This window comes from Legionella sp. 39-23 (assembly GCF_001897665.1).
Taxonomy (GTDB): Bacteria; Pseudomonadota; Gammaproteobacteria; order Legionellales; family Legionellaceae; genus Legionella; species Legionella steelei.
Genome location: NZ_MKTO01000031.1, coordinates 1 through 57,671 on the forward strand (window position 1 = coordinate 1; position 57,671 = coordinate 57,671).

A 57,671-nucleotide genomic window follows, 5' to 3' on the forward strand; every position below is an offset into this window, starting at 1 on the left:
AGTTTTTATGGAGATGATATTATTCCTTACCGGTCTCCTAACTCCAATCACGCTCGAAGTATTCAAGAAGCATATGCATTAAAGAAACATATAATAGAAAGAGTTTTTACTTCAGAAAAAATCTATCGTAATCATAAGAAAAATGTATTTTTTCCAATTTTTGAGCAACATGAAGAGCAAGAAACGAGCCAACTGGGTGCGTTGCCAGAGCAACTACTCGATAGAGTTTGTGCTTATGTCTATGCCAACAGTTTCAAAGAGCGAAAAAACACTGCTTCTCCTCTTGCCGAAATAAGTGAGTTACATGGATTATTTTTTGCTGAAAAAAACAATCAAGGCCAGACAAAGAGTCACAAAGCAGCACCAAACCCTTCTGAAAAAGGAAAAGAGAAAGAGGCTTCAAATAAGGAAAATCGACAGCCAACCCCCTCAAAACTTGCTGCACCCAAAGAACAAGGATTATTTTCAAGAACTCAAAAGGAAGTGGCTCAGAAAAGCGCTGAACTTGTTCAAAGCACGCAGAATTGTTTGATTTCATAAATAGAAATGGACTGAAGCCGATCGTATGAGCAAACTTATGTTTGCATAATATGATTGGCTAATATCTGTCAACAGAAAAAATTAGCGCCTTGTAAATTGAAATATTGAAAAATCTGCGGTTTTTTCGGGTTTGGAATTAAGAAAAAAATCCTTATTTCCTAATAATGAATAGCACACATTAAATTTAATTTTAATTCAATGAGTTAATTTGGATCTTCCCCAAATCCGGGGGCATTAATCAAGATCACAAAACCTTAACCCTTAATCTGTAATTTTCAAAATTTCTAAACCCATAAACACGTCGCTTAATTTTTAATTTGTCCGAATTTATCGCATTCTTGTTCTATAATTATGATTATCACTTACTCATCAAATATATAGCAAATGCATGAATCTTTGTCACAGTGCTTGCTAATTTTCATGAACAACATAGGAAGTTTTAAATATGGAAAATTATGAATCTGCCTCACAAAAACCTATTCTAACAAAATCAGTACCCTATGAAGGTATTCCTACTTTCTTTAGATCAGAGTATTCACGAACTTTAAAAGGTGTTGATCTTGCTGTTTATGGTGTTCCATTTGATTTAAGTACATTTAATCGTTCAGGCGCTCGCTTTGGACCTAGAAGCATTCGTGATCAATCATGTTACCTAAGTATACTTGGCACTTGTTGGCCCCATACATATAAAATAAATGACAAATTTAAAATTATTGATTATGGAGATATTGGTTTTCCTCCTGGCCAAACTAAAGCCATGTTGGAAAATGTTGAAGCAACCATAAGTGAATTGTGCTCACATAATATTTTTACCCTAGGCCTCGGTGGTGATCACTTAGTTGCTTATCCCGCTATAAAAGCGCTGGCTAAAAAACATGGCAAACTTGCCTTAATCCACTTTGATGCACACACAGATACAGTGCAAATGCCCTACTTGACACATGGAAGTATGTTTTATTATGCAGTTGAAGAAGGATTAATAGATGCTGAAGCTTCAATCCAAGTTGGCATCCGTACAAGCGTTCCAGAAACACCTAAATTAGATGTTATAACAGCGAATCATTGCTTAGAAAAAGGAACACAATTCGTAGTAGACAAAATAAGAAAAATAGTTGGCGATCGAAAATGCTATATAAGTCTTGATGTAGATTGCATGGATCCAGCCTTTACACCAGGAACAGGCACTCCCATGCCCGGTGGACTGACATCTGCTATGCAGCGTGAAATTTTGTGGGGGTTGCTCGGACTGAACATGGTTGGAGGTGATATTGTTGAGGTTTCTCCTCCATATGATATAGCCCAAACAACAGCATTAGTAGCAGCAACCGTTGCATTGGATATGCTACATATACTAGGCGATGCAAAACTACGTTTAGGTTGAGAACCGTAGACAAAAGATATTGACTGCCCCCGCATTAAGATTGCTTTATGGCTACAAGATCATCTTTCAACAAGCAAAAGCTATCATGTATACGATTATTGCAACAATTGGCTGGAGTAATTCAAACACTGGTGATTTCCCTTCTATTTTATATGGTAAGACTTTACAAGAATTTAATACTCCTGCTGTTCAATCTGGAGTCGATTCTTCTGAATCACTGCACGTAATGAGACATATAAAATTATATAATTTAAGTTAAGAAGTTATAATGTTTGATATAGAGCACTTGGTTATATACCAAGCGAGGTAAGTTGGGTTAGGCGTTAGCCGTAACCCAACATGCGATGTGCGTCAAACACCAAATTTCCTAATATAAATTCCTGATCCCCAAGCCCCTATATTCATTACCGCAACCTCCTCTGCCTTTAAAATAATTTATGAGTGTACGCATGTTCCCTTGTTGTGGGGCGACCTTATCTTTCCTAGCACGAAGACGTTCATTTTGTTCAGAAGCATTACTCTAAATAGATATATGAGGTATAATGAACCATCAAAAATAGATTTTTTAATGCAAGGAATAGCAATGAATAATTCATATGGTTTTGGCAAAAAAGTATCTTACTCTTTTGAGAAAGCAATAGAACAAGTTACTAAAGAGCTGAAAAAAGAGGGTTTTGGAATTCTTACAGAAATTGATGTTTCTGCAACACTGAAGTCAAAATTGAATCAAGAAATCCCTCCTTACCGGATACTTGGGGCATGTAATCCTCAATTAGCTCATCGTGCGCTTCAAGCAGATCCATCCATTGGTTTATTACTTCCTTGTAATGTGGTCGTTCGACAAGATGATACAGGCAAAGTATCTATTGAATTTATGGATCCAGAGGCAGTACTCGAATTAGTGAATAAGCCTGAAATTAAACCGATTGCAAAAGAAGTAAAAACTCGCTTGCAACGCGTTTTGCAAGAGTTATAAGCAATAATTCAGTTGATAAAGAACAATTAGGTATGTTGGTTGCGATGTTTTGGAAAAATACTCAAATAAAATGGCTTATTTTTATTGGAATGAGTCAATGTTTCGCTTCTGCAATAACAAGGGCTGAGGTATCTCAACCAATTAGTTATTTTGATGCAGTCAGGCTTTCACTTAGCAGTAATCCACGCATAGGTGCAAGCCAAGCTCATATTGAATCTGCTCAAGCTGCAATTATTGAAACACGCGGCTCAGGATTACCCAAGCTGGGTCTCGAAATGAATGCCGGACGCAGTGATAATCCTTTGACTGTGTTTGGTTATAAATTAAGTCAAGGTAATGCAACCTTTGCAGATTTTGGTTTCGCTCAATTTACAGGACCGGGTTCTCTATTCACTAAACCACAAGCACTTGATTCACCGGGTTATTACAACAACTACAATACTGCATTTAAATTAGTTGTGCCGATTTATTCAGGTGGTGAAACCATTGCTCGGCTTAAAAATACTAATGCATTACTTCGTGCAGCACAGCATGGAGATGAAGCGGCACGCATGCAATTAGCTTATGATATTCTGCAAGCATATGAAGGGGTACTTGCAGCAAAGAAATTGGTGCTTGTTGCTAAAGAAAATGTGGATGCTGCAACCTCATATCTCAAAACAACCAAGGCTCTTTTTAACCAATCGTTAGTCATTGAAAGTGACTTGTTGTTTGCGGATACTTATCTTCGAACCGCAAAAACATTTTTAGTGGCAGCGCAAGCCCAATCTCAAGATCAACTTGATGCGTTTCGCAGTCTTATTGGGCATCAGGAGCGTTCGTATACTCCTAAAGGCTCAGTCAATTTTCCTGCCACAAAAAAATCAATTGCTGATCTCACGCATGATGCTCTGCTTCATAATGCCCAGTTAAGTGCAATTAAATCAACAATTGACGCAGGTCGGGCAAACGTTGATGCAGTAAACTCAGCTAATAAACCCCAAGTTAACTTACAATTACGTCAAGATTGGAATGGAAATACCATTGGTGCAGGTCTTCCTTCAAATCTCATTGCACTGGGCGTAAATTGGGAATTGTTCAGTTCTGGTGAGCGCTCTGGGGCAACTAAAAAAGCAATTGCAGAGGTAAAACAGGCTACTTTTCAATTAGAAGATGCAGCCAATAGTTTGCGTCTTTCATTGATGCAAGCCAAACGTGCGGAACAACTTGCAGCAGTTCAATATCAAGCCAATCGTGCCAATGCGACACAAGCAAAAGAAGTTGTAAAGCATCTTGCCAAACGACATGGACGAGGGCTTGTACCTCTTGGACAATTATTGGAAAGCCAAATGAAGCTGACCGAGGCCAAGAATCAGTGCATCCAATCACAATACAATGAAGTCCTGGCCCGTGGCCGATTGTTAATGCTGACGAATAAACTTATTCCTTCTTTTGAGAAGTAAAAAAATAAAAGGATATTAATGATGCATGGAGCAAAAAAATTTGAATAAAAATATCCCTAAAAGACCTTTATTAAATAGTGCGGGTAAATTAGCACGAGCATTTATTCACTCAAAACTTACCTTACTGATTATTATTGGTTCCTTACTATTTGGTATATTGGCATTAGAATTGACGCCAAGAACCTATAACCCTGAAATTGTAGTCCCTGTTGTTGCTATTTCAGTAAGTCGTCCAGGAAGTGATGCCCATGAAATGTTGCATCAAATTATTAGACCATTAGAAGGCCTTATGGCCTCCATACCCGGAGTGGATCATAACTATGGTATGGCAGTGGATGATAATGCAATAGTTACTGTGCGTTTTAAAGTTAATGAAAATGAAGAAAACAGTCTGGTTAAAGTATACAACCAAATCAACAGTAATATGGATAAGATGCCCGCAGGCACTTTGATTCCCCTGGTGCAATCGATTAGTTTGTATGATGTTCCACTGCTGACAATTACACTGAGTTCCTCTCTATACAGTGGAACGATGCTGCAAAATCTTGCCACTCGGGTATTGGAAGAGTTACGCGGAGTACCTCAGGTAGGCAAAAGCTGGGTTATGGGTGCATCTCCATCTGCCCTACGTGTGTGGTTAGATCCTGATAAAATGGCGTCGCATTTCATTCCTTTGCAAAAAATAAAACAGGCTTTGGAGGTGAATAACGTCAGTTTTAATGCTGGCAAACTAGAACCGGATTTACATCAAACGCCATTGCGTGTCGAAGGAAATCTGATATCTCCTGAGGATCTGGGGAAGGTTATTATTGGGGTTGATAATGGTAAACCGGTTTTATTAAAAGATATTGCTCAAATTGAATTAGCACCAGCAGATGATACCATTCAATCCTATTTTGCTTTTGGTCCCGCCACATTACATCAGAATTCTGGCCAGCTTAAACCCGCAGTAACCATCGCACTTGCACGTCAAAAAGGAAGTAATGGCGTTGAGGTGGCAAATGCAGTTCTTGAGCGTCTGAAGTTAGTTCAACAAAATAATATTATCCCTAAAGAAATTACGACCACGATAACGCGCAATTATGGTGATGATGCGAATGATGCCGTGAATACTTTAGTGGAGCACTTAGGCATTGCTATAGCCTCTGTAGTGATTCTCTTAATGTTGTTTTTAGGCTGGAGGGAAGCTTCTATTGTAATTTTTTCCATTCCACTTATTCTATGCATCGTGCTGGGTATCGGTTGGATAGCTGGCCAAACGATTAACCGAATTACCTTGTTCGCTTTGATTTTATCCTTAGGTCTATTAGTCGATGACAGCATTGTTGTGATTGAAAATATCCATAGGCATATGCAGGAGCGAATTCAGCATAATTTTAGTCGATTGGTTGTTTTTGCTGCAAATGAAATTGGAAAGCCAACGATTATTGCCACGTTTACAGTAATTCTTGCCTTGATTCCCATGGCGTTTGTGTCGGGAATGATGGGCCCCTTTATGGGGCCTATTCCATTTAATGCGCCATTAGCTATGCTGGTCTCATTAATTATTGCTTATACAGTAGTTCCTTATTTAGCTTATCGTTGGCTTAAATCCAAGGCACGACGATTAAAGGCAATTGAAATCATTTCTCAAGAGAAACATCATTTAGGTTTTATCCATAAAATGTATCTTTATCTTTTTACTTCTTTATCACAATCAAGGTGGAAGCGTTATTTATTCTACGGTTTTGTGTTTGCGCTATTAATTTTGGTGATGATTCAACCTCTTTGGCAATTCATCAGACCATCAGGTACTAATGGTCCTTTAAGCACCATGGGTGTGGAACTTAAAATGTTGCCGGATGATAACGTCAATACCTTTCTTATTGAAGTCAATGCTGGGGCAGGAGCATCATTAGAACAAACACGAAACATAACAAAAGACATTTCTCATGTACTGGCTCAAAATCATTTTGTCACAAATTATCAACTGTTCTTAGGTCAAGCAGCACCTGAAGATTTTGCAGCGATGGTTCGTGGGGATGCAATGCAAAGAGGGACGAATTATGCGCAAATCCGGGTTAATTTAATCAATAAACACCAGCGAAGCATTGGGTCTCATGAAATAGCACAACAGTTTTATGATTCTTTATCTGATGTACGTCATTCTTATCCTCTGGCACATATTAAGCTATTCGAAAGCCCCCCTGGACCTCCTGTTCGTTCACAAATGGAAGCGGGGTTGTATGGGCCTGATTATGAACAACTGAGGACTTTAGGGCAATATATAAGTAATACGGTATACCCTAAAATTTATGGCATGATCAATATTGATAATTCAGTCACTGAAAATTTAAGCCAATACACCATACTCATTAACCGTAATGCGACTGTTTTAGCAGGTTTACTTCCAAGTATGCTGGCAAACGATATACTCGGTTATTTCAAAGGAGTACAAGTCGGTAATGGTCATCGGCCAGGTCTTCTTGAACCGGAAAATATAATACTTCGCTTACCTAAACTCTCGAGAGAAAACAGTACGGCATTAAAAAAATTATATTTACTCAATCAACAAAGCCAGCTTGTTCCACTTGCAAAAGTAGTTGATTTTAAGAGTGTGACCCAAGAAAAGCCTATATTTACTCGGGATCAACATCAAGTTGTTTACGTCACTGGTGAAATGTTGCATTCAAGCCCAGCTTATGCAGTTGCAACAACAACCCATATGTTGAAGCACTTAGAATTACCTAATGAGAGTCAACTGACCGTTGGAAATTTAGGATTTAAGGAGGAGCAGCCTCAAGACATTGCCAGGAATCAACTGTTTTGGTTAGGAGAAATGCGTTTAACCTTAGATGTATTTCGCGATTTGGGCTCTGCATTTATTGTCGCAATTGTATTGATTTATATATTGCTCACAGGTTTTTATCGATCGTTTTTCATTCCCTTAATTATTATGGGCGCTATTCCACTCACAATTATTGGGGTTTTTCCAGGTCATTGGATAATGCATCAACCTTTTACCGCGACCTCCATGATTGGCGTTATTGCCCTTGCGGGAATTGTGGTACGTAACTCGTTATTGCTTATTGATTTTATTTTGGAGAATCAGCGCAGTGCCTCTTCTATTGAAATCGCAGTAACCCAATCAGGCGTGGTTCGGCTTACCCCTATTTTGTTAACTGCTTTAGCGATTATTTTAGGCTCATCAGTCATGTTATCTGATCCAGTGTTTGGCGGCCTTGCCATATCCCTGATTTTTGGAGCTTTTGCTTCAACAATACTTACATTATTTCTCATTCCTTTATTATACTTAAGTTGGTGGAAGTGGCGTCATTCTTAGATCATTGCTCAGGAGTTTAACATGCATGCAGAGCGAATTGTTCGTATAGTTGCTGGGGCATTTATCTTGCTTTCTTTGGCATTTGGTGTACCTGAAAGTCCTCTATATTTGAGTAAGTACTTTCTTTGGGTTACTGTTTTTGTGGGAGCTAATTTATTCCAAAGTGGATTTACCCAATTTTGTCCTTTAGAGATGATTCTCAAAAAACTGGGCGTCGGTACGAAATAAAAGATTTATTTAGTTTAGTGAGTTGTTCCGTATTTTTTCTATACGTGTATTGACTAGATGAATAAAAAGACGATATAGGAATTGTTTGACAATACTGGGGCGATTTCGATAAAGAGTAGATTGATAATATTCTGAAGGCTCATCCCATACTCCATGATCCTCAGTTACCGCGCACATTTGTTGGAAATTTTTTTGTTCAAAATTGGGTTTAGAAGTGTGTTCTTGAGGGGGACATGCTACTGCAAAACCAATATCCCAGCCTCGTTGTGCCAATTTATCCACTGCTCCACGAAAATAAATTAGATCATCAATATAACCATCAATACGTAGCCATGTGTTATCGATTTGAACTTCTATCCAGGAATGAGATATCTCTTTCGGTAAAAAGATATATAGAAATTCAGGAAAAACACCATGCTGAATTTCTCGTTTAATTAGCGAATAGTGAATTCGTGCTGGAATATTGCTTGCTTTACATAAAGCCAAGAAAAGAGTGCTTTTGGTATTACATTGTCCTAATTTTAATTTTAGTGTTTCTGAGGCAGAAACCCAATCGCCCTCTTTGGGGAAGCCAAATTTAATTTCATCACGTACAAAATTAAAAATACTCTGAATCTGCTCGCGAATATCCAGTTTGTTTTGAGTTAAATCATGCGCTTTTTTTTGTATTTCTGGATGAGTATAATCCGCCAAGATTTGAAAATTTTTTGTCATTTATAATCTCAGTTTTTTAATGGTTATTATTCGATCATCTACTCTATTTCCTAATAGTACGTATGTTGCCATAAGAAAATCGATTATGATAAGTTACAATACAATTCAATAGTTAATTCTATGAGAGCTTAACTCATGAATACAAGTTTGCATGTTGTTTGTCCTCATTGTAATACAATTAACCGAGTACCTTCATCGCGCTTCAGCGAACATCCAAATTGTGGAAAGTGCTAACTGGCACTTTTTAATGGTAAGCCGATAAAGCTGGAAAATGATCAATTTGTTCGCCATATCGAACGAAATGATATTCCGGAGCTCATTGATTTTTGGGCTCAAAGGTGTAGCCCATGCAAAATGATGGCACCACAATTCGAGTCTGCAGCACATTTTATTGAACCCAATTGCCCAAGTTGATACTGAAGCGCAACCTTCTTTAGCCTCTCGCTATGCAATTCAGAGTATCCCAATGCTAATTCTTTTCCATCATGGCAAAGAAGTTGTGAGAAGCGCCGGCGTCATGAGTTCACAAGATTTAGTAAAATGGGTAAATGAACATCTTGGTTGAGTTGGTGTGCAAAGCTAGAAGCAAAAAGGTTACATTGGATGGTTCTATTTACAGGATGTCGCCCTTGGATCTGTTTCTTTAAATACAGATATTATAGATCGACTATATATTAACTCAGTAAAAGCACCTGTTGTTCCAGACAGTAATTGCTAAATTTGTTACATCGCAATATACTCATTTTATTATGATTTATTCTTAATCAACTTGGCTTTGAACCAAGGTGTCTGGGATTTTAGCCCTCCGATCGCGCCATTTTTGTCTTTTAAAATCAATTAGTTAACCTAATCAGTTTAGAAGTAGAGTACTTGGTTTTAAATTCAAATGTAGCAAAAAACACTCATTCATGATCAAAAAAAACATCAACCCTTTATAAAAAGCAATATCTAGGGTCCCTTGAAGATAGGCTCATGAACGTTTACGAAAAAGCCATGCTGATGTTGTCAATGAAAAAAGTGATATGAGTGCAAGTGGCCAATATTGAGACCACAAGTGAATAATATGATTGCCTTCTAGGAATACACCACGCACTATAATAAGAAAATACCGCAAGGGATTGAGATAGGTCAGGTTTTGAATTAAAGGAGGCATATTGGCTATAGGTGTTGCAAAACCTGACAATATAATGGAAGGAACCATAAACATAAAAACACCAAGTAATCCTTGTTGTTGTGTCACAGCAAGAGAGGAAATCATAAGCCCTATTCCGATTACAGCGAGTAAAAACAAAAACATGCCTAGACCAAGGGCTAATAAACTGCCCATAAAGGGTACTTGAAACCATAATACAGCAATAATAGCGATCGCTGATCCTTCTACACCACCAATAATAAGTCCTGGTAATGCCTTACCAATCAATATTTCAGAAAGACTCATTGGAGTTACTAAGAGCTGGTCAAACGTTCCCTGTTCACGTTCTCGTGCTACTGAAAGTCCTGTCACGAGTAGTGTTACAACTTGCATTAGAAGAGCGATAATACCAGGGATAATGAACCAACGAGACAAAAGGTTGGGATTAAACCAAGCACGAATTTCCAATTCTGCAGGTGGTTTTGACCAGCCGTGGGCTTTAGCCCAAAGCTCATTAAATGAGAATAAGATACTGTTGGCATAATTTAGCGCAATCGTTGCAGTATTGGAATTACGTCCATCAATGATTACTTGTGTTTTTGCAGAATGATGGCGGAGTAAATCGCGCGTAAAATTCCGGTCTATATGCAAAACCAATAAAACGATTTTGTTATTAATAAGTGGAGCGATTTGTTTATCATCGTGAATCGACGCTACGTGCTGAAAAATAGGTGAACCTTGAAAATGTCCCAAGAGTTCACGAGCAGCAAAGCCTGGATCTTCATTATAAATAGCATAGGGAATATGATTTAGATCAAAAGTGGATGCATAGCCAAAGATTAATAATTGAACTAAAGGTGGTGCGATAACAACAAATCGACCTTTTTTGTCCCTAAACAGTGATAATAATTCTTTAATCGTTAAAGCCCATATTCGTATCCACATTTAATCGAGTCGCTTATTCGAACGTAAAACAGTTAATCCCAAAAAAAAGAAAGTCATGAGTAAAAGAGCAAGGCCATTCCAGAGCAAAATAGACCAAATGTTCCCTGCCAGAAAAAGAGTTTGCAATATATTAACAAAATAACGTGCAGGAATGATGTGCGTAATCATTTGGATGATAAAGGGCATGGAGCGAATATCAAAGATAAATCCTGAAAGAATAAATGCAGGCAAAAAAGTAACGATGACGGCAATTTGGCTCGCAACAAACTGATCACGTGCCACATTAGAAATCAATAATCCCATTCCTAAAGCAGCCAACAAAAATAAAGCCGAGAAACAAAACAGCACCCAAAAATCGCCTACCAAGGGTACAGAAAAAAGCGTAATGGCCAGCAAAACAGAAATCATCATACCACCCATACCTAAAAGAAAATAAGGAATGAGTTTTCCGAGCAAAATTTCACCTATGGTGACAGGAGTTGCCATAAGCGCTTCCATAGTGCCACGTTCCCATTCCCTTGCAACAACCAATGAGGTAAGCAATGCCCCAATGAGTGTCATGATTATGGCAATAAGACCAGGAACCAGATAGTCGCGACTACGTAGTGCTGGATTAAACCACACTCGACTTTGATTCTCGATTGGGATAACTAGAGTTAAACCCATGTTTTGGGCATATTGTTGCAGCCATATTTGCCAGACACCTTGCAAATATCCTTCAAGAATATTTGCTTCATTGGCATTAACCCCATTGACGAAAATTCCAATTGGAGCTGTATTGCCCTGTAAGAGTTGACGAGTAAAATTATTCCGTAACCACAGGATTCCTTTAACCTGACGATTCGTGATCGCTAGTTGCGCCGCGTTAATATCGGGAAATTGTTTCGGCGCAAAAAAAGGTGATTGCTGTAATCCCCCAATAAATGAACTTGTTGAGGATGTTGGATTATCTACGACTACTGCAATGGGCACATGATAAGAATCCAAAGATACCCCATAGCCAAATAAAAAAAGTAATACAACAGGCATAATAAATGCGATCCCAATTGCTGAAGGATCGCGAACGATTTGAATGAATTCCTTACGGATCAAACTAAGTAGACGTTGGACATTCATGACTCTCTCCTAGTTTGCATCTCATGGTGCTCGATCAGACGAATGAATGCATCGTTGAGGCTTGGTTTCGGATTTTGTGCATCTTGAGCTTGTGCACAAATTTGCTGTGGCGTTCCCTGAGCAAGAATTTCCCCTAAGGACATAAGAACTAAGTGATCACAATATTCTGCTTCATCCATGAAATGGGTCGTTATAAGTACAGTGACTCCTTGCTCTGCTAGTTTATTCACTCGCCACCAGAACTCGCGTCGAGTCAGAGGATCAACACCCGATGTAGGTTCGTCTAAGAAAAGAATGGGTGGTTCATGCAAAAGGGCGCCAGCTAAAGCTAAACGTTGTTTAATCCCCAGAGGTAATTGAGCTGCATTAATACTGCGGTATTCCTCCAATTCAAAACTATTCAAGGCCCAATCTACCCGTTCTTTTTGTTTTTTACCACGTAATCCATAGGCAGAAGAAAAAAAATGTAAATTTTGAACAATGCTCAAATTGCCATAGAGTGAAAATCTTTGTGATACATAGCCAATGCGGGCTCGTGCAGCAGTGGCGTAGCGCATGTCAACTCCTGCGACGTGTAACTTTCCAGATGAAGGAAGTAATAGACCACAAAGCATGCGAAATGTTGTGGTTTTCCCCGCTCCATTAGCTCCAAGAAGGCCAAATATCTCTCCTTTTTTGACATTAAAACTGAGGTTATTTACTGCAAGAAAACTGCCAAAATGGCGACTTAAGTTCTTAACCTCAATGATTGTTTCAGCGGATGAAATGTCTTTTGTTGGGGTGTAAGAATGGATTTTCAGTTCATTCGTTTCAGTCCCATTGATTCCTCCTAGTAGCGCCATAAACGCATCTTCAAATGTAGGCTTTATGTTTTCCCATTGTTCTCCCTGTTTAGGATGAGGTTGGCTATCAGAGCACAACACGCGATTTCCTTCTTTTACAATACGTGCATCAATCACTTGAGGACGTTTTCGTAACTGTTCTTGGAGGAGACGTCGAGAAATTTGAGGATTGGTTACAAAATAAGTTCGATTGATTAAAGAAGAATGAAATTCTTCTGGCGATTGTTGTCGCAACATTTCACCTTCATGCAGTAAAATGATTTCATCACATCGCTCTGCTTCATCGAAATAGGCAGTACTGATGAGTACCGTACCTCCTTCTTTTTTAATATCGTGCACGATATTCCAAAGTTCACGACGAGAGATAGGATCGACCCCTACTGTTGGTTCATCTAAAATTAGCAGACGAGGTGAGCGTAATAGAGCGCATGCTAAACCAAGCTTTTGTTTCATTCCTCCTGATAAGGCCTTAGCGGGTCGAGTAGCAAAAGGTCCAAGGCCAGTTAATTGAAGTAGTTGATGTTGCCGGGCCGTATTTTCCTGGAAGCTCAAGCCTTGCAGATCAGCATAAAGATCAAAATTTTCTCGTACCGTTAAATCTTCATAGAGTCCAAAATGCTGTGGCATATAACCTATTTGGCTTTGAATTTGCGATGCATTTTCTAGGCTGTCCATACCCAAAACGGATACTTTTCCTGTATTAGGGAGAAGTAATCCTGTCGCAAGACGAATTAAGGTTGTTTTACCTGCACCATCAGGGCCCAAAAGACCCGTGATACTCCCAGGACGCAAAGAAAAACTGAGCTCCTTCAGCACTTTTTTTTGCGTCGGACCAAAAGGAAAAAATTTAGTCACCTCGATAAACTGCAAAGGAGAAATGGTCATGTCCTCATGTCCTACAAGGATTCTTGCCTAATGGTTGTGGCAAATTATTTTTGAAGGCAATTTCTACAGTAACAGGCATTCCCAGACGTAAACGATAATCTGGGTTACACGCATAGACCCGCACTTGATAAACTAACTGTGTACGTAATTCAGTAGTTTGTACTGTCTTAGGAGTAAATTCAGCAACAGGGGAAATAAATCCTACCCATCCTGGAAAACGTTGTTCAGGGAACGAATCGCTTTGTATCCATGCCTTCATACCTAATTGTATTTTACCTAGCTCCTTTTCTGGAAGATAAGCACGTACCCAGACAGGATTATCCAATGCAAGAGTATATACAGGAGTTTGCGGTGTCACCATGTCTCCTGGTTCAAGAATGCGATCCTGAATCACTCCATCTTTAGGAGCATAAAGTTTACTATCGATAAGGTCTTGCTGGGCAAGTGCTAATGCCGCGCGATTTGCCTGTAAGGTATGATGAGCGATTCGATGAGCAGCGTCAGAATCATCTAAGTTTTGTTTTGATACTGCTTGGGACTTAACAAGGGTTTGATTGCGTGCCAAAGTGATTTTAGCATTTTTTAAAGTAGCTTCTTGAGCCGCTACTTGTCCTTTATTTTTGGCTACAGCATCCTGAAAACGTACTGGATCTAATTCTGCAAGAAGTTGCCCCTTATGGATACGATCGCCTTCTTGTACCCATAATCGATGAATACGGCCACTGACATAAAAAGCAGCTTCTACTTGGCGGATATCTATATTGCCATAAATGGTAAGAAGTTCAGAGTTGGTTTGGGGTCGTAAAAACCAATAAATCGCTATCCCACTGCCTAGAATAAGGGCGAGAATGAGTGTGATGAAACTCTTTTTCTTAGAAATGTCCATTTTCTACTTTTAATTTCCTAAGATTAAAATTGATTTTACATGGACGTAGCGACAAAATAAACTTAAATGTAAAAAAGCATTAGCTGACCCAAAGGATGGTCATGAATAAAACCAGGATAAAGCGCTGCGCCATACTACAGCTGAGTTGGAATCAATGTCTAATTAAGCAATTCCAAAATCTAATCAGTATCATATTATTAACCCTGCTTAGTGGTTGTCGTGTCGGACCCGATTTTGTACGTCCACCACCGCCTGAATCGACCTCCTACACAAAAGCAAAGGTAGCCTCTCACCTGGTTCCTGGAAATGGAGAGCCTTCGCAACATTTGATTCTTGGGAAAGAAGTTCCTGCTGCATGGTGGCAACTGTTCCATTCACCATCACTGAATCAAGTAATTCAACAAGCGATTGCCAATAGTCCAACAATAGAAGCAGCAAGAGCAAAATTAGCTCAAGCACAACAATCAATACTTATGGCACGTGGTTCGTTCTATCCACAAATTGATGGTTCAGGAAGTGCTCAGCGTGAGAAAGGACCTCCTTTGGCCTTTGGTTTATTATCTGCTGTACCTGCTACTACCATTAAAGGAGTACCTACCTACAATCTTTATTCATTTGGACCTACAGTGAATTTTGTCCCCGATGTATTTGGGCTTACATCAAGGCGAGTTGAACAACAAACCGCTCTGGCTGAAAATCAAGCCTACCAGCTTGCAGCAGCACAGCTTTCAGTAACCGGTAACATTGTGGCACAAGCGCTTACTATTGCATCCATTCGTTTGCAAATTAAGGCATTAGAAAAAATCATTGCAGACGATGAAAAGAGTCTTGAGTTGATGCAAAAAAGATTAGTCGTTGGATTAGTGAATCGCACCGATTTTTTATTGGCTCAAAACCAGCTTGAAAAAGACCGTAGCAACTTGCCACAACTGAAACAACAACTTGATGCTGCTGAACATGCACTGACTATTTTGGTAGGTAAATCTCCTGCAGAATGGAGCCCACCAGCCTTTAGCATGGATGAATTTACTTTGCCAAAAAATTTACCTCTTGTTTTCCCTTCCATGCTTGTTTCACAGCGTCCTGATATTATGGCTGCCGAAGCGGAGCTTCATGCAAGCAGTGCTGCCATTGGGATTGCTAAGGCACAACTGTTTCCAACAATTACCTTATCTGCTTCAGTTGATCCTACAGCACTGACTCCCGCTAATTTATTTAACAGCTCTAACTTAGCCTGGGATATATTTTCAGGTGTCGCTACACCAATTTTTCATGGTGGCACCCTCCAGGCACAAAAAAGAGCTGCAATTGATGCGTTTCAAACTTCCTTGGCTATGTACAAACAGACGGTACTAGAAGGTTTGCGTCAAGTTGCAGATAAGCTTCGTGCGTTGAGTCATGATGCGGAACTCGTGCAAGCAGATCGTCGCTCTCTTGATACGTTAAAAGCCTCAGTCACCTTACAACGTCAACGATTTACAGTAGGCACAGTTGATTTACTCGATTTACTTAATGCTGACCGAACCTATCAGCAAGCGCGCATCAGTTATGCGCAGTCACAGTCACAACGTTATTTGGATAGCGCCCAACTTCTTGTTGCGTTAGGAGGTGGATGGAACAAAAAATTAGCTTAATCTTTTAGTCATTAAATTGACATTTTTAATTCAAATATTTATCAATACAATTTCATGAAGTAATTTGTGATAGTAGCGCTAACTACTTTACTATTATTCAATCAGCTCTGTATCAATAAGAATCTTGGATGTTAATGTTCGATGCACTGGACACATATTGGCAATTTCTAGCAACCTTAAGCGCTGCTCTTGCGTAAGAGCTCCTATTAGTTCAATCCTGCGATTGATTCGGTCGATTTTTGAGCTTGTTTTTTCGCATCCAACACAATCCTCGATATAGGTTTTCTCATGCGTTAATTTCACTCTAACTTTTTCAAGGGGAAGTTTTTTAAGATCAGCATACATACGTATAGTCATAGAGGTGCATGAACCTAATGCTGCAAGTAAGAAATCATAGGGTGAAGGTCCTAGATCATTTCCACCATATATAACTGGCTCATCTGCTATGAGATGGTGTTCTCCTATAATAATTTCCTGGGCAAACCTCCCCCTTTCACCTTCCTGAACTATTGTTTCATGTAATTTATTGTTTGATTCCATGATGGCTCACTTTAAATCGACGCAATGAAGTATCGAACAAAAAAATTATATCTATATCTAAAATACTAGGAACTAAATTGCAAAATGCAAACATTAAATTATAAGATTTATATTGCTATACCCGTGATCATTGAAGATGCTTGCTTTTTGGAGCAAGTGAGATCAAACTCTTCATATGAAAAAAATCAAACTGACGGAGATAGAAAAGGAATTACTATCATGAGCACTTGTAGCACCCATCGTCTTTCTTTTTTAGATAGGTATTTAACTTTCTGGATTTTTCTGACTATGGCTGCAGGTGTTGGTATCGGCTCACTATTTACTGAAACACCACAATTTATAAACTCATTATCTATTGGCTCGACCAATATTCCTATTGCACTCGGACTGATTTTAATGATGTACCCTCCTCTAGCTCGAGTGAAATATGAAGAGTTACCGCTAGTATTTAAAGATTGGCGTATCTTGTTATTGTCTTTAATTCAAAATTGGCTTGTTGGTCCATTTCTCATGTTTGGGCTTGCTGTTTTATTCTTGCATAACTACCCTGAATATATGACTGGACTCATTCTCATTGGGTTAGCGCGGTGTATTGCCATGGTTATTGTATGGAATCAGTTGGCTGAGGGCGATAATCAGTATGTTGCAGCCCTAGTCGCATTTAACAGCATTTTTCAACTCTTGTTTTTTAGTATCTATGCATGGTTCTTCCTCACGATTTTACCACCTTGGGTAGGTTTGACTGGACGAATAGTTCACATTAATTTTATGACCATTGCTGAAAGTGTCTTGATTTATCTTGGTATTCCCTTTTTTTCCGGATTTTTAACTCGTATTGTATTGATTAAGAAAAAAGGACTGTCTTGGTATGAAACCATTTTTTTACCAAAAATTTCTCCTATTACCTTAGTTGCTTTACTTTTTACGATTTTGGCAATGTTTGCTTTAAAAGGTGCTATGGTTTTACAACTTCCAGCGGATGTGATACGTATTGCAGTTCCCTTGATACTATATTTTATTGTGATGTTTTTTATTAGTTTTGCGATGGGTAAGCTTATTGGTGCTAATTATGAAAAAACAACAGCAGCATCTTTTACAGCAGCAAGTAATAATTTTGAGCTAGCCATTGCTGTAGCAATAGCTACATTCGGACTTAATTCTGGAATTTCTTTTACAACAGTCATTGGTCCACTGGTTGAAGTGCCTGTTCTTATTATGTTAGTGAATGTTGCCTTTTGGCTAAAACGGTCTTGGTTTTCAGAAAAAAATCAGCAATCTGAAAATCAGGTGTAGCAGATTTGTAACGAAGTGTAATATAACCCTAGTTGTTTCAGGCAGTTCTAGGCAGTAACTGATCAATTTATTACATCGCAATTTACTGATTAATCAAGCAATGCATATATTTTTTCTACAAAGCTCCATATATAATTGAATATTGCACTGTGGGGACAAAATCAAATTTAAATATGTAGATTAAGAAAATCCTATCTATAATTTAGTTTAAATTGGATTTTTTCTAGAGCCTGCATGTGAAATGGAAATATTTTATTCACATCAGTTTAACTTGAGGTAATTAACGATGTTACCTACACAATTGCAGCCCTATTCAGTCATTTTCATTTTACTCCTTTCAATGATTTTCTTTATCTGGAATAAGTGGTCCTATGCAATTACAGCAATATTAGCATTAACTGCTGCTGTTATTCTTGGTGCAGTTCCAGTTGCTCAAACATTCTCCGGAATAAATAACCCTGCTGTAATAACAGTTGCAAGTATCATGATTGCTACAAATATTATTGCTAAATCAAATGTTCTTAAAATTGCAATTAACAAATTTGATATGCATACCCAATCTTTGCAGGTACTTTCATTCAGTCTTTTTATTGCATTTGTTTCTGCATTTTTAAATGATACAGGCGCATTAGGACTTGTATTACCTGTTAGTATCTATAGCTCTCTTAAGTACAACCGTTCACCTTCTTATATTTTGATGCCCATTGCAATGGCCTCATTAATGGGAGGGATGGTCACATTAATCGGCACAGCATCCAATTTAATTATTTCAGATTTTCGAGCAAAAGCTATTGGTAAACCTTTTAGTTTGTTTGATTTTACCTATGTCGGCTTTTTTACAGCTCTGCTCGGGGTTATATTTATTGCGTTTATTGGTTGGCGCTTGTTGCCTAAAAAGAGAATACAAAAAACTTCATTTAAACCCATTTACACCATTGAAATTCGTATACCCCCAAAATCAAAATGGATAGACAAGACTTTCAATTGTTTTGAAGAAAATATTAAAGAATTAGCTGAGATTATGGGACTTATAAGAAGAAAGCGAAAATTAGGTTTACAAACAAATACTGAAATCAAATCAGGTGATCGATTTATTATCCAATCAACCCTGGAAAACTTAGAAGAACTTTCAAATTCTGTTGATATAGTCATTTCTAACTTTATAAGAAAAGGAAGTAAAAACAAGTCAGAAGATATCCTACTAGAAGCTATTGTACCAACTAAATCAAATCTTATAGGCAAAAAAGTTAAAGAAACTAATTTAAGATCAGTTTATAAAACTTCTTTTATCGCCATATCAAAGGCAACCAATTCTAAAATTGGAAGAATCAGAAATATAATTATTGAAGCTGGTGATATGGTTCTATTGCATTGTAAAGATCCAAATGTGTTAGATACTCTTCCGTCTTATGGTTTGATTCCCATAGAGACATCAACTTTACAATTAAAAATGGAATTTAAAAATTTTATACCCTTAATAATCTTCGTCATTGCAATTTTATTATCAGGATTATCTATTATGCCAGTTCAAATTGTTTTTTCTGCCGCAGCACTGCTCATGCTTTTGACTGATAGTAAAGCACTGGCATATGTATATAAGCAGTTTGATTGGGCTGTCATTATTTTTCTAGCAGCGATAATTCCTTTAGGAGATGCGCTAACTCATACCGGGGGAGCAGATCTCTTGGCACAGCTGATATTCAGATTGTCACAGCATCTATCGATTTTTTGGACAATTGCACTCTTAATAGGAATTTCTATGTGCATCGCCAATTTCATTCATAATGTTGCAACGGTCATTGTTATGGCTCCAATCGCCATTAGTCTCGCAAATACTTTAAAGATACCAATAGATCCATTTCTTATGGCTGTAGCCATAGGTTCCTGCTGTGCGGTGTTAACACCTATTGGACATCAAAATAATCTTTTGGTCATGGGGCCTGGAAGGTATAAGTTCCTTGATTATATGCGACTGGGATTACCACTTGAAATAATAGTGTTGCTGGTGGCAACTCCTCTGATATATTGGATATGGTATTTGAAGTAGCATAAGTATTTTATACCCAAAAAATAATGATTTGGTACTGACTGAAATAATTATCTGGTCACATTAGAGCCGCTCTCTACAATTTTGATTTGTAGCTTTCTTTTGATTCTTGAGTTGTGCATCTAATTATCTCTTATCTTATTTTGATGTGTACTAAGTTATGAGCTTTGTTTTTAAGCCATACAACTATACTAATAACCCCATCCATTAAGTAAGGCTTTAGCCCCTTTTGCTTGTAACAAATCATTACGCGCATCTTCAATGATTATTTGGGCTCGTGCTAAATTACGCCATGCTTCACGTAAATCAACCAAATCCCCTTCAAGATTAAAATAACGTTGTTTAGCCACCTTAAAACCGTCTTGTGCAATGTTTAATTCAATATTCAGATGCTTAATTCGAGTTATTGTCGCTCTGATGGTTAAATCAAGTTTTGCATTCATTTCTTCGATATATTGCTTTTGTGCCGCAATTGCTTGTTGTTTTGCTAATAATTCAGCTTGAGCTTGGCTAATGCGACTTGTGATATTGAAATCAAGAAGCGGCATCGATACCCCAACTCCCACAGCATAATTATCTTTGCGTACCAAATGAGTTTTATCCATCCCCCCACCACTGGCAATCGCAACAATCTCAGGTCTGAACGTTGCTTTTTCTTTTTTTAATTTTTCCTGGGCAGCTTTAGCATCCGCAATTGCTCTTTTCACATAAGGACTTGCGAAGACTCGACTTTGTGAATTCAATGAATCGATAAGCTTATCTGAGAGTACAGGACAAGCAATGGTGGATGCATCTATTCCTGTAATTATTGCAAGTTCTTTAAGACTGCCAAGCATTTGCTCTCTTAAAAATGCATGTTCTGTGCGTGCTTCTTGCGTCTCGGATTCCGACAAATAATTATCAACTACAGAACGCTGGCCTGTTTTTACAAAATGTTTTGCCTCTTTGGTAATAAGTGCTGACTCCTTAGCTAAGTTAATCCATATCTCTTGTTTTTTCTTGTAAGTAGCACATTGATAATAGGCTTGTAAGGCGAATAATTGAACTTCATAGGCAGTTACGCGAGTGGATTGTTTTGCTACATCAACTTCTGAGCGTGCTGCTTTCACAGCTGCTGCTGTTCGGCCAAAATCATAAATTAATTGTTTAGTAACGACTCCTGCAGTGGGGCCTGAGCGATATGGAGAGCCTACTAAACCTTCAATACCAAGCCAATTGGAAGATCCTGGAAAACCCGCGCTATCTATTGCTTCTGCTCTTAAAATAGGGAAATAACGTGCTTTGGCTACATCAATCTCTTTTTGTTTCACAAGCACTTCTAACTGGGCTTGAGAGATTGATTGGCTGTTTTTTGCAGCAAGACGAAGCAGCTCTTCTGTAGTTAAAATATGGTTCGTATTAGCCCAAACAGAGGTTGTAATACAATAGAAAAAGATTATGTTCCATTTACGCTTCATTTAGATGCTCGCGCTTTTTTGTGTGCCTTGGCAAAAAACATACGATATAAAATAGGGACAACAAAGAGAGTCAACATGACTGAAAAGAGTTGCCCTCCAATGACCGCTCGACCAAGGGGAATATTCGCTTCAGACCCTTTTTCTATCCCAATCGCCATAGGGATAAGACCAAGAATTGCAGCAAGTGAAGTCATCAAAATTGGCCGTAACCGCTCTTTGGCACCATTGATAATCCCTTCTTCTAAATGATCATTGAGTTTCGTATGGTAAGAAATAAACTCGATCAATAAAACTCCGTTCGCTACTGCAATTCCAATCATAAAAATTGCGCCAATTGCTGCTTGAATACTAAAATAGGTATGGGTTAACACCAACATCAGTACAATCCCTACAACCCCCAAAGGCACAGTAACCATAATGACCAAGGGAAGTGAAAAAGAACGAAACTGAACCACCAAAATTAAATAAACCAATGTTGCAGCAAGTAAGAACCCCCCTCCTAAAGATTGTACTGAATCCATCATCTCGCGAATTTCACCACGAATGGCAATCGAATAGCCTTCTGGCAATTGGGTTTTATCGATTATTTTTTGCACGTCTCGAGACAACCCACCGATATCACGTCCTTGAGCATCCAAATAAATATCCGTGACTCGTTTGAAATTAACATGATCAATCTGGATTGGTCCTTTAGTTTGGGTAATTGTAGCTATTCGTTTCAAAGGAGTAACACGTTCTCGTTCATGACCACGAATTGGAATATCAGCAAACTGCTCAAAACTCGATACTTGCTGCTCTGCAAATTGCACACCCATAGGATAATTAATCCCCGTTTTTGGATCAACCCAAATGACATTAGAAGCAAAGGTTGCACTGCCTGTGACCGCACTCACTACATTTTTTATAACCTCGTTGGTCGTAATTCCTAAATCCATGGCTTTATCACGATTGATATCTAAATTTATAATAGGAGCATCAAATCGCTCCTGAACACGAACATCCACAGCTCCCCGTATTTTTTTGATTTGATGTGCCAACTCTCTTGCAATTTTGAACTCTTCTTTGATATCAGGACCTTCGACTTGAACATCAATAGGCGCTCTTTGACCATAATTCAATGCTGAAGTTAATAGTCCACCTAATTCAATACCAATTCCCACATCAGGATATTCCTTTTTCATTTTTTCGCGAATGATTTTGGCATAATGTTGGGATGTATGTTGCCGATTTTCAGTCAATGCGATATTAAAAAACACATCTTGGGTGCCAACATTTGGGGTAAATGCGGCTGGGAAACCGTATTCAACCCCAGCATTCGTAATAATCATCTCCAGATCGCCTGGTTTTATCCATTGCCGTAATTTGCCATCAATTTCTTTGGCAAACTCTGTTGTTTTTTCGATACGAGTTCCTGAGGCAATGCGCATGGTCACAATAAAACTGCCTGCATCAGCACGAGGAAAAAGCTCAGTACCAATAAGCGGGATGAGCGATATTCCACCAAGGAATAAAGCAATTACCATCGCTAATACTGTTTTTCTGTATTTCAATGCCCAAGCCAATCCTTTTCCATATCCTTCAGTCAAATGATGAATGCCTTTTTGTGGCCAAAGTAACAAACCAGGTAATTTTGTGTGGTCAGAGCGATGTAAAAAGCGTGAGGCAAAAAGTGGCATTACCGTCATTGCAATCAAAAATGAACTTATCATCGCAAACATAACCGATTTAGCCAGCGCTGCGAATAATATTTTTACAATACCTGTTAAAAAAATCACGGGGAACAACACGACCAAAGTAGCCAGTGTTGATGCTAAAACAGGCATTGCCACTTCGGATGCTCCTTCCAAAGCGGCTTGTTTCGGTGAACGCCCTCTTTCTAGTTTTTTACTGATATTTTCCAATACCACAATGGAGTTATCAACCAATACCCCAATGGATAATGCCAGCCCACCTAAAGTCATTGCGTTGATGGTTTGTCCGGAAGCATTCAAACCAATCATTGCTGCCAATAAGGCCAGTGGCAACGAGAGTAAAATTCCAAAAGTTGCTCGAGGATTTCCTAAAAAAAGGAAAATCATAATCGCTGCTAAGCCACCGCCTAATAAGGCCTCTTGAGTAATGCTCGATATGGCTTTGCGAATAAAAATTGATTGATCAGCAACTAAAGTCAAATCGATATCCTGTAGGGTTTTCATCGATTTCTTAATTGCCGCTTTTACATTTTCTACAACTTTAATCGAGTTACCTCCAGGTTGTCGATAAACAGGAACATACACTTGTTCTTTGCCATCAATAAGCACTACATTGGTTTGAATTTGTCCTGAGTCTTTTGCTTCTCCTATTTGTTTTAGGTATACCGGAACACCATATTCTGCTCGTAATGGAAAATTATTCATTTCAGGAATATGTTGCACCAATCCATTACTGATAATCTGATAATCAAAATTACCAATTTTCACATCACCCGAAGGAATAAAAGTATTGAGTTGCACCATCTTTTCTAAAACGGCTAAGGGCGAGAAGTTGTATTCATTAAGTTTTTTAGGATCAAGGTAGATAACCACCTCTCTTAATCTTCCTCCCATCACAGTGGGCGCCATTGCTCCCGGAACTGCTTGAATCGTGTTACGTACTGTGTAACGGGCTACGTCATATATTTTTTCAATGCTTTTATTACCTCGAACCGCAACCAGCGCCAAAGGAATAGATGCCATAGGATCAAAAGGCAGAATTAAAGGCGGCAGAGTTCCTGGAGGTAGTTGGCTCATAACCGACATCACTAAGGATGTAGTTTGAGCCATAGCGGAGTTAAGACCTGTAGTGGGTTCAAAAAAATTTTTAACGATACTTACCCCGACTAAAGATTTAGATTCCTGTCGTTCAATACCAATTGCCTGAGCAGTATAACGTTCAAATCGGGCAGTTAAATTTTCTTCCACATCAGTCACTGGCATACCTGGGTATGATGAAATGACTTGCATTGCGGGCAAATTGGCTGAAGGCAACAAATCTTTTGGAAGACTAAAAATCGCAAGAACACCCATCAAAAGGATAATCAAGCAAGCCACAATAATAAGATGAGGATTATGAATGGCAGTTGATACTAAACCTGTCCCTATGCCTTTCCCTGATTCTTCCATTGACTAAACTTAATGATTTAATAAGGCAAACATGGTGCATTAGTATGTTGAATTTTGCAAGTAAGAATTATCCATGAATAAGTAGTGCTCATTTGAAAAGTGCGATAAAGTCATTTTAATTGCACAATAATTTGAAATGGAATTTTTATGACACCGGAAGTAATTGAAATTTTAAAAAAAATTAAAGAGCAAAAACCTTATGTCTTAACTATTACCAATTATTTTCCTATGGGTTACGTGGCTAGTGGAATTCGCAGTGTTGGTGGATTTCCTTTAATGTGTAATGCAGAACAAGAAGTTAAAGAACTACTAGGGATATGTAAATCTGTGGTGATCAATCTAGGAAAATTAGATAATGCATTTATTAAACTGAGCAACCATATATGCAAAATAGCAAATGATATTAACCTACCTATTATTTTAGATCCTGTCGGAGCAGGTGCAAGCCAATACAGAACCGACACAGCTATCAATATGATAAAAAATCATCGAATTTCTATTATACGTGGCTACCCCAATGAAATTGCTAGCTTATTGACAGGAGAATTAGTAATACAAAATAACAATCACATGATTGCGCAGAATATAATTATTGAACACGCAAAATCATTATCAATAAAACATAATGTAGCCGTGGTAGTTAGTGGGAATAAACACAGGGTCATTGATTCTCACCAAATGAATCAATTTAATTTTGATTCAGACACCGTGCAAAAAGTAGCTGGAATAGGAAATTTGCTTTCGGCAATCATTAGTGTTTTTAGTGCTGTTGAAAAGGACCGATTCATTGCTGCTAAAAATGCAGTTCATTTTTATGCTGAATGTGTTGGCCCAAAATCTAGTGTCGCCCTTGGACCGGCTTCTTTAATTACAGGGATTATAGATCAACTATATATTAACTCAGTAAAGGCACAACTATTTCCACACTAACTTTTGGCAGAAAATAACTTATTTTCAATTTTGTCTAAAAAAATCAATGTATTCTTGTTGAGATTGAGACGAAAACCCCAAAAAACCCAGGTGTAGCAGATTTGTAACAACCTCAAGCATCCCTTTTTTGAACGTCGCTTTTGCTTTATCAATATTCACCGTTGATGGCAAAAAGATAGAACGCTCATATTTTCCATAGCTGAATTATAGATTTTTTGATACAGCCTTTAAATTTTTCTACATAAAATCGTCTTGTCAAGTCAACATAATTTTTTTGAAAAAATCAGGCAAAAAAATATATTAAAAAAAATCAAATCAATTTAATGCATTAACAGTAACAAGCTAAAAGCTAATGCCATTGGCTATAAATTGGACTAAAATAATCTATAATTGCTTTAAATTTAAATAACGTGTTATCAAAGGTGAAAAATGGATAAGTTCATCAATCGATTTGAAGCGGGCGTTATTCTAGCAAAATACCTTAAAGATTTTGCAAATAAACCGGACGTTATTATTTTGGCTTTGCCAAGGGGAGGAGTACCTGTAGCCTATGAGATTGCCAATGCATTATCAGCCCCACTTGAAGTCTTTATTGTTCGTAAATTAGGACTTCCAGGTCATGAGGAACTTGCTATGGGAGCCATTGCTTCAGGGGGTACGGTCTTTTTTAATGAGCCGTTGATGAGTCAATTAAACCTCAATCACTTATCACTACAGGATGTAATAGAAAAAGAACGAGAGGAATTACAGCGTCGAGAGCTGTTATATCGAGGTAATACTCCCTTTCCAAATCTCAAAGGAAAAATAGTCATATTAGTAGATGATGGAATTGCCACAGGCGCTACCATGATGGCAGCAATAGAAGCAATCCGTAATCATCAACCAACATCTATTATTATTGCCGTTCCTGTTGCCGCTTATTCAACTTGTGAAGAAATGGCTCCTTTAGTTGATAAAATCGTTTGTCCACTAAAACCAATTGATTTTTATGCAGTAGGTTTATGGTATGAAAATTTTCCGCAAACCTCTGATAATGAGGTGATTGAATTATTAAAAAAATCACATTCAATACATTCTTCATCTAGGTGAATCATGTCTCATTTTACTTTAAAGGCAACGCACGACATCACCATTCCAAGCGGTAATGCCATCCTCAATGGAATATTATATATTCCAGAGGAAACACGCGGACTAGTGCTATTTGTACATGGAAGTGGCAGTAGTCGATTTAGCATACGCAATCAATATGTCGCAAAAATTTTAAACAATGCCAAACTTTCTACTTTGTTATTTGATTTATTCACTCCAGATGAGGATGCTATTGATAGCCGTACACGTCAATTTCGTTTTGATATCGAGTTTTTAGCATCACGATTAATTGATGCAACTCAATGGTGTTTGGGGCAAGAGCCACTTAGTTCTTTACCTATAGGCTATTTTGGAGCAAGTACCGGTGGAGGTGCAGCTTTGGTTGCTGCAGCACTTAAACCAGATTTGGTTTATGCCATAGTCTCACGAGGTGGGAGACCTGACTTAGCTGGAGATGCTTTAGCTCGCGTCCAGGCTCCTACTTTACTTATAGTCGGAGGTTATGATGATGTTGTGATTCAAATGAATAAAGAAGCAATGTCACAATTAAATTGCATCAAGGAAATGGAAATTGTTCCAGGCGCAACCCACTTGTTTGAAGAACCTGGAACTCTTGATATGGCTGCAGAACTTGCAAAAAATTGGTTTGTTAGATACTTAAAGCAACTTTAATGTTCTTTCCAGAACTCAATAGTGGGAAAGGAGACTTTTTATGAATATCGATGCGCAGCTTAAGCTCATTGATGTAATTAATGAGGCAGCAATATCCCTAGAAAAGCCAACTGATTATTCATTACTGATGGAACGAATTGGTGATGCCCGTTTTGTTATGATAGGTGAGGCATCGCATGGAACACATGAATTTTATCAGACTCGTATCGAAATAACCCAACAACTTATCCAAAAAAAGGGGTTTATGGCTGTAGCTATAGAGGGGGATTGGCCTGATGCTCATCGTGTACATCGGTACATACAAGGTCGAAGTGATGTGGATGACAATAAGAGTGCTTTGGATGATTTTAAACGGTTTCCATCCTGGATGTGGCGCAATACCACCATGCCTCCCTTTCTCAAGTGGTTACGTGAATACAATGATTTGCCAACGACTGTAAATAAAGTTGGATTTTATGGTCTTGATTTATACAGCATTAATGCATCCATGCAAGCGGTTATTAATTATTTAACAAAGGTTGACCCCAATGCTGCTGAACAGGCCAAAAAACGTTATGCCTGTTTTGACCATCTGAATGTTGATCCCCAAATGTATGGCTATCTAACCAATACCAGAATAAAAAAATCATGTATCGTCGAGGTATTAGAAACACTTTATGAGTTACAACATAATGCCTTTAAATTCCTGCATGATAAAGATAAAAGTGCAGAAGATGATTATTTTTTCGCAGCACAAAATGCGCGCTTAGTTAAAAATGCGGAGGCCTATTATCGCTCCATGTTTGAAGGGCATATCACATCATGGAATATTCGCGATAAACATATGGTTGAAACGCTTAATGTCATTACTGACCATTTAGAACATCGTTTTAATAAGCCAGCTAAGATTGTTATTTGGGCTCATAATTCACATTTAGGTGATGCCCGTGCTACAGAAATGGGAGCAAGAGGTGAGGTTAATATTGGGCAACTGGTACGGGAACAGCATACTGATACTTATTCGATTGGTTTTTCAACCTATGATGGTTTCGTTACTGCTGCTTCAGACTGGGATGAACCAGCCCAAAGCAAAAAAATTGTTCCAGGGCTTCCTGGTAGCTATGAAGAATTATTTCATCTTGTTCGTTATAAAAATTTTATTTTAAATCTAATTGGTAATGATGAATTGGATCATTTTCTTAAAATTCCACGATTACAAAGAGCGATTGGCGTGATTTATCGGCCAGAAACAGAGCGTCTTAGTCATTATTTTTTTACACATTTACCCTATCAATTTGACAGCATTATTCATTTAGATAGAACTAGTGCACTACAATCTCTCTGAGGTTAATACGAGCAAAGGAGCCATTATAATGTATAAGAATATTATGCTAGCACTTGATGGAAGTAAGATATCTGACTCTATAGTGGATGAAGTAATTAAACTAACGAAAGATCAGAGCGCTAATGTGCGGATTATCCATGTTGTTGATGAAAGCTTTGTTCATTATGGCGGACCTTCTTTTGACTATCTTTCAATTATTGCTGGGTGTAGAGAAGATGGACAAAAGATATTAGATAATGCTGCACAAAGGATAGCCAATCAATCATCTATCAAACCTGAAACATCCATCTTGGAATTAAAGCCATTTCAGGGAAGAGTAGCTGAGGTAATTGTTGACGCAGCAAAAGAATGGCCTGCTGATTTATTAATTATAGGCACGCACGGTCGACGTGGCTTTAGTCGTCTCTTTCTGGGTAGCGTGGCGGAGAATGTTGTTCGAATTGCTACAACACCAGTGCTTCTGGTGCGCTGTACTGATGCATAAACAAAAAGATGGATTTTTTATTAAGATATTTGCCAGAACTACCAATTTTGCTTTGTACATGAAGTCTATATGTGACAATTATCTCAATAAACACGCCCTAAATAAGGCTGCCTTGAACTTGGTATTAAATTTTCGACAGAACCGGTTAACGTTGAGTTATATTGAATAATATGAATGAGATCCTATCGTCGTTAACCTAACCTTGACTATACGAAAAAATACTCGTACAAATTAAAGAATACTATCCTTCTCGCCTCAATGTTCATGGCAAACTTAATTAATTTCAGAAAATACGTGCCCATAATTTTTTTATTATTATGCTCGACATTACATGCCTCTTTTATTGAGCAAACAATTGGAACTGCTGTAGTGAAGGATGCAACAGCCGTTTACTTTAATCCTGCGGCATTAACTATTTCACCTCATCAACAGTTTATCCTTCTGGGCACCCTGGCAAGAGCGCAATTTGAATTTAGCGGAAGTACACAAAAAATACCTTTTGAGGGTACCGAGTCAGGCTCAACCACCACTAAATCCAATTTTTTCTTGCCTTCCATGTATCTTAGCATCCCTATAAATGAAAAATTCGTGGCGGGTTTTGCTGTCGTTGCAAACGATTTTAATCGCGAGTTGGATAACCAACCCATTCTTCGCTATTTCCTTGCACGCAATCAAACGAATAATATTGATTTTATTCCCGCGCTTGGCATTAAAATCAATCAATTTCTTTCCATAGGAGGAAACCTTAATTTTACCTATGCACATCTCATTCAGGAGCCTATTGCTGCCGGTATTCCCCGTTTGAATATTCCTGAAAGCAATAGCTTAAATGACAGTAAAGCAAACAGTTTGGGCGGTGATTTCGGGATACTGATTAAACCAGGTAAAAGAACAGCTTTGGGGGTTAATTACCGCAGTGCAGTAACTTATAATTTACAGGGTAGTAGTACGATAACTGGTTCGCAGAGTATTTCTTCGAATGATTATCATTTTAAATACTGGACACCAGCAAGAAGTGTCATGACACTAAGCCATTTTGTCAATGAAAAATTAGGCTTTTTAGGAACTGTTCAATACCTTCAATGGAATATCTTTAAAGAGGTCTCTGTGCATAATTTTGCCACGAAGGCCAGCTCGCAGGTCTTTATTGTCCCCCGCGCGCTCATTAATTATCACTTTCACAACAGTTGGCTTCTAACCCTCGGGACAATTTATCAAGTTTCACCAAAGTGGGTTTTCCGAGTAGCGGGAACATATAATCAGTCGCCCTCGAATGGGAGATTTCAAATAGGCCCAGGCGATAGTTTGATTACTGGTTTTTCCATAGGATATCAATTGATGAATTATCTCACTGTTGATTGCGGTTATGCTCATGCTTTTTATAGAAAGGAACCGATTGATATCCTGACCTCCCAGAATATTATCACGGGCATTAATGAAGGCTACCATGATGCAGTCTCACTCAAATTGACGCTCACTGCTTAATGGTGAACTTGAATGAGACAATAATTAATTATCTAGAGGCTATAACGTATTCCTAACCTGATAATTCCTGAGAAGAATGGGGGTATTTAAGCGCTTACCTTGCAATTTGTGCCTTGGAATAGTTTAAAAACCGGGCTCTGGCTCGCCCAAGAGCCCGGACCCGTATGGTTCCGTGAGAAGTTGAGCATCGCGTTATCTTATATAAAGTCAATTAATGTCTATCTTGGAGTGTAATGTGATATGTCTAAATTGCTACAGCACCACCTTATTTTTTTAACCAATGCCACATTAATTTATTTTTAAGTATTTCAACTAAAAATAAATAGGCTATTGTTGCCGCAGTAAGGAATACAAAATAGGCTGGAGGTAGTGGAACAAAACTCCAAAACTTAGCTAAAGGACTAAAAGGCAATAATATGCCAATAGCTACTATGGTAAATACTGTAAACATGAGTGGCAAACTTGGCTTACTCTTCCAAGGGTTTTTGGCAGTCCTTATAACAAAAATGACCAGAGTTTGCGTTGCTAAAGACTCTACAAACCATCCAGTCTGAAAAAGAGGTTCAGTCGCAGCAAAAACACGTAACATGACATAGAAGGTTAAAAAATCAAAAATAGAACTTATCGGACCAATATAAATCATAAACTTTCGAATAATATCAATATCCCAATGTCTTGGTTTTCGAATAAAACTACTATCCACATTATCAGTTGGAATTGAGACTTGAGATATATCATACAGGAGATTATTTAATAATATTTGGGTAGGTAACATGGGTAAAAAAGGGATGAACAAAACAGCCCCAGTCATACTTAGCATATTACCAAAATTAGAGCTGGTTCCCATCATAAGGTATTTCATAACATTACCAAAGGACTTACGTCCTTCAAGTATGCCATTTAGCAATACTTGCAAATGGCGTTTTAATAAAATAATATCCGCGGCTTCACGCGCAATATCCACTGCATTTGCCACGGAAATACCAACATCTGCACTATGTAATGAGGGGGCATCATTAATGCCATCCCCAATATAACCAACTACATGTCCGCGCGTCCTCAAAGCAGTAATTATGCGCAACTTTTGGGCTGGAGCTACGCGTGCAAAAACGCTTGTGCGCTCTGCTATTTGAGCTAAAGCTTGATCATCGATGTGCTCTAAATTATCCCCAATAATAATATTACTAGCATCCAATCCCACTTGTTCACAAACATGTCGCGCAACCAGGTCATTGTCTCCGGTTAAAATTTTGACGGAGACGCCTTCAAATTTTAATTTTTTAATAAGTTCGCTGGCATCGGCTAAGGGAGGATCATTGAAGGCTAAAAATCCTAACAATACCATATCCTTTTCATCACAAACCTTATAACTTGGTTGCGGGATGATTTTGCGGTAGGCAACTGCTAAGACTCGATATCCCTGCCCGCTTAAAGATTCAAAGATGCTATTAATAGTATTACGACCCGGATCATCAATTAGTTTGCTGTCACCATTATCATCAAAATGGGTACAGATTTTAAAGATGTGTTCTGGGGCTCCTTTTGCTATGAGAACATGCTCTCCACTTTTATCCACAACAACACTTGAGCGACGACGAACAAAATCAAATGGGATTTCATCTATTTTGTTATAAGATTGTACATCTGGATGATTGTGTTTAAGAATCGCTATATCTAATGGGTTAAGGTTAGCCTTTTTTAAAACGGCTGAATTGAAGGGATTGGAAATTTCTGTTCCAAATAAGCTTGTCAGATAACCAAACAGCATGACATATTCTGAATTATTGCCAACAGAATCAATTACCTTATCCAGTGTCATTTCACCGCTAGTTAAGGTTCCAGTCTTGTCACTGCATAGAATATCAATACTGCCAAAATTTTGAATTGCAGATAAATTTTTGACGATAACATTTTTTTTAGCCATATGGACCGCACCTGCTGCCAACGTAACCGTAGTGATCATTGGCAATAATTCAGGAGTAAGTCCAACAGCTAAAGCAATAGCGAATAAAATGGATTCCAATAAAGGACGATGTAGATAGATATTAAAAGCAAGGACAAATATGACCAGTAAAAAAATCACTTTCATAATGAAAGTGCCGAAACGGATTATGCCTTTCTCAAATTCCGTGCGCGATGGTGCTTTTGACAGACTTTCTGCTATATTGCCGAACAAGGTATCGTGTCCAGTAGCAACTACTACTGCAGTTGCTTTGCCACTAATAATGGATGAGCCTGAAAAGACACAATTAATGGCTTCCGGCATGTTATTGGAAACTTGTTTAATGACTACTGCTTCTTTCTCTACTGGTAAGGATTCACCTGTAAGAGCAGATTGCTGTACATGGACATCTTTACTGGTTAGTAATATACAATCAGCCGGAATCATGTCTCCAGCTGATAGTCGAATAATATCACCAGGTACTAGGTCATCGCATAGAACTTCAATCCAGTTATTATTTCGTAACACGGTAGCTGTTGCAGCTATTTGCTCTTGTAACTTTTTAACCGCGACTAGGGCTTTGTGACTTTGAAAATAATCTAAAACTATGCTGATGAAAATAATAGTATTTATAATGATGGCACTGACTAAATTTCCAGTAAGACCCGATATTAATGCTGCAATAATGAGTATCGCAACTAATGGATTGGCAGCATGGGATATGGCTTCAAAAAAAACACCCCGACGCTTTTTAGCAATAATTGTATTTTTTCCAAAAACTTTTTGTCTCTGTTTAACTTCATCGATAGAAAGCCCCTTTTCAGAGGTTTCAAGCTTTGACAGTACTTGTTCTTTAGGTAGCGTTGCCAGGCTTTGAAGATTGGTATCCATACTCACTTAGCCGTTCATATTCCTTCAGGTCATTTTATTCAAGTTTTAATGCATTAATCAAATTATTTTTAACATACTACTTAACTCAACAAAATCCAAATTCAAACTAGCATTTGAAGCTCCCACAAAACCTTATTATATTGACAAACCCCAATATGCCAATCAATTACTAGATGATTCTTCTTAAAAGTATTGGCTGAGGGTGAATATCAAATTGAAGGTCTTGCCAAATGCTATTACCCTGAAGGTATTTTTGTTACACCAAATAAAAATGAATCAGTTCTAGATGCAACAAAGCGCTTGCAAATTATTAGTTGCTTATTTGCTGGCTCATTCAATTTCTCAATTATAACTTCGAGCCCACTTCTTCCTCCTTTTTATAAAGGGCAAAGGCATTAGAAAAAACATTTTGGTCAGCTCTCCGTCTCACGCCAATTTACGGTGACGAAACACTGCATAGTCCCTATTGATATTCATGATATAGTTTATTAGCCAATTAAATGTTATAATCATCCGCTGTTATTTTTTAATTATATGCCCTATTATCTTCTTATTGCCTATCTAGGGAAATTCATTTTTATCCTGCATTTTCTTTTCATTACCTCATAGTCATTAGGAGCAATTAGCTATTTATATAGGATATCTATGAGCTACCAAACGTGTCATTATTGTTTAGAAATTAAAAATGATTTTTCCTTAACAGGTAAATCTCGAGCTAAGAATGGAAAATTCCTTTGCTATCACCTCTGTACATCATGTACCCAAAAATTAATTAGCATTAATAGTTTCTCTGATAAACAAGGTCGTCAATTTTTTATAAACACAGTAAAAGAAAACGCTCAAAAATTCCCCATATATGTTGATGAATAATTCCTTTACCGTTAAAGAGTTAATACTTAAATAATTCACTCATGTAAGAACGCGTCATCTACAAACAAAAACATAGCTGAACAAAAATGAAAGGAGCTGCACATTAATAGGAACTGGTTCGAAATTCTTTTTCAATCAGATGTGTTTTGTTATTAGTAATTTGACCATTGTAATTACCAAATTCCCCATCTTGCTGGCTTAGCATCCAAATAAAAAGAGAGTTTAAATTATTCCCAGAGGATCGTTTAATTTCGATGTCATCGAAATATATTTTTGCGGTATAGGTAAACATTTTTTTCTCGATATGAAAGTGTATATGCGCACGATAAGTACGAAAGAAGAAAGGTATAATATGATTAAGTAAAGAAAAAAAGAAAATAAAATGCTTATACAATCCCTTATTATTATAGCATACACAGGTGGGTTCAGAGTTTTAAACTACTGACATGCTACAAATAAGATTGACTTTTAACCTTAAAGAGTAGTAACCTAGTCTCAGCTAGAAAATGTCTATTTTATACTCTCCAAATCGTCGTTTTATTCATTTAATCCCTCGTTCTGTAGTTTTTAATTCCTGACCGGTTTCCGGCTAAATTCGCCTATGCAGGCATTATAATAAATATAAGGATTACTTATGTCTAAAACAGTAAACGGAGTCGTTAAATGGTTTAACGAATCAAAAGGGTTTGGTTTTATTGAGCAAGATTCCGGGCCGGATGTATTTGCTCACTTTAAAGAAATTTTAAGTTCTGGCTTCAAAACCCTCACAGAAGGTCAGCGAGTACAATTCATTGTGACGCAAGGAGCAAAAGGTCTTCAAGCACAAAATATAATAGCTCTTTAATTTAAGTAGTTAATATGATTAACCACTATATCTCTTTGTAGTTGTAGTGGTTACTTGGAGAAAACGACAGTGAAGCAAAATAAAATTTATGTAGGTAACTTACCCTTTGGAGTCACTGAAGAATCATTACAAGAGGAATTTTCAAAATATGGTAAAATAGACGAGCTTCTTTTAATCAAAGATCGCTTTACTGGCCACATCAAAGGTTTTGGCTTTATAACTTTTAGCTCCCAACAAGAAGCTCAATCCTCTTTAGATATGAATGGGAAAATGCTGGAAGGACGTCCATTAAAAGTAACTATGGCCCAAGAGAAATACACCTCACGCGGACGTCATCGATAATTTATATTGGTTTTTAATATATTAAAGCTTCTGCTCAGCAGACAGACTATCCTATGCATTTTACCTCTATATATCAAACCATTTTATTCACAAAGAATGAACTGCAGTATTATTGAACGAGAAAAGAGAATTATTGAAAAAAAAATTCTGTGGCAAAAACACGATGTCCGGTGACATACTTGAGGCATTAACCAAAGATGCAGGATTAGCAGGCAACACAATTGGCAAAATTAACATTACCGCCATTTACTCATATGTTACCATCCACCACAGCCAAGCAGATGAACGTACCAATATTTACAAAGTGGAAAATTAAAAGGACGCAAAGTTAATGTGCGCAAAATAAATTGATTTTTCTAAACACTGCGACAATTAACCGTAACAAATGGAAAAAAGAAGAAGTTATTATGTGAAAGGCATAATAATACAAGCTGTATGCATATATTAGGAGCTATTGAAGCAATAATATACAGCAGATAAACATTATTTAATCTCAGGATATCACTCAAATGAAAATACAAGAGGATCTTCATGAACGACGAGCGCTTAAAATATCAATAGCTATTACCTTTCTCTTAGCTGTTGTAGGTATTTTATTTGGGCTACTATCGGGTTCCTTGGCTATCGTCTTTGACGGTATGTTTAATATAGTTGATACCATTATGTCAATCCTGGCATTGTTTGTTGCCCGTCTTTTAACAAGAAAGGGGAATCGGAAATTTCAATATGGTTACTGGCATATCGAACCTATGGTACTTGTTTTGAATGGTAGCATCCTCATACTTCTTTGTACCTATGCAATGATAAATGCAATTGGCAGTTTAATGTCTGGTGGGCATGAGCTTAATTTTGATTGGGCATTTGCGTTTGCTCTTTTGGTATTTTTTTTATCAACTGGCATGTATTTTTATTTGATGAAAAAAAACCGAAAAATTAATTCCGAATTCTTGCGATTAGACATACAAAGCTGGTTAATGTCTGCATTGATTTCCTCTTCTCTCTTAGTGGCATTTGGCATCGCAGCTTTGTTGCATAGTGGGGTCTATGGATATTTTACTCCCTACATTGACCCCCTTATTTTAGCGATTCTTACTGCCTGTTTGATTTTTGTGCCTATGGCCGCGGTCCGTGATGCCATGCGAGACATATTTCGCATGGCACCCTTGGATCTTGACGAAAAAATAAGAGAGTTTTTAGATGAGCTTACCAAACTGCGTAATTTCAAAACTTATACAAGCTACGTTGCAAAAATAGGACGCGCGCAATTTATTGAAATACATATAGTAGTACCCAAGAACTTTCCAATTTCAAGCATTGAAACCTTAGATGAAATTCGTAATGAAATTGCGTTGGCTATTGGAGAAGACACGCCTAAACGTTGGCTAACCATCGCCTTTACTGCAAATGAAAATTGGATTTAGCAAGAGTCTTATTCAATGTGAAGGTATGCTACCGAAAATAGGGGGGTACACCTATGAATTCTTAATTGTAATAAATGAATTAAATAGAACAACTTGCTTGCTAGCAACAAGATTTGCTTATGAAACGCCCCAAAGCAAATACAGACTCGATTGCATCAAATAAGTAGGTTACCCTGAATGTTCTTTAAGTAACATCGGTAAAGATGTTCTCAAAATATTAAATGATTTCAACATCCTCTGCCTGAGGCCCTTTTTGTCCTTTTACTGCATTAAACAAAACATCGGTACCTTCTGAAAGAGTTTTAAAACCAGTCGATTGAATTGCGCTAAAGTGCACAAAATAATCTTTTCCATTACTTTCAATGAAACCAAAACCTTTGCCCTCATTAAACCATTTTACTTTTCCACGTAATTTATCTGACATTTTAAATTTCTCATTTATTTTATAAGTATTGAATTATCGCAAATTGAATTGAATGCGGCTATCTCAAAAAATAGTACGCGCATAGACACTAAAATACAATAGTAGAACTGAATAAGTATTTTTTTTGCCAACAAAGGCGTAGAGTACCCAACGAGAGATTGTTGCAAGCTCCTGATTTTCAAACCTATCCGGGTAAACTCAGAACTGCTTAATCAACCTTTTATTTGAAAAGAGACATAATAAAAAACAAGTCTACATTTCTAATCATGAAAAACTTGACAAGGAAATATTGCTCCAAATGCTCCAAAATACACAACAGTAGAGCAATCTTGAACTACAAAAAAATTATGAGCGAAAACCAAGGTGTCTGGGGTTCGAGTCCCTCAGATCGCGCCAATCTTTCATTTTAAATCAATAAGTTAAGATGACCACATTAATGTAAGAGCGCTTGGTTTTTAGAGAAATTGTGACCAAAACGAATCTTAAAGCACCCTAAAAATGCTCATTATTTGCATCTTATGATGCTTATATAGTACTAATTTTCGCTTTTTTAAGGGTAGCCTACTTGGTTTTTTACCAAGTACTCTCGCTCTAAAGAATAATTCAACCCTCTTACTTAAGTGAGCTTAGAAGCATACCTCATTAAATATCTATAAAAACAATGAGATCAGTGTGCTCTGACGATTTTTATGTTATTGCTAAATATAAATAACCACATATCTTTCTAATATTATGGATAAATTGGGTTTCTTCATTAATAACATTTTGGTGATCGGGGAAAATAAAGGGAAAAACGGTGAATATCGAAACTCTAAAAACTTAAAAAAGAAATCGCATACAGTTATTTGCAACGATAATAGTGTAGACAAGGATAGAGTAACTAGAATACTTAAACAAATTGAAGTTATGGGTCAATGTGCATTAAAAGCCTACAATGGGCGGAACCTTACCCAGGTGATCACCGACGAATTCAGCTTTTATACCAAAAATACTCCTCTTTCCCTAAAAGAATACAAAATGCTGATTAATGAACTTGCTAAAAGCATGAAGAATCTGCCTCCTAATATTGTGCTTGTCGCTAGCAGCATGGCAGTTTTGTGGCCAGATAATAGTTTAAGAAATGCGGTGTTACACATTCAATCCCCTAATGGGAAAAATTTAGAGCCAATTATACATCATTTTAGCAAAGAGACTTTTTCTTCTCAGGATCCTCTCTATTCTAAAGACAATACGACAAGAAATTGCTATGCGTTTAAACCCGATGATTATTCGAGCTCAGAATACTCTCCAGATGTAGTGCTTGCCGATACAAAAGTACGCTGTCACGATCCTGATCAGTACAAAAGCGCAATAATTGTACGAGGGCGTAAAATACCACCTATCCTTCATGCCATTGATGTTTGCCTGGACCATGCGAATGGAGTGGGGATGAAAAACGCTCGAATCCTACTGGAGAATGTTGCGAAGCCGCCTTTGCACATCAGCCACATCATCACGTCTAATTGGATTGACATACGGCAAGAAAGATTAGTCGCTTCAGCTGTTTCTGCGAATTGGAATAGTAAGAGAGTCGATGGAGTTTGTGAAGAAAAATCTGAACTTATTATGAACGTTTTTGGCAAAACAAGTCATGCCTATTATTATTCTAAGAAAAGAGCAGAGATTCTCTACACTCAACTTTTTGATATAGCAAGAAAAAAAATAGCGACTCCTATTGCTCATCTCTCCGATAAAAATGGAAACACGCTGCTGCATGAGGTGCTGTTATTGGAAATAAAAAACTCAAAACAAAGAGGTAATCATCGAAAAAAACGTGTCGATACTCTGCTGCGCCATTTTGACAGGACCACAATCAATCAGCAAAATGCGGCAGGCGATACACCGTTGCATTTAGCAATTGAAACCGTGAAAGATGAAAATACCTTAATAAAATTCTTAGTACGCGGAGCAAAGCTCACAATAAAAAATAAAAAGGGCCTATCTCCTTTGGGCGTGATTTACAAAACTCAAAAAAAATCTTTGATCACCACTTTTTGTAACAAACTCATGAATAACAGAAAGGCTTATCTTCCCCACCGTTTTGCGATCTTTGCTCTTTTATCCGAAATTCAAGAAATTCCAATAAAAAGAAAAATGATCAATGCAGCTCTAAGTTTTGAACTTTCAGAGAAACGACCCGTTGAAAAAATCATCATCGGCCTCTTAAAACGAGCTTATAATCCGAGACAACTGATTATAAATCATCAGTCAAAACTACTTGCCCTGGCAAGTTACATGCCTTCCTTAAAACGTTATTTAATAAATCAACAGATATACACTGGCCAAACATCATCAATACCTATTTTATTTAAACCCAATCAAGAAATTGATACCGTGCAATCTACACTCAAACATAAATGGATTTTTAAAGAGGTGCCACGGCAGCAAGATATCGATGACAAAGATATATTACTACAAAATACAACATTAAAAATTGCAACATTAGGTGGCCTAGTATCACCAAGAATTGGCATCGCCGCAGCCCTTACAGGATTGGGATTATTTGCATATAGTACTTATAACAATTGCCAAGCAGTCAATTCTGGGTCTTTGCTGCTCTCAAACAACCCTACTTTTATATAGGGACTCGCACTATGGTCAGGCATTGAATCGTGAATTGTTAATCAATAATTCACGATTCAATGCCTGACCCCATAGCTGCAAAATTAGGTTAATGCATTTGACGAGAAGGTCCCCGAAGGTTTGTATTATGGCTTAGGATGTAGGGCCCGCAACTCGGTGACTGGACTCAGCCTGTGCTGCAACACGCGCAGATGTTGATACAAAAAAGGTCATTAATTGAGTATCGTGTTAATTATAAAACTATATACGCTGATGCATAAGCAATTACGAGTATATTAGAGCTCATATAAAGGTGTACCATTTTGCACATGCCAGCGAAAATCATTAATATCTGCACGTACTAATGCTTTTTTTACCTTCTTTGTAACACCTTAATACTAATTTTTCTAATAAATCCGATATTCATGCAAATACACAGGCCAATTATTGATCAAAAAGATCAGTAATTGTCTATACTAAAATAAAATTAACTATGCAAAGGAAAGTCATAATGTTAACAAATTTTATAAAATCTTTAATCATTTTAATTGCTACAGGATTTATGGCTAATAGTTATGCGGCGTGGAATTGGAACAGAAATGTTACTAATTGTTACGGAAATCACTGTAAACATGTTGTTGTACATAAGCATTGTAATAACGGTAGATGCTGGGATTATAAACATTATAATACATGGAACAGGTAATTAAGAGGGGCCTTATAAGTCAGTTTATTCACTGTATAAATATGGTTCTCAGTAGCGTATTTTGGTGTAGCGCTTGCTATACCTAATCCATAAGTATTTGTGGTGATTAATATCTTGACATGGCTTTAATAGGTTGCACTATTTTAATAACGAGATAAGAAATCACCACTCTATTTAATTAGCGAAAAACTTTTATTAAGCTCATCCCCCATTTTCAAGATTTTCAATCAAATAAACAGTGAACTCAGTGATATACTTCTTTTGATTCATTAGAACGAAAAATATTGATCAAATGTTTCCTCACAGGTTATTTCATAAGTTAATAAGGTGTGGAGAGTACTCAATTAAAAAATATGCATATTGATACCAATCATCATTACTGACTCGAAACTCTAGAAAAATTCATTAATTAGCACGCCTCTATTACAAGCTCCCCCATCCTTTATACATACATTGGGTATAATCATCTCTCTTCAACATAAAAAAACCTAGATATGGTATGATAGCGCAAAGATTATTCGCCCGGCGCCAGCTATTTTTTCACACTAATGCGTGCATCCAGCTAAGATCTAAACTTTAATTTGGAAGTAACGTCGCCAGACTTTAATCAATATGCTATGTTGCATGCTCATTTGGTATTTAAGGAATAAATATGAGATTAACCATTAAAACCATACAATATTTTATCATTACAATTTTATTATTTAGTTTAAGCGCTTGTATGAAAACAAAGCCTGATGTGGCCTCTTATAAAGTTAAGGGAAAAGTATATACGCCTCTTAAATCTGCAAAAGGATATAAAGCACGAGGACTAGCTTCTTTTTATGGTCACCGCTTCCATAATCGTAAGACAGCTAACGGAGAGCGATACAATATGCATGCGATGACAGCGGCACATCCTACGCTTCCATTGAATACTCGACTACGAGTTAAGAATGTAAAAAATGGACGAACAGTAGTAGTTCGTATTAATGATCGCGGTCCCTTTTATAGCTCGCGAATTATAGATCTTTCTTATGCAGCGGCAAGTCGTTTGGGAATTACAAGTACTTCTATGGTAGAAATACAGGCTTTGAGTTAGAGATATAGCAAGCCTGTATTGAGACGAAGTCGCAATACAGGCCCTTCTCACCAGCGATATCATTTATTCTTTATTAAAACCTATGCAAACTAGAACTTATAAAAAAAATGAACACCGAAGACCACATTTGCAGCTCAAACAACCCCTACCTCATATTTTTCTACCATTGATATAATGAGTCTCATTTCTTGAGTATATTTAATCAGCGGATAATTCGTCGTACTCCCCATAAATTATTTAAATAAAAACATGGAGTAATTATTCGATAATCTGGTCCTTGATAATGACTATCTGTAATTACCCAATCTCCAGTCTGTGGTGTCCAACTTTTAGAACATAAACTGTTAGGGGCAATTTGTTCCGGGGGGATATCATTAGGACCATAACCTACTTTCTTTCCAGTCCACATCACAACATGAGTTACAGACAAGGGCTTTGGAGAGCCTTTACGTGAAGCAGCAATAAATAATAAATCACCTGGTTGTAAGGGTAATGCTGCCAAATCGGCGCTAGTAATACTACCGGGATGTTTCATTCCGTTATTATCAAATACAGACAGGTAACCACCGTGATCTTTACAAGAATGGTTCACTTCAAGCGAGTTATCTCTACAAACTAATTGGCCTGCTGCTTGTAAACTATTTAATACCATTCCCCTTTTTTGTTGATTTGGTGATAAATACTCTTGATGGCATCCCTGTCCAGCTTGTGCGTTAACTTGGCTGCTAAATAATGATCCAAAAGCAAAATTATATAAAAAAGTAGTGTAATTACTACAGTCCATACCATGCCACATTGAATGGTTAACCCAGTTTTCAAGCGTTTCAGTGCCTTTACCACTGTAATTCCAACGAGCTGGCTGTTGATAATAAACAGAATTGGGCTTAATACTTAATGCTGCACTACAATATCCACCCTGGTTAGATTGAGCATCTCTTCTATCTATAGGAGTTTCGTAATTAGGAAGATAATGATGACAGTAATTTAATTTTTTTTTAATCCAAAAATCAGCAGCTGCAAGAATACGCTGCCTTTGCCAATCTAATCCTGCGGTCTTTAAACAATTGATATTATCAGGACTTAATTGCAAATGGGCTCTTGTAGGTCCCCAACCTTTTATAGTGCGTGAAGTAGAGTCATTCTGCTGTAATTCGTAATCAAAGTTAGCAACATTTTTTAGGCAAAACTCAGGGATAGGCACGGGGTCGGCATTTAATCCCAAAGAAATGAATCCCAATGTAAAAAAAAGAATACGTATCTTTTTCATAGTAATCCCCTGGGGAATGCTCCGGGACGGCCCCTATCATTAAAACAATAACATAACACTCGAGTATAAAAAATGAGGTGAGATTACGCTAAATTTCTGGGTCTCCATCTTATTATACGATAGTATTGCAACACTTATTTTTTAATATTAACAATTATGAAACTAAAAAAAATTGTAGCTCCATTATTGCACTTATTTGTTTTCACGTTATTGATAGGTAACGGAGCTAGTGCTAAGGATGTTGCTGTTATTGGTTCAATACCGCATTTCATAGGGCAACCAGATAGCTCTTTTTCTTTAATGCAGAGCGATGCTAATAATAAAAATGATACAAAAATAATCCAATTGCTTCATGTGACGCTTTCTGATGAAGCTAAAGAGCTTTTGGCAAGTCGTGCAAAAGAAACTAAAAATCCCATTCATCAATTTCCCTATGCAATTGTAACATCTGAAAAAGCAGAACAAGTACAACTGGATATGAATAATGTACCCGTGCTCGATCAAGGCATACATGGAACCTGCATCACATTTGCAATTACTGGTGCCCTTAATGCTGCCATAGGTAAAGGAGATTATATTAGCCAGCTTTGTCATCTCCAATTAGGCAGTTATTTAGAAAAACATGGATATGGGCTGAGTGGTTGGGATGGGAACTATGCTATTTCTGTAATTAACCAGATTGAACAATATGGGGTAGTAAATACGGAAAAGCAAAGATCTATTGGTTGCGGTGGTTTCAATCAATATCCTACATACTCTAAGCATGATCCTAATTCGTTTATAGATCCCGAACAATATTACCCAATGAGTGAGAAAGTTTTCGGCAAGCTCGTGAATTGGTCCAATATTTATTGGAGAATAAGTTCTTCATGGACCTTGGATGAAGTTAAAACAGCCCTGAATACAGGAGATAGAGTAGTCTTTACTGTCTTACTCCCACGCATAGATCTTGGTGTTGTTGGAGCTGTTGGGAACTATCAAACCTCAAAAGATACTTGGGTATTGACCAAGGATATCTTATACAGCGTACAAAATGCAGACGCAGCACATGCAATGATTATTACTGGTTATAATGATAATGCCGTTGCTATTGATAATCTGGGGAATAAGCATAAAGGTTTATTAACTTTGCGAAATTCATGGGGTAGTAAAATGGGGGATAAAGGTAATTTTTATATGTCCTATGATTATTTCAAATTATTGACCTATGATGCGAGGCGAATTTCTCGGAATTAAGAGATGCTTTGCTAACTTTCTGATGAATTTAGCCAGATATTAAAAAAGATGTATTTTCAATAAAAATCCTGGAGCCTCTAGATAAAAAATCTAGAGGCTCCAGGATCTACACGAAACCTCACCAATTATATATTGATTGCGTCACTACATGATCCGTTGTGTTAAAACTCTCGGCTTGTGGATATTGAAGGCACTGAGATTGTGTCAAGTTATTAGTGGCGATTGTCCATATAACATCATCGTCATTACCACAAATGGACGGCTCTTTAAAAAGAGATTTTCCTTTGATGTAATCTAATAGGTTAAAATAATTTTTATCTCGATTTGGATTGTAATTTAAATCCCCCATAAAAATTACCGCGGCACCCGGATAAGCAGCAGTTAATGGTTTAACTATATGGTCGTATATGGATTCAAATGCAACTTTTTTATAGATAACTTGACCTTCTTTTCCTTTTGGAAAATGAGCAGCTATGACTATCACGGTAGTCTGGGGAGATATGCCACTCGCCTGCGTGCTGGTGAAGACACCAAAGGTCGCTAATCTATTCCATGGCCCCCATTCATTTTTTGTATCACCGGGGAAGTAACTACTACGATGATTATCGTCAACATAATTTAGAGGGAATGTATATTGATAACGCGTAGTTTTATTAGGATCAAATGCTTTCTCAAAAGCTAATTTGCACGGTTGTGTGGTCTTTCCATCTATATTTAGTGTGTATTCATTACAATTGTTCTTTAATACAGGATTATCCTCTAGCTTGTTATACTCTTTAAGTGTCCAACGGCTAGCATTGTAAAATATTGATACCATTTCATCGGGGCTTTGCCCAGATATGCCGCCTCGTTCTCTACCGATAGGGCGAAAATCTACAAAACCATTTGATGCAGAACTAGTCGCTTCTAAGGCGGTGATAAAATCTTCGTTAATTCCATGCAGCATTTCTTCTGTTCCAACAAAGTCAATATTTCCTTTATTTAGATCCATGAATAATTTTTCATATGCCTCTTTCGTATGACTATACTCAGTCAAATGACCGGAAACATTCATATTGACAACAGATATAGTGCCGGATGAAAAAGTGCCGGTAGATACTAAGGCCATGGAAAGTATGGTAAATATTTCTTTTCTAACATTCATCACATCTCTCCCAATGAAGACACTATTTAAAATTATAGTTGATATCTAGGAGACGGCCCGGGACGGACCTCTATAAAAAGAAACAGGTTGGCATTAATAACTACAGAAATAGTTGATCATTTTCTGCAGGGGTCCCGTCCCGGACGGTCCCCATAATCATAATAAGCATAATTAAGCGCGATGTGATCTGTTGTCATAGTTTCAAATTGTTTCAACATTTCATTAGAGCGTGAATCTCCAGTAAGCTGGGTGATCAGATGATTCATATCGATGTTAAAATGCTTGGCATAGTTTGTAACGAGCGGCCGCCAAATGGTGTTAAGATAATCAGGTACAGAATAAAACTCTTTTCCATTATAAGTTATTCTGGCATCCCTCCCCTTTTTTAATACGCTATCACGATTAAGCATAAACCATCGATGTTTTGGTAATACTAATGGTTCCTTTGCTTTGAGTTTATGTAAAACACTCATAAAGGTTAGGACCATTGCCTGGGTAAATGCGTATAATTTTGCAAGCTCGGTTGTATCAGCAAGTCTTATTTCAATACGATACCCTGCTGATGGATTTTTCTCGTCAATCAATTTTGGGAAGATATCGTACCATACATTATATTTTCGTAAGGCATTTGCCTCATCAGGTAAATTGTGACAATAGTATTTAAATTCACTTAAATCATAAAGATCTAAAGATAAAGGACCAGTACGACTCCCACTAATAGCGTCATTAAGACGGACTCTAAATGATTTATAATTGGTGTTTCTACTTGCAAAAATAGGTGAGGATTGTGTAATTACCGAACAAGGCCACATGTAAACCTGCAACCAATGACATAATGGAATCAAATAGTCTATATCACGGACATCCACTCCAAGATTTATTTGAAAACTGCAATAAAACAACGGTCCACCCTGCTCGGCCATTAAGGGTAAAGAAGCCCGACAATATGGGCTGTCAGTCATAATTAATTCATCACGACCTCTTCCTGGATGCAAGCCTAATAAAAGCAACAAACGTCCTTGTTGATATAAAAAATTATTGGTAGAACTCAAATTTTCCGAAAGATTTTTAAATGCCAAATCCAAATCGTGACAAGGTAAAGTAGATAGTTCTATTGTAGCGGCATCAAACTCAGTTTGAAGAGCAGGATATCCCTGAGAAAACAAATACGAAGAAAGTTTTTGAAATTCTCCATTATTAAAATTGAGAATAGCCTTGCCTGTGTCGATATCAATCACATTAGCTTCTAATTCTAACCCAATGGATAGTTCGCAAGCCTCCATTATTTATTGCCATTTAATAAGGGTAAGATAAATTTAAGAATAGATTAAATTAATTTATTTATCAAACGCCTATAGAAACAGGACGGATCGAGATCAAGATTAAAATAATCTGGCGTGGAATATGCTAATCTTATTTATGATAAATAGGTAATTGCGAATGGAAGCGAGCAAAATGAAAAGTACCAAAACTCCTTTACTAGATGATCTATTGACCCCTAAAAAACTGGATGGGCTGAAAGAGTATTTTAGAAACAGTTTTGAAATTTATGAAAGCTTATTTGCTTGTATTGCAAACGATGAAGCTTATTATTTGCGCGCCGAACCATTAAGACACCCTTTGATATTTTATTATGGCCATACAGCAACTTTTTTTATCAATAAATTGATTCTTGGCCACTATATCGACAAAAGAATTAATGAGCATTTCGAATCAATGTTTGCCATTGGTGTAGATGAAATGTCTTGGGATGATTTGAATGCAACTCACTACAATTGGCCTAAAGTTAAGGAAGTTGCTGATTACCGTAAGCAAGTAAAAATATTAATTGAACAGTTAATTGACACAATACCGCTTAATACAACTATAAATCAAGACTCTCTAGCTTGGGTCATTTTAATGGGTATTGAGCATGAACGGATTCACCTTGAAACATCTTCGGTGATTTTAAGAATGGTTCCATTAAGCTACCTGCGCAAATCAAAAAAATGGCGAGCCTGTAGTGAAGTTGCTGAAGCTCCCTTCAATGAATTAATCGCGGTGACTGGTGAAAGTCTGACATTAGGACGTGGCGATGAACATAAAATTTTTGGTTGGGACAATGAGTTCGGTAGTAAAAACATTTTGGTCAATGATTTTTATGCCTCGAAATTCTTAGTATCTAACCAAGAGTTTTTATCATTTATTGAGGCTGGAGGCTATGAAAACTCAGAGTGGTGGACATCTGAGGGTAAAAAATGGCTCAATTATACTAATGCAAAAATGCCTCGATTTTGGCAATTTAAAAACAGTCAATTTTGGCAAAGAAATATGCTTGAGGAAATACCGCTACCTCTTAATTGGCCCGTTGAAGTCAATTATCATGAGGCAAAAGCTTTTTGTAATTGGAAATCGTTTACAGAAAATAAATACATCCGCTTACCCACAGAAGCAGAATGGACTTTTCTACGAAGCCAAATTGCCGATGATGTTATTGATTGGCAAGAGGCTCCTGGAAATCTCAATTTAGAATACTATGCGTCATCATGCCCAGTAGATAAATTTAAAAATAAATGTTTTTATGATGTTATCGGTAATGTATGGCAATGGACAGAAACCGCAATAGATGCTTTTCCTGGCTTTAAAGTTCATAAGCTTTATGATGATTTTTCCACCCCAACTTTTGATGGACAACATAATTTAATAAAAGGTGGTTCTTGGATTTCAACAGGTAATCTCGCCACAAAAAAAGCACGATACGCATTTAGGCGCCATTTTTTTCAACATGCGGGTTTTCGTTATATACAAAGCGAGTCCCCTTTACTACCAATAGAAAAAATAAATGCTTATGAGGCTGACCCATTAATATCCCAACAATTGGAATTCCATTATGGAAATGAATACTTTGGCGTTCCTAATTTTCCAGTGGCTTGTATTAACCAATGTAAAGAATTTTTTGTTAAAATTCCCTCTTACAAGGCATTAGATTTAAGTTGTTCGGTGGGTCGTTTTAGTTTTGAATTGGCTAAATACTTTGAACATGTTGATGCAATTGATTTTTCAACTCGTTTTATCCAACAAGCATTGCGTTTAAAAGAAGAAGGTATTATTCGATATACCATAACTTCTGAAGGTGATTTAGTCGATTATAAAGAATTTAAATTATTTGACCTGGATTATCATGATTTAATTGATAAAATTAATTTTATTCAAGGAGATGCTGGTAATCTAAAGCCTATTTTTAAAGATTATAATTTAATATTTTGTGCTAATTTAATAGACAAGCTTTACAACCCCGCCTTGTTCTTAAAAACCATAAGTGAACGTCTAAATCCCCAAGGTATTTTGGCCTTAACATCGACTTATACTTGGCAAGAAGAGTACACAGATAAAAACAACTGGCTAGGTGGAATTAAAGTGAATGGAGAGTCGCAAAAAACCTTAGAGGGCTTAAAATCTATACTTGAACCTCGACTCCACTTAATTGCAACAAACGACATCCCTTTTGTCATTCGCGAAAGTGAACGCAAGTTTCAATACTCTATAGCGCAATTGTCTGTATGGCAATTAAAGCAGGATACAAATTCATCACATTGATGCCAAATGAGCTTGAGGGACCGGACCGTCCCCATACCGATGGTTTCTTGAAGTAAAAAATAATCGGTACTATTATTTACAATAGCTTGTACTCAAATAAGAAAAACGACATGAAACTGCTAAAAGGAAAAGTTAGTTTATCTATGACCTATTGGGTATTTGGCGTCCTTCCCGCAATATTATATTTCATCTTAGTAGGAATAATCATGGATAACCTACTAAAAATCTCAACGACACCGTATATAAAATGGATAGTGTATGTAGTTATATTCTTTCCTTATTACTATTATCCTTTTATTTTCTTCGCCATTTGGAAGAGTAGTAATCACTACACTAAAAATAAAGTCTGGCCTATCTTAGCCAAAATCAGCGTTATTTTAGGACTAGCTCTTCTGATAAAAATGATTATTTCCAATATCATTGTTTTTAACCATCGTAATGATCTCCCCTATAAACTGCAGTTGGAAACAAATCTATTAAATACCCAACTACCCAAACACATAAACAAAGAAACCATTTTGACAAAAATGACGTTTGATAAGAACAATAACACCCTGACTTACACCATTACATCTCCCCATGATAAATCAGAGATAAAAAGCAACCTGTTTTCTGACGAGTGGAAAAAATTTATGATCAATGGTGCGTGTAATAAAAAAGAAATTAGGGCCGCTCTCGATGCAGGAATAACTTATGTCTATCACGTCAATGACAATCATGGCGCGACCATCACAGATGTTGTAATTAAAGCGAGTGATTGTAAATAGCAGAGAGCCATGGTGCTCTCTTTCTAATTAATTTTAATTTGAGTCCTAGGAAGAAATTTCTTTCCATTTCAGCTTAATATCCCTAATGAAAACCAACTGCATTAAATTATCACAGCCTATAAAACTCTTTGCACAACTAAAGTCTGTATTGACTCCTGTTGAAAGATCTTATTCTGCTCTTTACTTAAATTTAAATGGTGTAAATTATTTTTGTTGATTGCTCCATCATCGGGGACGGTTCGGGACGGCCCCCTACAAAAGGAGAACAGATAGCGGCTAATTGCTATAAATAAAGGATTGATTTATTAGATGAGAACTGAAGTATTGATAAATATAAAATGAGATTGTTCAATAGTATTATTTAAAATCAAAGAGTTAACTCCAATTAGGCTTCCTTGCTCTGACTGTTGGTGAACGAATTAACCAGCTCCCCCTATGCATAAAGATAATACTATGGAATAATTATCAACCAACTTCGATAATATTTGTCTACTTATATGAAAATAAAAGCAGTTCTCTTAATGATCTCTATTTTTTTTCCTATTGCTTTGTTTGCAGGTACTGCGACGTGCCCTTTATCCAATGGAATCAATGTACACACTACAAAGCACATTTTAAATATCTGCAAACAGGGCACTGTAGTTAAGACTTTTAAAGTAGCGCTCGGTTACAAAGGCGTCGGCAAAAAAAAGGCGGGGGATAATAAAACGCCAATTGGTTTATATGGGTTAGCTCATCCAAGAAAATCCAATCAATTTAAAGTCTTTATTCCAATTCTCTATCCGACTACAAAGCAAGCTGCTGCAGGATATACAGGTAGAGATGTAGGGATCCATGGGCCAACGCAATCATCTGGATCTGGTTGGTTGAGTTGGTTAAGCAACTTACCCTACTCAACGCGGGGATGCATTGCTGTGGGTAAAAATAATCATATCGAGTATGTAGCCAAGTGGGTAAAAACCCATCCTGGGACAAAGGTATTAATTATTTAAAATGTAGACAAAATTTTGATACTACAAAGTTCTTCCTACAAAAAATCGAACTCATCAGGCAACCTCTCTAATGGGTTCCAGTAATTAATTTACGATTTAGAATTGCTGTTTGATAAAAATAATATCGCATAGCAAACTCGATTTTTGATGCGTCCAAATTTCTATCAAAATATTTATTTCTAGGAGCAGCTTGAGCTAGCTTAGAAAACTTCTGATAGATCTCAATAAACTCTTGCAAAAAAGATAAGGTCTGTAATATGGTTGCATAACTATGCGCTCAGTTTAATTAAAGGGATGAATTTTATGTGCCGCGTCAAGCAACTACCATTATACTTTTTTCTTTTTTTTATTATTCCTGTTCAATCGCTGTGGGCAGCTGAATCCTCAAAAACAGGAGAAAAAGCACGCTTAACCATTAGTACCGGTAAAAATGGAGTCAGTTGCTCCAAGCCATTGCAAAATTGCGTGGTTCAAGTGAGTCAACCGCAATGTATCCCAAATCCAGGCGCTGTTATCATTACAAATAACTCCAGAATTTCTGCAAATAATATTCAAGCGTCTTCGACAAGTGGCTTTTTTTCTCTTTATGTCGTGCAAAACAATAACTGTCCGGCCTCTTTGTTACCCGGTCAAAGTTGCACCATTTCGTTCTTTACCAACACCTCAGTTGCTTTTTCCATTGCCAATGTCATGGTCAAAGGAACGAATACAACCTCTGCCTTCTTTGATATGAACGCTGTACAATGCATCAGTCAAACGACCATCAGTGCACCAACTAACGCAATTATTCCCACGAATGATTCGGTTGGTACTGACATTACTGTGGCTAACACTACCAGTATCCCAGCGACTAATGTCAGGGTTAATTTACCTGCCTCCTGGATAGCAGCTGGGGTCACCAGTACCACATGTCCTACTATTCCAGGAAACGGCTCATGCGTTATAACCATTGCCTCAACAACCCCTACTTCGTTCGCACCTCAGGGAGGCATATCTGTTACTGGCGATAATGTGGTGTCTCCCCCGTCAATTGCCTTAGCTTTTTCTATCAGTAATTATTTAGTATTTTCTGTAGTAAATGGTACTGCCCACGTCATATCAGATACTGATTTCCCACCCATCTCTTGGAGTATTGGCAATACCAACGTACCTGGAATTACTGAAACCTCTACAAACCCTCCTGACGCGTGTAATGGGGCTACTGATGGATTTTGCAATACATCGGAAATAACCAGTTTTGACCCAATGGCTATTGCCGCGGGCAATTGTTTTTTTGAACTATTGCCTCAGGGTACTTGGTATTTACCTTCCATTTGTGAACTGGGAACTTCTGGAAGCGCAGGTTGTCCTGCTAATACCTCAAGTATTTTTAACTTGTTTAGTTTAGGATTTACTTCCGGAATATCTGGCCAGTATTGGAGTTCTACCGAGTCCAGCGCCAATCCTACGAACAATGCATGGTTTCTGGATTTTGCTAATGGAGCTCAGGGAATCAATAGCAAATCAACCTCGCATAGTGTGCGCTGTGCCCGTACATTTTAAAGTAGCAAGACGTCAATCATGATGTCAGTAACTGGTACGCGTGATCATCAAGATAATGATCACGCGTAAGTTTTATAATAAAACATATGAGTGTATGTGAGAGTTTAAAAAGTATAGATCAAAACTTGAAGAACCAACGTTCAACCATAGAATTATCTTGTTAGCAATTAGGCGTGGGGGTAAACGTCTTTAATTGGCGAGACTTTATATAATACACAAGGGCATAAACAGCTGCAGCAGCCAGCAGATGCTTCAAAGTATGGCCGCTTATTATTTGATCGGTTGCGTGATAAATTATTTTATCTAAGCCTTCCATGAGTTTGGCTAAACCAAATAAAATGAAACAAATTGTAAGGGAATAATTGCGCCTATATGGTGAGGGGAAAAATAATAAAATGAATAAGATCATGATCAAAGGATAACCCTGTGACCAAAGATACAAACGCATATCTCCGTGTCCCCAGCGCTCGCTAAGCTCCCACTGTAAGGTACAAAGTGCTGCTATCACAATAAATGGTACTAATAAGTAAAAGCCAATTGAGCGATGGACTTGTTCTATAAAAATTGCAGCGAAAAATGACATTAAAAGAATTCCCATCGGAATTCGATCCCAAAACAACGTGGCGTTATTTGGATGTAAATGGTAATAAGCCGAACCTAATCCAGTTAAGATGGTGCCAACAAACCCAAGTAAATAAGCCCACTTTGCTTCTGCTGTGAGTTCGCCTGGCGTTTTAGAAAGCCAGTAAATGGCTTTGAGGCCTAAATAACCCACAAAAATAAAAGCTAGATTGGACATCACATCAGAAAAATTACTCATGTAAAATAGGGTGCGTTGATCAGCAAAATCATGATAGCTCAAAGCCTGCGCAAATGGAGGAACTAAACTTAAGGCAAGGGTCACAACTACTGTAAAAAACAGCAGAAAAGCAATAATTTTATCTTGAAAACTATTCTTAGCCACTGTCTCTTAACCTAGAATATAAAAAGAACTAAACCAATTTATCCCATTAACTACTTGATATCAAGAGCATTCAGGGAAAGCATTAGCCGGAACATTAGGCTTTTAAGTATAAAAATGGAACATCCCCCTCGCCCTAGACCTCTTCCCCAAGTGGTGAGGGGATTTTGATCGAATTTCCATTCTGATAGCGCTGAAAATCCTCTTTCCACGCAAGCAACTTGATTAAAAAATAGACGTCAAATCGCAAATTTTCGTGTTATTTGACAACGTCAATTTGAAATACCGTATCAATTGCTGCGTGATCAGAAGGATTCCCCTGGGCTTGTGTATAAAGTAATGCATTTTTTAATGTTGCATGGCGATAATAAACAAAATCAATTACCGCATTTCCAAAAGTTGGTCCTATGAACGTTCCATTAGACTTCACAGCGGCCAAACCATAATTAACAAAAGTCGACTCCATGATTTGAGCTTGATTTAAGTTATCTTGAATATTATTAAAATCACCAGTAACAAACGTTGGAATGTTTGCGCGTGCAGAGTACTCTTCGAGAAACTCACTCATTGTGCGTACATCATTGTTATGAGCAGCAACTTGCCCTCCGACACAATCAGCATGTCCACCCCATGCAATGCAAAGATGGGTAGTTCCAAGCGCGATAATATCCCCACTTTTTAAATTCTTAAATTGAGAAAATACCGCAACTCGTTTGCCGCCCCCATCAGCAGTCATTGGTATCATTTTTTGGCTGTTCTCTACCATAGCCCAGCGAGAGCTGTCATAAAAAATAGACGCATCTTCTCTTGTTCCAGCCATTTTATATTTTTGATTGAGCTTATAAACACTGTCCATCAAGGAGTAATCATTTTCTTGAGTCGCAATAAAATCAAAATTATGTTCGTTAATATAGGCGGTCATGCGCACAATTGGCGGCGGATTCTTTTTCTTATCCATAGTAGACCAAGAAAATAAATTGGCTTGTAGAATATGTACTTCGGTTGCATTAACTTTGGTCACAATCAATACACTTACTAACATAATATAGAGAGCAAACTGCAAAAAACGCATAGTTACTTCCTCAAGAAAATACCTCAAAAAAAAAAGGTGATCAGTGAATAAAATAGGAAAATTTTATCATATAAAATACAAAATGGTGCTTTTATATTTTATTTTCTCGAAAAACAAACAATTAGATCGGATATGTTCCCTGAAGAATCCTGAGCTTTGTTTGAGTAAGAGAAATTTAGATTACAATATATGATTAATTGATGATTAAAACGCTTGGGTATAAAAGTGGAGATATAACTTAAATACTGCAATTTACCTCATTGAAAATTAGAGTACGTTAAAAAGTAAGATTTCCTTAATCCAAAGCAATAAACTCTGATGCTTCCCCATGAATAAAGTGTTTGATTAATTGCTGCCAAAAAGGACGATACAAAACATTAAATAAAGGATGTGAATCTTCAACAGGAAAACAAGGCCCATGATTTGCTTCCAGTAACCAAAGCTTATTACCCTCTGCTTCTACCATAAAATCAAAGCCAAAACATGCAATGCGTGGCTGGCTATCTTGCCAAATCGTGGCGAATTGACTTTTCAAAGTCTTTACTACACTTTGGCAGATAGAAATAATACGCATCTTATAGGGTTGGAAAATTGCTATTTCATCACTTAAGCGTTGAACTACATTAAGTCGTTCATCACTTAGATGTTCATTAGTAAGATGTGCTTCCAGTTGGCTAAAGTTATCTTCTTGATATGGTTTTAAGGCAATATTCAAATAGCCACTGGGGAAAAGTGCTGTACCTGCATGAGTAGAGAGCACCAACAATACTCGAATAGAAAATTTATGACCCAACTCAGGCCCCTGAATAAGTTGTGGCTTAACAATATAACGTTGCAAAACTTGGGAACCTCCCATGCGCTTATGGGAAAGAAAATGTGCTTCAATGGCATTTAAGTCATGAAATATATGAATATGCTGTCCATTATTTAACATAGATGGTTTTAATATCCAAGGCATATTGGCCAACTGTGAGTTGCTGATATGGGCTAAAACTTGAGGCCAAACCTCATCATCGATATAAAAGGTTTCTGGCATCAAATATTCGAGATGATTTGCTTGTAAAAAGGCTGCCAGTAAATGTTTATACTCTAATGTTTCGCAAATCAGCGGTGAAAACTGGAGCCATTCTTCATTGACTGACGCCAACGCAGAAAACATACTTGATTTCCACCCCTCATCTTTTAAAAAACGAGCTAAATTTGTATGAGTTGGCGTTTTGTCTTTTGTTAAGTGAAATTTCTTCATAACCTTACTATTAATTTTTCAATTCTGTATTTCATAAACAAGTATAGCCTCCATTAAATGAGTTCGTACACGCATCCCCTTTGATGACAGAACAAATAGCCTATATAATCTCTGTTACAAAATTCAAATCAATGGTTAGGCAAATGCTCAACCATAGCTAAGTCAAAGGATTACCAATGTTTCAATCAGCATTAATAATTGCACTAATGACTTTTAGTATCATCACTCAAGCAGCCCTGCCAGCTGATCCAATTCAGCGCTGTTTAGATGTTAGAAGGCTTGTAGACTTTACCTCAAAACAGAAAATGGCAGCTAAAGAGCCGGGCGTGTTGCGCTTTAGATTTCATAAAATTTCAGCATCAGAGCTACCATTAGATACCCCTGCTGGCAGTATGGATGAAGTGATTAAGGCACTAAATAATCAGATTGAAAACTGCAATAAAAATCGTGGTGAGTTTCAAACAGTAACTATTGCTGGTCGTAAGCTCAAGCGTCAAGAGTGGTGCTTAAATACCAACCAAAAAATGCTTGCTCTTGCCAAAGCCGCCCATGGCGATTTTCAAAAATATTTATCAAGCATCAAAAGCGAATTTGATTGGTATAAAAGCGATGGCTGGCCTGAAAATCATGCAGGATTTAAAAAGGGCGAGTTTCAATTTACTGCCTATTACGCACCAGCCGCTGTTGAAGCACGTACCAAGCGTGGCGGCGCATTTTTATATCCTCTCTATAGTAACCCAGGTGTTGTCAATGCAGCTGCGGAAAGTAAACGACTTAATTTGAAAGCACCTTTGTGCGGCATTGATCCGGTGACCAAAATAGCACGCGGATTTTGTCTGAAAAATGCTAATGGTACATACTCTATGGTTCCAGACCGAGCTGAAATTAATCAGGGGGCTTTAAATCCAAAATATATCATTGGCTATGTTAAAGACCCAAATGATCCCGCTTTTTTAATGCTTCAAGGCTCTGGTTCATTAATTCTTGATGGCAAAGAATTTCATATCAATTACGATGGCGCTAACGGTAGACCCCGCACCATGCTTGGTCGAATAGTCCAATGCGCACAAGACCCAACCTGTGGTGGTAACTTAGATACAATGGAACGTTGTGCTAAAGATCCTAAATGTCATAATGAAGCAAAATTACGCTGTAACCTGTCTAAAGAAGTGAAACTAAGCGGCGCATCAGAAAAGCTAATCCGTCAATATCTAGATAACCCTCTTAATCGTAATAAAGCCGCCGACTTACGTAATCGCGATCAAAGCTATGTATTTTTTGCTAAAGAAGATGGTGGTCCTTATGGTTCAGAAAATATTTCGCTAACACCACATGCATCATGCGCAACAGATCACCGGGTAATTCCTGTAGGAATGAGTTTTATCTACAGTTGCAAAAAATCTACTTCGTGGTGTGTGGCCCAAGACGCAGGCGGCGCCATTGTAGGAGCCCACGTTGATGTCTATAAGGGTGAGGGGAATCAAGCGGGTATAGAAGCAAATGGGATAAATCATTCTGGCTCATTATTTGTGGCACTGCCAAAAAGCTCAGGCAACCGCATCTAAATTACTGTCCTAATAAATACGTAGCCTGGCTGCTTGCAGCCGGGATCTAATAGTCGCAAATCCTGGTTGCAAGCAACCAGGCTACGTCTTGTAGCTTAATCACAATCCTCCATAGAATATCAGCCAAACAAAAGAACTATAATTAGAACAGAATAAAAAACAATGCTTAGTTTTTTAATTGAATATGAGCATAGAATTTACATCACCCATTGGAGCATTTATGACAAAAGCTTCTGTAAAAATGGATATCAAACGGAATATTTTACGATGTCTTTCAAATAGTGAAACCCTATTTGTAAACTTTGATATGCCGCTTCTTGCTTTCTGTAAATTACAGGGGAAAATAACTCACGAGATCATTCACGATGCCTTTAAAGCGTTATTGGTTCAATATCCTGTATTAGACTGCCTCATTTTAGGTAAAAAAGATAATTATTATTTTGTGAAAAGAAAAACCTCCAATAACATTCCCATTCAACTTATTGAACACATCAACTCAGCTGAGAAACGTCAAGCGATTATTGAGCACGTACTCAATAGTCCTCTAAATCGAGAAGAGTCCTTATTTAAAGTTGTTTTGTTACTTCCCGACACAGCGCAACAAATAACGGAACAAAGTCAATTTGAACTGATTATTACATTTCATCATGCGATTGTTGACGTCCATGCCTGTGTGC

Annotated in this window: 48 protein-coding genes and 1 pseudogene (1 of these 49 running past the window's edge); 31 read left to right on the forward strand and 18 right to left on the reverse strand. The window is 37.4% G+C overall.

Features of this window, described 5'->3' with window-relative positions; translation table 11 throughout:
* A partial coding sequence (locus tag BGO44_RS11470) for a hypothetical protein (protein ID WP_286823140.1) occupies positions 1-540 on the forward strand: 540 nt, incomplete at its 5' end.
* Positions 541-784: 244 nt separating this feature from the next.
* Here BGO44_RS11470 and BGO44_RS18685 read toward each other — a convergent pair.
* The gene (locus tag BGO44_RS18685) at positions 785-871 is read right to left on the reverse strand and encodes a transposase (protein WP_272947126.1); all 87 of its coding nucleotides are present in this window, start codon (positions 869-871) and stop codon (positions 785-787) included.
* Between the two features lie 114 nt (positions 872-985).
* On the opposite strand from BGO44_RS18685, the gene speB reads away from it, so the two are divergent.
* From speB to BGO44_RS11500, 5 genes are all read left to right on the forward strand, one after another.
* A complete protein-coding gene (gene speB, locus BGO44_RS11480; protein ID WP_058510977.1) occupies positions 986-1,921 on the forward strand; it encodes an agmatinase in 936 nt (311 codons plus the stop codon).
* Between the two features lie 583 nt (positions 1,922-2,504).
* A complete protein-coding gene (locus tag BGO44_RS11485) occupies positions 2,505-2,897 on the forward strand; it encodes a DUF302 domain-containing protein (RefSeq protein ID WP_058510979.1) in 393 nt (130 codons plus the stop codon).
* Positions 2,898-2,929: 32 nt separating this feature from the next.
* Positions 2,930-4,339 (forward strand): TolC family protein, encoded by a 1,410-nt coding sequence (locus tag BGO44_RS11490; RefSeq protein ID WP_237760467.1) that lies wholly within the window; start codon positions 2,930-2,932, stop codon positions 4,337-4,339.
* A gap of 25 nt (positions 4,340-4,364) precedes the next feature.
* Positions 4,365-7,661: an efflux RND transporter permease subunit gene (locus BGO44_RS11495; protein ID WP_273200493.1), complete on the forward strand. Its 3,297-nt coding sequence runs from the start codon at positions 4,365-4,367 to the stop codon at positions 7,659-7,661.
* Positions 7,662-7,682: 21 nt separating this feature from the next.
* On the forward strand, positions 7,683-7,889 hold the full coding sequence (locus BGO44_RS11500) for a YgaP family membrane protein (RefSeq protein WP_273200491.1): 207 nt from the start codon (positions 7,683-7,685) through the stop codon (positions 7,887-7,889).
* Positions 7,890-7,898: 9 nt separating this feature from the next.
* Here the strand turns inward: BGO44_RS11500 and BGO44_RS11505 are convergent, their stop codons facing one another.
* Entirely contained in the window at positions 7,899-8,603 is a 705-nt protein-coding gene (locus BGO44_RS11505; RefSeq protein ID WP_273200489.1) for a transglutaminase-like domain-containing protein, read from the reverse strand.
* 135 nt (positions 8,604-8,738) lie between these two features.
* Between BGO44_RS11505 and BGO44_RS18690 the strand changes: the two genes are divergently transcribed.
* From BGO44_RS18690 to BGO44_RS18700, 3 genes are all read left to right on the forward strand, one after another.
* Positions 8,739-8,837, forward strand: coding sequence for a hypothetical protein (locus BGO44_RS18690; protein ID WP_463673242.1), 99 nt, complete (start codon positions 8,739-8,741; stop codon positions 8,835-8,837).
* 84 nt (positions 8,838-8,921) lie between these two features.
* Entirely contained in the window at positions 8,922-9,017 is a 96-nt protein-coding gene (locus BGO44_RS18695; RefSeq protein ID WP_502688218.1) for a thioredoxin domain-containing protein, read from the forward strand.
* Positions 8,995-9,168: a thioredoxin family protein gene (locus BGO44_RS18700; RefSeq protein WP_463673241.1), complete on the forward strand. Its 174-nt coding sequence runs from the start codon at positions 8,995-8,997 to the stop codon at positions 9,166-9,168. Before BGO44_RS18695 ends, BGO44_RS18700 begins: the two co-directional genes overlap by 23 nt.
* Before the next feature lie 405 nt (positions 9,169-9,573).
* Here BGO44_RS18700 and BGO44_RS11515 read toward each other — a convergent pair whose 3' ends face one another.
* From BGO44_RS11515 to BGO44_RS11530, 4 genes are read right to left on the reverse strand one after another with little or no spacing between them, the layout of a single operon-like run.
* A complete protein-coding gene (locus tag BGO44_RS11515) occupies positions 9,574-10,680 on the reverse strand; it encodes an ABC transporter permease (RefSeq protein WP_058510983.1) in 1,107 nt (368 codons plus the stop codon).
* Positions 10,681-11,796 carry an ABC transporter permease gene (locus BGO44_RS11520; RefSeq protein ID WP_273200487.1) on the reverse strand — a complete coding sequence of 372 codons (1,116 nt, stop codon included), beginning with the start codon at positions 11,794-11,796 and terminating at the stop codon, positions 10,681-10,683. It lies immediately after the preceding gene.
* The gene (locus tag BGO44_RS11525; protein ID WP_058510985.1) at positions 11,793-13,523 is read right to left on the reverse strand and encodes an ATP-binding cassette domain-containing protein; all 1,731 of its coding nucleotides are present in this window, start codon (positions 13,521-13,523) and stop codon (positions 11,793-11,795) included. Before BGO44_RS11525 ends, BGO44_RS11520 begins: the two co-directional genes overlap by 4 nt.
* 4 nt (positions 13,524-13,527) lie before the next feature.
* The gene (locus tag BGO44_RS11530) at positions 13,528-14,409 is read right to left on the reverse strand and encodes an efflux RND transporter periplasmic adaptor subunit (RefSeq protein ID WP_058510986.1); all 882 of its coding nucleotides are present in this window, start codon (positions 14,407-14,409) and stop codon (positions 13,528-13,530) included.
* Between the two features lie 101 nt (positions 14,410-14,510).
* Here BGO44_RS11530 and BGO44_RS11535 point away from each other — a divergent pair, with 101 nt between their 5' ends.
* A complete protein-coding gene (locus BGO44_RS11535; protein ID WP_058510987.1) occupies positions 14,511-16,043 on the forward strand; it encodes an efflux transporter outer membrane subunit in 1,533 nt (510 codons plus the stop codon).
* 93 nt (positions 16,044-16,136) lie between these two features.
* Here BGO44_RS11535 and BGO44_RS11540 read toward each other — a convergent pair whose 3' ends face one another.
* Positions 16,137-16,583, reverse strand: a complete 447-nt coding sequence (locus tag BGO44_RS11540) for an OsmC family protein (RefSeq protein WP_058510988.1) — start codon at positions 16,581-16,583, stop codon at positions 16,137-16,139.
* Between the two features lie 219 nt (positions 16,584-16,802).
* Here BGO44_RS11540 and arsB point away from each other — a divergent pair, with 219 nt between their 5' ends.
* Both arsB and BGO44_RS11550 read left to right on the forward strand, forming a co-directional pair.
* Positions 16,803-17,876: an ACR3 family arsenite efflux transporter gene (gene arsB / locus BGO44_RS11545; RefSeq protein WP_058511720.1), complete on the forward strand. Its 1,074-nt coding sequence runs from the start codon at positions 16,803-16,805 to the stop codon at positions 17,874-17,876.
* Between the two features lie 286 nt (positions 17,877-18,162).
* Positions 18,163-19,923: an SLC13 family permease gene (locus BGO44_RS11550; protein ID WP_058510989.1), complete on the forward strand. Its 1,761-nt coding sequence runs from the start codon at positions 18,163-18,165 to the stop codon at positions 19,921-19,923.
* Positions 19,924-20,114: 191 nt separating this feature from the next.
* Here BGO44_RS11550 and BGO44_RS11555 read toward each other — a convergent pair whose 3' ends face one another.
* Entirely contained in the window at positions 20,115-21,380 is a 1,266-nt protein-coding gene (locus BGO44_RS11555) for a TolC family protein (protein ID WP_058510990.1), read from the reverse strand.
* Entirely contained in the window at positions 21,377-24,520 is a 3,144-nt protein-coding gene (locus BGO44_RS11560) for an efflux RND transporter permease subunit (RefSeq protein ID WP_058510991.1), read from the reverse strand. Before BGO44_RS11560 ends, BGO44_RS11555 begins: the two co-directional genes overlap by 4 nt.
* Before the next feature lie 147 nt (positions 24,521-24,667).
* On the opposite strand from BGO44_RS11560, the gene thiM reads away from it, so the two are divergent.
* From thiM to BGO44_RS11595, 6 genes are all read left to right on the forward strand, one after another.
* Complete coding sequence (gene thiM / locus BGO44_RS11565) at positions 24,668-25,450, forward strand: hydroxyethylthiazole kinase (protein WP_058510992.1); 783 nt, start codon at positions 24,668-24,670, stop codon at positions 25,448-25,450.
* Positions 25,451-25,879: 429 nt separating this feature from the next.
* Positions 25,880-26,539: a phosphoribosyltransferase gene (locus BGO44_RS11575; RefSeq protein ID WP_058510993.1), complete on the forward strand. Its 660-nt coding sequence runs from the start codon at positions 25,880-25,882 to the stop codon at positions 26,537-26,539.
* A 3-nt stretch (positions 26,540-26,542) separates the two neighbouring features.
* On the forward strand, positions 26,543-27,211 hold the full coding sequence (locus BGO44_RS11580) for a dienelactone hydrolase family protein (RefSeq protein ID WP_273200481.1): 669 nt from the start codon (positions 26,543-26,545) through the stop codon (positions 27,209-27,211).
* 40 nt (positions 27,212-27,251) lie between these two features.
* Entirely contained in the window at positions 27,252-28,535 is a 1,284-nt protein-coding gene (locus BGO44_RS11585; RefSeq protein ID WP_273200479.1) for an erythromycin esterase family protein, read from the forward strand.
* 28 nt (positions 28,536-28,563) lie between these two features.
* Positions 28,564-29,019: a universal stress protein gene (locus BGO44_RS11590; RefSeq protein ID WP_058510996.1), complete on the forward strand. Its 456-nt coding sequence runs from the start codon at positions 28,564-28,566 to the stop codon at positions 29,017-29,019.
* A gap of 294 nt (positions 29,020-29,313) precedes the next feature.
* Positions 29,314-30,504 carry an OmpP1/FadL family transporter gene (locus BGO44_RS11595; protein ID WP_237760468.1) on the forward strand — a complete coding sequence of 397 codons (1,191 nt, stop codon included), beginning with the start codon at positions 29,314-29,316 and terminating at the stop codon, positions 30,502-30,504.
* A 265-nt stretch (positions 30,505-30,769) separates the two neighbouring features.
* On the opposite strand, the gene mgtA is transcribed toward BGO44_RS11595, so the two are convergent.
* Both mgtA and BGO44_RS11605 read right to left on the reverse strand, forming a co-directional pair.
* The gene (gene mgtA, locus BGO44_RS11600; RefSeq protein WP_058510998.1) at positions 30,770-33,337 is read right to left on the reverse strand and encodes a magnesium-translocating P-type ATPase; all 2,568 of its coding nucleotides are present in this window, start codon (positions 33,335-33,337) and stop codon (positions 30,770-30,772) included.
* Between the two features lie 973 nt (positions 33,338-34,310).
* A complete protein-coding gene (locus tag BGO44_RS11605; RefSeq protein WP_058511001.1) occupies positions 34,311-34,499 on the reverse strand; it encodes a hypothetical protein in 189 nt (62 codons plus the stop codon).
* A 342-nt stretch (positions 34,500-34,841) separates the two neighbouring features.
* On the opposite strand from BGO44_RS11605, the gene BGO44_RS11610 reads away from it, so the two are divergent.
* The 4 genes and pseudogenes from BGO44_RS11610 (at position 34,842) to BGO44_RS11625 (ending at position 36,814) form a co-directional block, all read left to right on the forward strand.
* A complete protein-coding gene (locus tag BGO44_RS11610; RefSeq protein WP_058498931.1) occupies positions 34,842-35,051 on the forward strand; it encodes a cold-shock protein in 210 nt (69 codons plus the stop codon).
* A gap of 69 nt (positions 35,052-35,120) precedes the next feature.
* Complete coding sequence (locus BGO44_RS11615) at positions 35,121-35,393, forward strand: RNA recognition motif domain-containing protein (RefSeq protein WP_058511002.1); 273 nt, start codon at positions 35,121-35,123, stop codon at positions 35,391-35,393.
* Positions 35,394-35,562: 169 nt separating this feature from the next.
* Positions 35,563-35,744, forward strand: a pseudogene (locus tag BGO44_RS11620) (DbpA RNA binding domain-containing protein); the annotation flags it as partial.
* Positions 35,745-35,902: 158 nt separating this feature from the next.
* Positions 35,903-36,814: a cation diffusion facilitator family transporter gene (locus BGO44_RS11625; RefSeq protein WP_058511004.1), complete on the forward strand. Its 912-nt coding sequence runs from the start codon at positions 35,903-35,905 to the stop codon at positions 36,812-36,814.
* Between the two features lie 217 nt (positions 36,815-37,031).
* Here BGO44_RS11625 and BGO44_RS11630 read toward each other — a convergent pair whose 3' ends face one another.
* Complete coding sequence (locus tag BGO44_RS11630) at positions 37,032-37,238, reverse strand: cold-shock protein (RefSeq protein WP_058511005.1); 207 nt, start codon at positions 37,236-37,238, stop codon at positions 37,032-37,034.
* A 1,017-nt stretch (positions 37,239-38,255) separates the two neighbouring features.
* On the opposite strand from BGO44_RS11630, the gene BGO44_RS11635 reads away from it, so the two are divergent.
* Both BGO44_RS11635 and BGO44_RS11640 read left to right on the forward strand, forming a co-directional pair.
* Positions 38,256-39,860 carry an ankyrin repeat domain-containing protein gene (locus tag BGO44_RS11635; RefSeq protein ID WP_273200471.1) on the forward strand — a complete coding sequence of 535 codons (1,605 nt, stop codon included), beginning with the start codon at positions 38,256-38,258 and terminating at the stop codon, positions 39,858-39,860.
* Between the two features lie 1,337 nt (positions 39,861-41,197).
* The gene (locus BGO44_RS11640; RefSeq protein ID WP_058511007.1) at positions 41,198-41,626 is read left to right on the forward strand and encodes a septal ring lytic transglycosylase RlpA family protein; all 429 of its coding nucleotides are present in this window, start codon (positions 41,198-41,200) and stop codon (positions 41,624-41,626) included.
* 202 nt (positions 41,627-41,828) lie between these two features.
* On the opposite strand, the gene BGO44_RS11645 is transcribed toward BGO44_RS11640, so the two are convergent.
* The gene (locus tag BGO44_RS11645; protein WP_058511008.1) at positions 41,829-42,893 is read right to left on the reverse strand and encodes a hypothetical protein; all 1,065 of its coding nucleotides are present in this window, start codon (positions 42,891-42,893) and stop codon (positions 41,829-41,831) included.
* 156 nt (positions 42,894-43,049) lie between these two features.
* Between BGO44_RS11645 and BGO44_RS11650 the strand changes: the two genes are divergently transcribed.
* A complete protein-coding gene (locus BGO44_RS11650; RefSeq protein WP_273200467.1) occupies positions 43,050-44,129 on the forward strand; it encodes a C1 family peptidase in 1,080 nt (359 codons plus the stop codon).
* A gap of 118 nt (positions 44,130-44,247) precedes the next feature.
* Here the strand turns inward: BGO44_RS11650 and BGO44_RS11655 are convergent, their stop codons facing one another.
* Complete coding sequence (locus BGO44_RS11655; protein ID WP_273200465.1) at positions 44,248-45,273, reverse strand: exonuclease/endonuclease/phosphatase family protein; 1,026 nt, start codon at positions 45,271-45,273, stop codon at positions 44,248-44,250.
* 116 nt (positions 45,274-45,389) lie between these two features.
* Complete coding sequence (locus BGO44_RS11660) at positions 45,390-46,556, reverse strand: glutamate-cysteine ligase family protein (protein WP_273200463.1); 1,167 nt, start codon at positions 46,554-46,556, stop codon at positions 45,390-45,392.
* A gap of 172 nt (positions 46,557-46,728) precedes the next feature.
* Here BGO44_RS11660 and ovoA point away from each other — a divergent pair, with 172 nt between their 5' ends.
* The 4 genes from ovoA (at position 46,729) to BGO44_RS11680 (ending at position 52,150) form a co-directional block, all read left to right on the forward strand.
* Positions 46,729-48,849 carry a 5-histidylcysteine sulfoxide synthase gene (ovoA, locus tag BGO44_RS11665; protein WP_273200460.1) on the forward strand — a complete coding sequence of 707 codons (2,121 nt, stop codon included), beginning with the start codon at positions 46,729-46,731 and terminating at the stop codon, positions 48,847-48,849.
* A gap of 206 nt (positions 48,850-49,055) precedes the next feature.
* The gene (gene gspS2, locus BGO44_RS11670) at positions 49,056-49,616 is read left to right on the forward strand and encodes a type II secretion system pilot lipoprotein GspS-beta (protein ID WP_193393404.1); all 561 of its coding nucleotides are present in this window, start codon (positions 49,056-49,058) and stop codon (positions 49,614-49,616) included.
* 497 nt (positions 49,617-50,113) lie between these two features.
* Positions 50,114-50,608, forward strand: coding sequence for a L,D-transpeptidase family protein (locus BGO44_RS11675; protein WP_058511014.1), 495 nt, complete (start codon positions 50,114-50,116; stop codon positions 50,606-50,608).
* A 303-nt stretch (positions 50,609-50,911) separates the two neighbouring features.
* Positions 50,912-52,150, forward strand: a complete 1,239-nt coding sequence (locus BGO44_RS11680) for an Lcl C-terminal domain-containing protein (protein ID WP_058511015.1) — start codon at positions 50,912-50,914, stop codon at positions 52,148-52,150.
* Between the two features lie 160 nt (positions 52,151-52,310).
* Here BGO44_RS11680 and BGO44_RS11685 read toward each other — a convergent pair whose 3' ends face one another.
* The 3 genes from BGO44_RS11685 to BGO44_RS11695 all read right to left on the reverse strand — a co-directional run bounded on the left by BGO44_RS11685 (position 52,311) and on the right by BGO44_RS11695 (position 55,429).
* The gene (locus tag BGO44_RS11685; protein WP_058511016.1) at positions 52,311-53,114 is read right to left on the reverse strand and encodes a ceramidase domain-containing protein; all 804 of its coding nucleotides are present in this window, start codon (positions 53,112-53,114) and stop codon (positions 52,311-52,313) included.
* Positions 53,115-53,370: 256 nt separating this feature from the next.
* Positions 53,371-54,183 carry an endonuclease/exonuclease/phosphatase family protein gene (locus BGO44_RS11690; protein WP_273200455.1) on the reverse strand — a complete coding sequence of 271 codons (813 nt, stop codon included), beginning with the start codon at positions 54,181-54,183 and terminating at the stop codon, positions 53,371-53,373.
* Between the two features lie 295 nt (positions 54,184-54,478).
* The gene (locus tag BGO44_RS11695; protein WP_273200453.1) at positions 54,479-55,429 is read right to left on the reverse strand and encodes an ATP-grasp domain-containing protein; all 951 of its coding nucleotides are present in this window, start codon (positions 55,427-55,429) and stop codon (positions 54,479-54,481) included.
* Between the two features lie 176 nt (positions 55,430-55,605).
* On the opposite strand from BGO44_RS11695, the gene BGO44_RS11700 reads away from it, so the two are divergent.
* A complete protein-coding gene (locus BGO44_RS11700; protein WP_058511019.1) occupies positions 55,606-56,994 on the forward strand; it encodes an MltA domain-containing protein in 1,389 nt (462 codons plus the stop codon).
* A gap of 220 nt (positions 56,995-57,214) precedes the next feature.
* Positions 57,215-57,671 carry the 5' end (the start) of a phthiocerol/phthiodiolone dimycocerosyl transferase family protein gene (locus BGO44_RS11705; RefSeq protein ID WP_273200451.1) on the forward strand. The gene runs 854 nt beyond the window's last position, so the window shows 457 of its 1,311 coding nt (coding positions 1-457); its start codon is at positions 57,215-57,217; its stop codon lies beyond the right edge, outside the window.

What these genes read in the sequence shown, in the direction of transcription:
- speB (WP_058510977.1), top strand. Translation starts at nt 986, where the DNA reads ATGGAAAATTATGAATCTGCCTCACAAAAACCTATTCTAACAAAATCA.
- BGO44_RS11485 (WP_058510979.1), top strand. Translation starts at nt 2,505, where the DNA reads ATGAATAATTCATATGGTTTTGGCAAAAAAGTATCTTACTCTTTTGAG.
- BGO44_RS11490 (WP_237760467.1), top strand. Translation starts at nt 2,930, where the DNA reads ATGTTGGTTGCGATGTTTTGGAAAAATACTCAAATAAAATGGCTTATT.
- BGO44_RS11495 (WP_273200493.1), top strand. Translation starts at nt 4,365, where the DNA reads ATGGAGCAAAAAAATTTGAATAAAAATATCCCTAAAAGACCTTTATTA.
- BGO44_RS11500 (WP_273200491.1), top strand. Translation starts at nt 7,683, where the DNA reads ATGCATGCAGAGCGAATTGTTCGTATAGTTGCTGGGGCATTTATCTTG.
- BGO44_RS11505 (WP_273200489.1), bottom strand. Translation starts at nt 8,603, where the DNA reads ATGACAAAAAATTTTCAAATCTTGGCGGATTATACTCATCCAGAAATA.
- BGO44_RS18690 (WP_463673242.1), top strand. Translation starts at nt 8,739, where the DNA reads ATGAATACAAGTTTGCATGTTGTTTGTCCTCATTGTAATACAATTAAC.
- BGO44_RS11515 (WP_058510983.1), bottom strand. Translation starts at nt 10,680, where the DNA reads ATGTGGATACGAATATGGGCTTTAACGATTAAAGAATTATTATCACTG.
- BGO44_RS11520 (WP_273200487.1), bottom strand. Translation starts at nt 11,796, where the DNA reads ATGAATGTCCAACGTCTACTTAGTTTGATCCGTAAGGAATTCATTCAA.
- BGO44_RS11525 (WP_058510985.1), bottom strand. Translation starts at nt 13,523, where the DNA reads ATGACCATTTCTCCTTTGCAGTTTATCGAGGTGACTAAATTTTTTCCT.
- BGO44_RS11530 (WP_058510986.1), bottom strand. Translation starts at nt 14,409, where the DNA reads ATGGACATTTCTAAGAAAAAGAGTTTCATCACACTCATTCTCGCCCTT.
- BGO44_RS11535 (WP_058510987.1), top strand. Translation starts at nt 14,511, where the DNA reads ATGAATAAAACCAGGATAAAGCGCTGCGCCATACTACAGCTGAGTTGG.
- BGO44_RS11540 (WP_058510988.1), bottom strand. Translation starts at nt 16,583, where the DNA reads ATGGAATCAAACAATAAATTACATGAAACAATAGTTCAGGAAGGTGAA.
- arsB (WP_058511720.1), top strand. Translation starts at nt 16,803, where the DNA reads ATGAGCACTTGTAGCACCCATCGTCTTTCTTTTTTAGATAGGTATTTA.
- BGO44_RS11550 (WP_058510989.1), top strand. Translation starts at nt 18,163, where the DNA reads ATGTTACCTACACAATTGCAGCCCTATTCAGTCATTTTCATTTTACTC.
- BGO44_RS11555 (WP_058510990.1), bottom strand. Translation starts at nt 21,380, where the DNA reads ATGAAGCGTAAATGGAACATAATCTTTTTCTATTGTATTACAACCTCT.
- BGO44_RS11560 (WP_058510991.1), bottom strand. Translation starts at nt 24,520, where the DNA reads ATGGAAGAATCAGGGAAAGGCATAGGGACAGGTTTAGTATCAACTGCC.
- thiM (WP_058510992.1), top strand. Translation starts at nt 24,668, where the DNA reads ATGACACCGGAAGTAATTGAAATTTTAAAAAAAATTAAAGAGCAAAAA.
- BGO44_RS11575 (WP_058510993.1), top strand. Translation starts at nt 25,880, where the DNA reads ATGGATAAGTTCATCAATCGATTTGAAGCGGGCGTTATTCTAGCAAAA.
- BGO44_RS11580 (WP_273200481.1), top strand. Translation starts at nt 26,543, where the DNA reads ATGTCTCATTTTACTTTAAAGGCAACGCACGACATCACCATTCCAAGC.
- BGO44_RS11585 (WP_273200479.1), top strand. Translation starts at nt 27,252, where the DNA reads ATGAATATCGATGCGCAGCTTAAGCTCATTGATGTAATTAATGAGGCA.
- BGO44_RS11590 (WP_058510996.1), top strand. Translation starts at nt 28,564, where the DNA reads ATGTATAAGAATATTATGCTAGCACTTGATGGAAGTAAGATATCTGAC.
- mgtA (WP_058510998.1), bottom strand. Translation starts at nt 33,337, where the DNA reads ATGGATACCAATCTTCAAAGCCTGGCAACGCTACCTAAAGAACAAGTA.
- BGO44_RS11605 (WP_058511001.1), bottom strand. Translation starts at nt 34,499, where the DNA reads ATGTTTACCTATACCGCAAAAATATATTTCGATGACATCGAAATTAAA.
- BGO44_RS11610 (WP_058498931.1), top strand. Translation starts at nt 34,842, where the DNA reads ATGTCTAAAACAGTAAACGGAGTCGTTAAATGGTTTAACGAATCAAAA.
- BGO44_RS11625 (WP_058511004.1), top strand. Translation starts at nt 35,903, where the DNA reads ATGAAAATACAAGAGGATCTTCATGAACGACGAGCGCTTAAAATATCA.
- BGO44_RS11630 (WP_058511005.1), bottom strand. Translation starts at nt 37,238, where the DNA reads ATGTCAGATAAATTACGTGGAAAAGTAAAATGGTTTAATGAGGGCAAA.
- BGO44_RS11635 (WP_273200471.1), top strand. Translation starts at nt 38,256, where the DNA reads ATGCTGATTAATGAACTTGCTAAAAGCATGAAGAATCTGCCTCCTAAT.
- BGO44_RS11640 (WP_058511007.1), top strand. Translation starts at nt 41,198, where the DNA reads ATGAGATTAACCATTAAAACCATACAATATTTTATCATTACAATTTTA.
- BGO44_RS11645 (WP_058511008.1), bottom strand. Translation starts at nt 42,893, where the DNA reads ATGAAAAAGATACGTATTCTTTTTTTTACATTGGGATTCATTTCTTTG.
- BGO44_RS11650 (WP_273200467.1), top strand. Translation starts at nt 43,050, where the DNA reads ATGAAACTAAAAAAAATTGTAGCTCCATTATTGCACTTATTTGTTTTC.
- BGO44_RS11655 (WP_273200465.1), bottom strand. Translation starts at nt 45,273, where the DNA reads ATGAATGTTAGAAAAGAAATATTTACCATACTTTCCATGGCCTTAGTA.
- BGO44_RS11660 (WP_273200463.1), bottom strand. Translation starts at nt 46,556, where the DNA reads ATGGAGGCTTGCGAACTATCCATTGGGTTAGAATTAGAAGCTAATGTG.
- ovoA (WP_273200460.1), top strand. Translation starts at nt 46,729, where the DNA reads ATGAAAAGTACCAAAACTCCTTTACTAGATGATCTATTGACCCCTAAA.
- gspS2 (WP_193393404.1), top strand. Translation starts at nt 49,056, where the DNA reads ATGGATAACCTACTAAAAATCTCAACGACACCGTATATAAAATGGATA.
- BGO44_RS11675 (WP_058511014.1), top strand. Translation starts at nt 50,114, where the DNA reads ATGAAAATAAAAGCAGTTCTCTTAATGATCTCTATTTTTTTTCCTATT.
- BGO44_RS11680 (WP_058511015.1), top strand. Translation starts at nt 50,912, where the DNA reads ATGTGCCGCGTCAAGCAACTACCATTATACTTTTTTCTTTTTTTTATT.
- BGO44_RS11690 (WP_273200455.1), bottom strand. Translation starts at nt 54,183, where the DNA reads ATGCGTTTTTTGCAGTTTGCTCTCTATATTATGTTAGTAAGTGTATTG.
- BGO44_RS11695 (WP_273200453.1), bottom strand. Translation starts at nt 55,429, where the DNA reads ATGAAGAAATTTCACTTAACAAAAGACAAAACGCCAACTCATACAAAT.
- BGO44_RS11700 (WP_058511019.1), top strand. Translation starts at nt 55,606, where the DNA reads ATGTTTCAATCAGCATTAATAATTGCACTAATGACTTTTAGTATCATC.